Source organism: Wolbachia endosymbiont of Tribolium confusum, from assembly GCF_020405475.1.
Lineage (GTDB): Bacteria > Pseudomonadota > Alphaproteobacteria > Rickettsiales > Anaplasmataceae > Wolbachia.
The window spans coordinates 57,672-115,342 of record NZ_JAIZNT010000002.1; the positions used below are offsets into that span (position 1 = coordinate 57,672).

A 57,671-nucleotide genomic window follows, 5' to 3' on the forward strand; every position below is an offset into this window, starting at 1 on the left:
TAAAAAGTGAAAATAAATAATAATGATCAGCCAAAAAAGGTAATGGTTGACTCACTTGGTCGTTCATATGCCACAGGTCGAAGGAAAGAATCTGTAGCAAGAGTATGGATGAAGCTAGGAAGTGGAAAATTTAGTGTTAATAAAAAAGATGATTTAATTTCTTATTTTAAAAGAGAATCAGTGTGTCAAATGATTAAAGCGCCATTCATAGTGACTTCTATGTTAGATAGGTATGATGTGTTTGCAACTGTAAAAGGTGGAGGGCTATCTGGCCAAGCAGGTGCCTTAGCTCATGGAATAAGCAGAGCTTTAAGTAGTATAAGTCAAGATCTACACTCTATATTACGTAAAGGTGGATTCCTAACTAGAGATTCACGTGTTGTTGAGCGTAAGAAATATGGTCAACATAAAGCTCGGAAAAAATGTCAGTTTTCTAAGAGATAATTGTTTCATAATGGTATTTTTTTGTAAATATTATACAAGTTCTTACAAGGGTTTATGACATTTTCTCTTTTTATGACGAATTTAGTTGACTATTGGCATTAGCATAATATGCTGTTTATGTAATTTTTCAATATTAAGGTAATTTATGAGTAAAGAAGATATAGTAAACCAACTGAGTAAAGAGTGCTCTAGTCAAGGTATAGATATAACAAAAGCTAATTTGGGTAAGCTTCATGATATTTTTATGGAAATAATCAAGAACGATCTAAATCGTAAAGGTGAAATACGTTTGCATGGAATAGGGACATTCTCTACTGCTATAAGTAAGGAAAGACAATGCCGTAATCCTCAAAATGGTGAGATTATGACCGTTCCTGAAAAGAAAAGAGTAAGGTTTAAAGCAAGTCAAGCTCTTTCAAGTACTTTAAATAACTAAAGAGAAAGCATCAGCTATTTAGATATAGTCATTTTCATCTTTTTAGTTACACTGTGTAAGCCATGAAATATAGCCTCGCTGATTAAAGAATGGCCTATATTAAGAGCTGAGATGTGAGGTATCTCTTTTATTCTTTTAGCATGTTTATAATTTATGCCATGTCCTGCGTGGCATTCTATTCCTAGCTTATTAATGTATTCTGCAGAGTTAGTAATAAGTTTTAATTTTTCTTCTGATGGATTATCACAGTAATCCCCTGTGTGAATTTCTATTATGTCAGGCTTTCTTTCTAGCTTCTCAAGATATTTTAGTTGATTAATATTTGGATCGATAAACAGTGAGACTTTTATGTCAAAGCTGTGCATTTCCTCTATTATATCAGAAAGTTTACTGTGCATATTCACGATATCCAGGCCACCTTCGGTTGTTAATTCTTCTCTTTTTTCTGGTACTATACAAATCGAATAGGGTTTTACTTCTTTTGCTATTTTGAGCATTTCTTCCGTAGCTGCGATTTCAAGATTTAACTCAGTGCTAATGTTTTGTTTTAGATTGAATACATCCTCATCTCTGATATGCCTTCTGTCTTCTCGTAAGTGTACGGTGATAAAATCTGCTCCAGCATCAATAGCTATTCTTGCTGCTTTTAATGGATCTGGATAAGAAGCTCCACGTGCGTTGCGAAGGGTTGCAACGTGATCAATATTAACGCCCAATTTCACAATTTACCTCAAAAATTATTTATAAATTATACATATTATTAGATCTTATGCATGTCATCGTTTAATGCCATAGCTGAGAGACGGAGCTAGCAGTTATACCAATTCTCATTGTTGGCAAGTCAAATAAGAAACATTCAAAATTGTTTGATTGTGGAAGTGGAAAGAGAAGTAATAAATTTGCACACACTTGCCCTTTTTTACAGTTAATCTAGTTTATAGAACTACTCGTGGTAATCCAAACAAGATTTTTTATCATAATCAAGTTATAGTAAATTGGAACAACTTTTCGCATCTAAAAAACTTTAGATTTAATATTGAAATTAGTAAGTGGAATGATTATGTAATGCATGTATTAGTAAAAGGAGGTACAACATGAGTAATATAGTTCATTTAAATAAAAACAATAATCGTGATAATTTTAGTGTAAGAGGGTTACAAAGAGCCGTTGATGACATATTTGATAGTTTCTTTACAGGATGGAACCCAGAGCTTTCCAAAAGAGGCAGTAGTCTATTACCAGTTTGTGATTTTTATGAAACAAAGGAAAGCTATTGCCTATCATTAGAGTTACCAGGTATTCCTAAAGAAAGCATAGATATTAGTATATCTGGCGATAACTTAATAGTGAAGGGTGAAAAAACATGTGATAATGAATCAAAAGATAAGCAGTTTTACCATAAAGAAAGGTACTATGGTTCTTTCTATAGATCTATTCAACTTCCAACAAATGTAGAGCAAGATAAGGTATCTGCCAACTTTTTAGATGGGGTATTGCATGTAACCATACCTAAGTCAGAGAAACACATCAAGAAAATTGATGTAAAGTAACCAGTAAGTAGGTGTTATGAAAGTAGCTGACGTTGGCTTTTTTATGACGATGTCATCCGAGTAGCTGATATATAGCTGTACGGATATTCATTTTTGAAGACAGCAAATGGTGTCATGCCAGTGCTTGACACTGGCATCCAGCAAAATTTATCGCAAACAAGACAACATTTTCAATCAAAAAACTGGATCCCAGTGTCTGGGCACTGGGATGACACCCATTTAGTTGTCTTTTCTCGTCTACCTTATTTTACCACTCTGCTGAACAAATACGTAGAATGTTAACTTAGTAACACAATTTGTTTTGAAAATTATCTATAAATTAGACATACTATTAGATCTTATGCATAGTCATTTTTTAATGCCATAGCTGAGAGAAGAAGCTATTCTGCCTGTTCCCCTTATCATGAAACTGAAGTCTATATAGTACCACAGTATAATGGTACAATAAAATATACAAAAATACCAATAAAAAAAGGCAAAAAAAGCCCATAGTAACTTTAATAATTTAAAACGATTTAATGTGAAACCATAGGTACCAATTGGTTTTTAACTCAAGAATAATAGTCAAGTATCAGGAATTCTAGACATAAACCCTCCTAATGTGAAAAAGAGCTAGCAAAAGTGTAACTTTTTGCTGAAATTTGATTATTTGGTGAAAAAACCTGCAGGTGAAAATAGATTTTGGATCCTAAAAAACCTTCATTCTCCACTATAATGAAGCTACTAGAGCCTGTCAAGCAATTTTTTATTTAAATTGCTTGCAATCTTTTTATACACTCATCTTTACCAAGAATTACCATGATATCGATGATTCCAGGCGCATTCATTATTCCAGTTATTGGGGCGCGTAATGAGTGGTATATATCGCTCATTTTTATATCATGCAATTTCGCAAACTCCTTAATCTGAGAAGATAAAAAATTCTTATTCCAATCTGCATCTCCTATACTCGAGAAAAATGCTGCAAGTAACTTAATTATATTGAGGTTAGATTTGACAATTTGCTGAGCTTCTTCACTCAAATCAACTTGAATATAAAATTTTGCTAAATCCAATAATTCGGTCAGATAGTTTGCTCTTTTTTTTAGCTCTGTTAGTCCTTGTAATAAATAATTCTTTTTCTTATCAGTTAGAGCATTTTCTTCAAAAATAAGAGTAAGGATATCTTCATTGCTCATGTTACTAATATAATGATTATTTAAATGCTCTAATTTTTTAAAATCAAGCCGTGCAGGTGAACGACCGATGTTTTCTAAATTAAACCACTCTATTGCTTGCTCATCGCTAATAATTTCATCGTTACCATGACTCCAACCCAGTCTAAGCAGGTAGTTACGCATTGCTTCTGGTAATATTCCCATCTTTTCATAATCGCAAACACTTGTAGCCCCATGCCTTTTAGATAGCTTATTCCCGTCTTCTCCATGAATCAGCGGTACATGTGCAAAGCGTGGAACATCAAAATCAAGAGCCTGATATATCAGCAATTGTTTAAAGGTATTAGTGAGGTGATCAGAGCCACGTATAATATCAGTTATTCCGGCATCATGGTCATCAACCACTACAGCAAAAATATATGTTGGAGTATTGTCAGAGCGCAAGATTACTATGTCATCAAGCTGATCGCTACTTATTGTAACTTGGCCGTATATTTTATCGTCAACAACAATATTTTCTGAGTCTGGCACTTTAAAGCGAACAACAGGCTCTGCATTTGATGTCGAATGAGTACACTTATGCTTATATATTTTTCCTTCTTCTCTTGCTCTTATTTTCTTCTCCGCAACTTCATTCTCGGGGCAGTAACAATGATACGCCCTACCCTTTTCAACTAAAAGATTTGTAACCTCAATATGTCGCTCTATTCTTTTTGACTGATATACTATTTCTCCATCATAGCTTATTCCAAGCCATTTTAACCCATCTATTATTGCATCAATTGCTTCCTGTGTTGAACGTTTTCTGTCGGTATCCTCAATCCTTAGTAAAAACTGGCCACCATGACGCTGCGCATAGAGCCAATTAAATAAAGCTGTGCGAGCTCCTCCAATATGTAAAAATCCTGTTGGTGATGGAGCGAATCTAGTGACTATACCTGGCATATTTGTCTATTGTGATAACGTAACCGATGATAACTAAAATTTGTACTTGCAACAACGTGGAACTATAGTAAATTTGAAAGATCAATTTACATTTATTTTTAACAAACTGCATTGTATAATTTAATATTAGTGAATACAGTGAGGTGTATATATGGATAATTTATTTGAAATTGCAAGAGGAGTTGTAACAAAAGAAGATGAAAATAAATTTATTGAAGCTTGCAAGAAAAGAGTTGCTTGTGTAGCTAAGCATAGAATTGATGAAAATGGAAACCCATTTCATATAGCAGCAAGTAAAGGGTTTCTATTATCTGCGTTACAGGAGATCATAAAGTATTTAGAAGAAGATACTGAGAGCAAAGTCAAGAAAGCAAAAGAAGCTGAAGATTGGGAAGAAGTAAAAAGATTAAAAAAGGAACTTAAGAATAATAAGAAATATATTAAGGAAGCACTCCTCGATAAAAGCTATATTAAGGATGACGGGAAGAAGGCAGTATCACCCCTTTATTTCTTGGACCCTGCAGAGCGGAAGGAAGTTAAGCAAATTGCAGATATAAAATGTGGCTTTATATGTAATAAGAAGTTTCATATATGCTTATATATAGTAGGAGCTATAGTATGTGCTATCACTATGTGTGTATCTTTGTATCTTCTATTTTCGGCTTCTCAATCTCTTGCATTGGCTTCAATAGCAACAATAGCCTCTGGGGGGTCTTCATATCTGTTCTTTAAGGCATGTAACGAGGTATATGGCCTCTATAACGAAAGTACTATAGTGACAGATCCTGATGTTATGCAATTTTTAGATGGTGGTTTAGCCCCAACATGAAGTACTTGCAAGGAATAATATAGAAATTTACTTTCTTAACTTAAGAAAGTATACTTATAAGATGATAAGAAAGAAGTATAATAAGATTTTAGTAGCAAACAGAGGGGAGATTGCCTGCAGGATAGTCAAAACTGCGCACAAGATGGGCATATCTTGTGTGTCTGTGTACTCAGATGCAGATGCAAATTCTGTGCATGTAAAGCAAGCAGATGAGTCAAGGCACATTGGCCCTTCGCCTGCTTATCTTAGTTACTTAAATATCGAAAAAATATGCGAAGTAGCAGTTGAAACAGGTGCCGAGGCGGTTCATCCTGGCTATGGTTTTTTAGCAGAAAATCCAGATTTTCCACGTGCTCTCCAAAAATATAATATAGATTTTATCGGTCCAAGTGCAGAAACAATAGAAGCTACAGCCAATAAAATAACAGCAAAAGAAGAGGCAAGAAAGGCTGGAGTAAATGTAGTGCCAGGATATATGGGTAAGATCGAAAACGCTGACCATGCATCCATGGTTGCTGAAGAAATTGGTTTTCCCGTTATGCTCAAAGCTGCATCAGGTGGTGGTGGCAAAGGAATGCGAATTGTACATTCCAAAAAAGAAATTGTACTAGCATTTACATCAGCAACAAATGAAGCAGAGAAAAGTTTTAAAAATGGTAGTATTTTCATAGAAAAATATATAGAACTACCAAGACACATCGAAATACAAATTATTGCAGATAAATACGGCAATATAGTGTGTCTTGGGGAGAGAGAGTGCTCGGTACAGAGGAATAACCAGAAAATAATAGAAGAAACACCAAGCCCATTTATTAGTGAAGAAGTAAGACAAAAAATGTATGCTCAATGTGTTTCTTTGGCAAAGCAAGTTGATTATTTTTCAGCAGGTACTATTGAGTTTGTTGTTGATAAAGACCAAAATTTCTATTTTCTTGAGGTAAATACAAGATTACAGGTTGAACATCCAGTAACAGAATTTGTTACTGGAATAGATATAGTAGAAGAAATGATCAAAATTTCCTGTGGAGAAAAACTAAGGTTTAGTCAGAATGATATTAAACTTACTGGCTCTGCAATAGAAAGTAGAATTTGCGCTGAAGACCCATCAAAGAGATTTTTCCCTTCCAGTGGAAGAATAAAATACTACGATAAACCAGATGATGTAAGAATAGATGATGGAGTAGCTAGCGGCTCAGAAATCAGCATGTTCTACGATTCAATGATTGCAAAAGTAATAACCTATGGAAAAGATAGAATAGAAGCTATTGGCAGAATGCAAAAAGCTTTGTCTGAGTGCTATATAGGGGAAGTAACAAACAATATAGAATTTCTAGAATCCATCTTCCATCATCCAAATTTTATTGCAGCAAAGCTTCACACAAGATTCATTCCAAATCATTATCCTGGTGGGTTTCAAGGCGATCTTATTACAGAAGAATATATTAAAATGTTTATTTTTGCTGCACTGTATGTTCACTTAAAAAACGAAGAGAGATACTATCACGAAGCAGTACCTCAGGCGTCATCGCAGTGCTTGACTAGTAAAAAAGAAGAGAAGATCCCAGTGTCAAGCACTGCGATGACACCTTACGGTATTGGAGTGACGTCTAAAAGCATTGGAACTACAAATAATTATACAAGAGATTTATTCATAGTGAAAATAGACGATAATGAGCACTCCGTAAATGCAAAATATCAAGATAATATATTAACAACAGTATATAATCACAATAAATACTCCGTGGTAGGTAAGTGGAAACTAAGTTACAGGTTGTTATATATAACAATTAATGATGATACCAATATAGCACTTAAAATAGAAAGGCAAGGCAGCAAATACTTTATAAGACACGCAGGTATGAAAGCTAAATGTTGTGTATTGAAACCTCATGTAGCTGAACTAAGCAAATTAATGCTAAACAACAAAACAGAAGGGATTTCAGTAGACGCTGTAAAATCTCCAATATCCGGTTTATTGGTTAAATTATACGTCAATGCTGGAGATCAGGTAGAGGTAGGACAACCTCTGTTTGTTGTAGAGGCAATGAAAATGGAAAATATAATATGTGCTGAATCAGAAATGGTAATAAAAAATATCCCTGTTACAGAGGGGAAAAATGTACAGGCTGGTGATTTGGTATTAGATCTGGTTTCTTAAATAACATAAGCAGTATAAACTTGACCCAAATAAGATAAACGAAAACATTTGATGGGCTATAGCAATGGCCATTGGTATATGCAGCAACAAAGTGACTACTCCTAGAATTACCTGAATGATGACGGAGAATAGCATAACATATAATGGTTTTATACTGGCATTTTTTATTGTGAGTATTGCTGTCAGAACTAATATCAGCAATGCCAATGCCCGGTGTATGAATTGCACTGTTACTCTATTTTCAAAGATATTTAGCCAAGCAGGCTGTAAGTAAAATAAATCTTCCGGAACAATTTGTCCATCCATTAGTGGAAAGGTATTATAAATTAAACCAGCATTTAGCCCTGCAACAAATGCACCGAAGATTATTTGTACTGTCACTAGGATTAAAATTACCCATATGTAACATGTACTAACCTTAAGTTTAGTTTGCCTTGGTTTGATTTGGTAATCAAAAAATTGATACGACAATAATGCAAAAATAACCAATGCAAGCAGTAAGTGAAGTGCGAGCTTATAGTGACTAACATGAGGATTGACTACCAAACCGCTTTTTACCATATACCAACCAGCAAAAGCTTGTAAAATTCCAAATAATAGTGCTGTAGATAACCTTATTACTGCATTTTTAGGTATTCTTTTTTTTAGTGTAAAGTATATAAATGGTAAGGTAAAAACTAAACCTGTCAGCCTTGCAATTAACCTGTGCACATATTCTATTAAGTATATGGTGCGAAACTCTTCCATACTCATACCATAATTAAATGCTTTATATTCAGGTGTAGCTTCATATTTTGATTTTTCTTTTAGCCAGTCTTGTTCACTCAGCGGTGGCAATGTTCCGGTAATTGGTTTCCATTCCGTGATTGACAATCCTGCTTTTGAAAGTCTGGTAAATCCACCAATTCCCACCATGCAAATCACCATGAGAGAGCAGAGAAAAAGCCAAATAGCTACAGGTTTTGCTTCCATAATCCATGCTGAGTTTTATTCCATTGCTGAGGGTGAATAACAAATTCCCACAAAGCGAGAAAAGCTGCAACGCTATGTAGTAGACTATAGACGGGAAAAAATATTGATACTATATAAAAATAAAAAGGCATTTTTTGTTGTCTGATAGCTATTATCAAAAAAATCAAGTTAATACTGTATACTATTATAAAATAATATAAGAATAATTCATTCAAAATTTGAGTCAGCACCAATGAAAGTAACAAAAAAGGAGTCGTGAAAAATATAAAAGCTGAGGAACCAACAAAAAGGTTTAATAGCAAAACTCCCTTAAGCCCAGTGTGCTTAAAAAGTAATTTTATATTTTTTAAATGAACGATATAAGCTTGCATATAACCTTTAATCCAGCGTGCTCTTTGTTTGATCCAAGCAAACACAGTAGTTGGTGATTCTTCCAATGTTTCTGAATCAATAATCCTGGTTTTATATCCCATTTGCGCAAGTCTCAAACCTAGGTCAGCGTCTTCAGTGACATTGTAAGCATCCCAGAAAAGTACTTTCTTTAAAATTTCCACTGAAAAATGATTACTGCTACCACCCAAAGGTATTGGCATGTTCATTTTTTGAAATCCAGGCAACAAATATTGAAACCAGTTCGCATACTCTAGAGAAAAAGATTTTGTGAGAAAATTATAATCACAGTTGTAGTAATTTAATTTTGCCTGTACACAGGCTAACTTTTCGTCGCCCTTATTAAATTCAATTAGTGCTTTTTTTAACTGCAACGGATCTGGCTTGTCATCTGCATCATATATTACCACATACTTTCCTCTAGCAAAGCTCATAGCATAATTGCATGACTTAGCTTTTGTTCTAGGCAGAGAATGAGGCACTTTTATTACTTCAAAATACTGTGGTAAAGTGCATTTTTCTATAGCTGCCAACATTTCTTGATCATCGCTCTCTATCACAAGCTTTACATCTAATTTTGATTTTGGATAATCCAAACTTTCAATGCTCTTAATCAATTGCTTTATAACCGCATTCTCTTTAAAAGCAGGCAATAAAATAGTATATATAGGTTCATTCATCTTATCATAATCTGCTTTTTGGTTAGAAATTTTACGCAAGCCAAAAATTTTAGTTACAAATTTGAATAAAGAACTAGAACATCCGATTATAAATATCAACACCAAAGCAAAATATGCATATTTTTTTGTCAGTGTTAAAGTCGAAATCATAACAAAGAAAGAGGAAAAAAAGATTGAACTGAGCCTAATGCTTTTAGCTGAAAAATTAGGATTCTTATAATATAAGTAGTTACTTGCGAATTCTGAAATACCAAAGTGTGAGTTAAGAAGATTTAAAACCTGTTTGCTATCTACTTTTATCAATACATATTCAATACCGTAATGAGATTCGACCCAAAGGTTGATATCTTGGCTTATGTCTTCAACCATAAAAAAAGTAGTATCATTTAATTTTTGCCAAGGAATTATATTAAACCTATAGTAGAAAAGTTTCTCTTGTTCTTTGCATAAACTAGAATCAAATTTAATTTTTTCTACATTATCAGTTTGAAGTACAGACATTAAACTTAATGCAACTTTTTGCTCAAGTCACGTGAAAACGAAGATATAACCTCACTACTACGCTTATCATCTTTACGTTCATGCATTATTTTTTTTACAGCATCAGCAGCTATACTCGCTGTGTTAGCTTGTAAATCCCCAAGAGCTTTTTCAACTTGGTCAGTAACTTTCTTCAAATTAGAATGGGAATTTTCATCTAACGTTTGATCGAGTTGCTGTCTATTATGCTTAATAATACTATTAGCCTTATCAAGTGCTTCATTCATCATTTTGTTAACTTCTGCATCTAATTTTTTGTATTTTTCAGAAGATTTTTTGTAATACTCCAACATATCTTTTCTGAATTTTTCAGTTTCTTCACTTGAAAACTTGCTTTTGTTACGTTTATTGTTAAGCGCGTTTTTTATTACCTTCCTTAGCAATTTATATGAGAGGATAAAACCTACTAAAAAAGCAAGGCTTATAACTAGTAATGTAGACATAAAAACCCTAAAATTCTTTGGATACCAAATCAGCAACAAATTCCTCTTCAATCTCAGAATTAGTTAACTTAGTATAGTAAATCAAAGCAATACTAGTAGCCATTTGTTTTAATTCACTAATATACTTAGATTTAAATTGTACTACCTTTTCTTCAACAAGTTTAATCATCTTCTTGTCTTCCTCTTCCAATATATCCTTAACATTCGCTCTCATTTCTTCTACTTGAGCAAATGCATCATCTATGATTTTTTTTGCCCGTACTCTAGCTTGATTTAAAGCTGCATTATACTTGGCAATTTGCTCTTCTGTAAGTCTTAAAAGGTGAATAGAACTATTAAATGAATCTAACACTTCTTTACTTCTAGTGCTTATTATTTCATCTAACTTCGGTAAAAACAAACAACTGACTACAAAAAAAAGTGAAGAGAAAAAAATTAAAAACCAAAAAATTTGAGAAGAGAAAGTTGAAACATCAAGCTGTGGCATCTGTTAAGCAGCAAATATTAATAACATTGCAAGTACAAACGCAAGCAACCCCATGATTTCAACCATGGCAGCACCAATATAAACGTAACTTTTCATTTTACCTTCTGACTCAGGATTTCTCGCAATCCCATTTAACATAGCAGAGAAGATATTAGCTATACCTAAACCAGCACCGAGCATTCCAAATACAGCCAAACCAATTGCTATAAATTTTAAAGCCACTAAATCCATATATTACCTTTAACTATTTCTTTATAATATAATTGTAAAATATTCTGCAAGGAAGTCAATTACTTTACTGCATCTGACAAATATACACATGTTAATATAGTAAATATATAAGCTTGCAAAACTGCAACAAATACTTCAAATCCTATTAGTGCAATTATAAACAAAAAAGGTGCAGGTGTAAAAAATATGTTCATATTTATGACGAATCCTGCTATCACTTTGATGATTGTATGACCCGCAATCATATTTGCTGCAAGCCTTATTGATAAACTAATCGGTCTTACTAAATAAGCAAATAATTTAATAATGATGATTATAGGTGCAAGCCACGAAGGAGTTCCTTTTGGTAGCAATATGCGTAAAAATTCTACTCCTCTTTCTTTAAACCCAACAATCGTTATATAAGTAAAAACCACCATTGATAAAGCGAAGGTAACTATCACATGACTTGTAACTGTGAAACTATAAGGAAGAACACCAACTAAATTACACGATAAAATGAAAATAAATACTGTAAATATCAAAGGAATGTGCTCCAAACCTTTGCTTCCAGTGTTACTTTCTATTATTGAAACAACAAAATCATATACATATTCAACTGCAGCTTGCAAATATCCTGGTATTACTGCACCTTTTCTTATTCCAAGGAGCAAAAACAGTACCATTAATATCACCGAGATCATCATAAAAAGAGATGAGTTGGTAAAGTTTATGTCATACCCAAATAATTTTGGTAGTTCTATTATTGTATATACTTTAAATTGTTCTAGCGGATTTAACGCCATTTTGACCCTGTATACTTAAACTGCAGCAGTAAATAAAGTATAAATTTTATAGAATAAAGTCAAGAATTAATATAAGGAGCTCTGTATTATTATAGCATTAACATATTAACAAAATATACAATTAAAATGCAAATTATAGTCAGCTACCAATCTTATTCTAAATTCTTGACTTAACATCTTATTTTAACTATAATTTAATTTTAATATGAGGCAATTATGAACGAAATAGATTTTACTAATCCACCTTTAAATTTAGAACAGGAATGTGGTAACGGGTACATCAAGTTTACAGATTATTATTCTAACTCAGACACTGGTCTTTTCCACATGGCAGGTGAAATGCTAAATGAAAGCCATGATGTTATAGGAAATTTCACTGGTGATGCTTACATTTATAATTTCCATATAGATGATCACAATATGAACATTCAACTCTGCATGGAAATGGACTGCAAAGGTGATATAAAGAAAATTCTTTCTTTGTAGAAAAAGTAGGCTTCTCCTTCGTTTTTTACAATTAGAGAAGCTACTCACTACAACAAGCTTTAAAATCATTATATTTTACATTACAATAACTTTTTTATTTTCTGTTAAATAAATGAAGTTCACATTATCTTGGTTATTAGAGTACTTAGAAACCAATGCTAGTTTAGAGGAAATTACTGATAAATTAACTCACATAGGGTTGGAAGTAGAGAATGTGATCGACAATTCCAGATTGGCCGGGTTTGTTGTTGCAGAAGTATTAGAAGTCGCACCTCATCCAAATGCTGATAAATTAAAATTATGTAAAGTAAATGATGGAAGTAAAGTTCTGCAGATAGTCTGTGGAGCAAAGAATGTTAGAGAAGGAATGAAAACCGTACTTGCATCTCTTGGCAACACATTACCAAAAAGTGACTTCACAATTAAGCTTGCAAAAATACGAGGAGTGTTAAGTGAAGGAATGCTCTGCTCTGCTTTCGAACTTGCGCTGACTCAAGATGAAAGTGAAGGAATCATTGAGCTTTCTGATGATTATAAAGTAGAAGATAAATTTTTCAATTGTGATCCTGTAATTGATATAAATGTTACTCCAAACCGTGGGGATTGCTTAGGCGTCTACGGAATAGCACGTGATCTAGCAGCAACTGGAATTGGGATACTCAAGACTTTAAGCGTTCCACAACTTACCGCTTCTATGAACTCACTAATAAACGTCAAAGTCATCGATGGGGAGAGTTTTATTAGTGGAGTATATATCACTAATGTAAAAAATAAAGAGAGTCCAAAATGGCTAAAAGATAAATTGGAATCGATAGGAATGCGCTCCATTTCTGCAATAGTTGATATTACTAATTATATTATGATATCTTTCGGGCGCCCGATGCACGCGTATGATGCAAAAAAAATAGAAGGAGAGCTCATAGTACGCAAAGCAAATGACGAAGAAAAATTTATTGGTTTAAATGATAAAGAGTACTTATTAAACAAAGACATAAGCGTTATTTCTGATGATAAAAACGTTCAGGCAATTGCTGGAATTATGGGCAGTAAGTACAGTGAATGCACTCTTGAGACTACTGATATCTTTTTAGAGTCTGCTTGGTTTGACCCCATCTCTATCACTAAATCTTCAAGGCAGCTCAGCATCTCCACAGACTCAAGTTACAGGTTTGCACGTTCAATTGACCCTGAATTTACCCTTGATGGACTCAATCTTGCAGCCAAAATGATTTTGGATTTATGTGGTGGAGAAGTGTCAAGTGTAGTGTCTGCTGGTAATCTGAATAAGGCTGATACCAAGATAAATTTTGATTATCAGAATGCAAACAAACTTGGAAGTGTATCTGCATCACCTGATGAAGTACTCAATATTTTAACAAAATTAGGGTTTAGTATTGATAAAAGAATTGAAAATAATTGGAGCGTACATGTACCAAGCTGGAGACCAGACATAACCATACCTGCTGACCTAGTTGAAGAGGTAGTAAGAATATACGGCTATGATAAAATAAAGGAAGAGCCATTAGCAGGCGATGTTGTGGTAGAATTTGATACACAGAATGATTTGCGCATTTTAATGACAAGCAGAGGATTTCATGAAGTGATGACTTGGTCTTTTATGAGTGAATCAATAGCTGAAAAGTTTGGTTACTTGAATAAGTTATTTATCATCGATAATCCATTTAATAATAACTTTAATACAATGAGGCCAAGTGTCATACCAAATTTGTTGCAAGTCACTGTAGATAATATTGCTCACGGGATATCTGATCTCGCAATTTTTGAAATTGGACCAATTTACAATGGTGAAGCTCAATCTAAGTACGTTTTAAGTGGAATTAGATCAGGAAATAATTTACCGCGAAACCATTATAACACTGATAGAAAAATAGATGTTTTTGACGCAAAGGCTGACCTCATAACGGCTTTGGAATTTTTTAACATTAATTGTGATAATTTAACAATAGAAAGAGCAGAAAAAGAATATTATCACCCAGGAAAGTCAGGCACCTTATCTTTTAGAAGTAAAATAGTTGGTTATTTTGGGGAATTGCACCCAAGTGTACTGGATTCTTTTGATATCAAACAAAAAATTGTAGCCTTTGAAGTGATGCTAGAAAACATTGAAAATTTACCTGTAAGTAAGAAAAAATTTATCGATTATAAATATCAAAGTGTAAAACGCGATTTTGCATTTATTGTGAGTAAAGACATAGTAGTAGGTAGCATAATCAATATGGTGAAAAAAAGCTCAGAGCTCATCACAGAAGTTTTGATATTCGATGTATACCATGGAAATAACATAGAGCCGAATAAGATGTCTATAGCATTGTCAGTTACTTTCTGCTCTCCAACTCACACTTTAACTGAAGAGGAAATCCAAAAAGAATCAAATATGATAGTCAACTTAGTGTGTGAAAATACTGAAGGAACTTTGAGAGCTCATCATTAAGCCGTAATCCTGATTTTGCTGTGTCACGTTTACTTCATCCAATTTATTCCCTATCTTGAATTCAATATCCTTGAAAAACCTATCCCACATTCCATGCAAATGCTCTTCTACTTTAGGCCATACATCATTTTTAAATGTTTCTCCATCATCAGAAAATAAATTACCTAAAAAGGCTCCAACACCTTCATAATTTGACTGAAAACATTGAAGAAATGTTTCTACTTCCTTATGAGTATCATGTGCCGCATCCAATGCTTTTCCTTCTATGCTCTCATTCTTTTTCGTGGCTGACCAGCCTACCTGAATATAACCCCAACCTATCCAAAAACGGTCCCAAGCATTCTTAGCAATACCCTGATTATCTTTTGGCACATTATTTATTATATGTTTCACCAAATTGTCTATCAAAGGAGATAATAAATCTTGACAAAAATGCTTGATATTATCTTTCATTTTAATTACAGGACTTTTTATGCGTTTTTCTGCTAAATAATACTCAAGTTCTGCTTTCTCTAATAATTTCTTGATCTCTGCTTCATCAAAATTTTCTTTCTTGAGCTCCTCCAACAACTTATCTTCTATTATTGCAAATTTTATTTTTTCACGAGATTCTAGTTCTTCTCTATAATCATTTTTTGTTTCTTCATTTATCAATAATCCTTTTTCTTCTAATTCTAACTGTTTTAATGCTTTTAGGATTTCTTGGTTATTTTGCAAGTGCTTCTCTATTAATTTTGTACTTGGATGCTTCTCCCCCCTTCTATTTTGCTCATCTTCTAAATATTTGTTTAAATCTTCATTTCCTTCTATTACTTTTCTTAACGATATAGGTTGCTTTAAGCATTCTACAATTTCCGCTCGGTGCGAATTAATCCTCTGCACTAAATTCGGCTCCTTTTCCTCTAACAGCTTACATGAGTCCTCTATACTCTTTGCTTGGCCTTTGAATAAATTTTGTATTTTACATTTCGTTATTTCTAAATATATCTTTGCTATAAAGTCATTTACTTTATCTGAAACTTCTTTTAAACTTTTCTTGCTAAAAGGACCTTTTATCTCCTCTTCTAAACTTCGAAACTGGTCTATTAAGCTTAGTATTCCTAACAGGCCTAACTCACCCTTAGCTTTTTTCATTACTGATTCTACTAGCCTTCGCTTAACTTCTTGATCACCATACTCGAACTTAAAAAGACCTTCTAATTTCCTTTTTAAATCATCATCTGTTAAGTTATTTTTTCCTTCATCATATATTGCTTTCAATTTTTCATGTATCCCAGTATATCTTTCCTGTCCTTGTTTTTTTAAATCTTCAATTCTTTTTTTAGCATCATTTAGAGCTTCCTCTGTTTTTCCAGGATCTGTATCTTTATAAACATCAATTATTGTTTTTTTAGCTATTTTCCCTTCTTGTATAAGCCGTTCCCATTCTGCTTTAAATACAGGAAGTGCATCATCACTTATATCATCTATATCACCTACTTTCATAAGGGACTCTAGCCGATCATCTTCATCAGTCAAATTAAGTGACTCCTTTATTTTTAGTTCTTTCAAATCTTTGATTATCACTTCTTTCTCATTTGGTAATTCCTTACCTTGATTCTCCAATTCTTGTTTCACTAAAGTATTTTTTAGCTCATCTTCCAGTGAAAAATCTTCTCCCCGTCTATTTTGCTGAAACTTAATTGCTTGTATAAAAGCAACTCGATAAGCATTTTCTATTAAGTGAGTTGTCAACTTAGAATCTATGCTACTCACCACTTTCAGCCTGAATTTACTCAATAATTCCTTCAGTTTATCATGTGTAATATCTTTCTTTTCTAGATTCACCAGCTCTTCCATAGTTCTTGCGCATCCTTGAATGGAAGTTGCAAGTATATCCTTGATTTCATTACGCAATGGCTTAAGACCATTTTTTAAATTGATGTTAGTTGACAATTTCAGTACAATGTTATGCTCCGAATCCCTCGTTACACTAAACCACTGATTATTTTCATTATCGCATAAATCTCTAAGTAATTGTTTTAATTGCGGTGGAAACTTTATTTCCATATCATATGCAATGCTTGACTCAGAAACCTCCATTTCATGAAAAGATACCTCTATATTTTGGTGCTTATTAGAATATCGCCCCATACTTATTTTAAGAACAGCAACTAAAGAGTGAGATAACTCTCTATTTAAAAGATAAAAAGTAGCCAAAGCAATTGTTGCAGGAACAATTAAGGCTACAAGCACAGTCACATTAACAAAAATTGCTATTGCAGCAAGAGCACCGTATGCAAATCTTCTCGATACACTTGTTTCACTCTTTTTTGCCTTATTTTCCACTACACCTTTTTGTGTCTTGCTGTCTGCTTTAAATCTACTGTATATGACTAACCCCATTGCAACAAAAGCAATATAAGGAAGCATTAAAACTGACAGAGCTAAATTTAATACTTTTTTCTCCGGGCAAGCTCTGTTTATCTCTTTAAATATTCTACTTGATATATTATACCAGGAAGTAAAAAAGTCAGAGTTGTAATCTTTATAATGAAATATACTGAGTGGAACATTAAAAGCAGCTACCTGTTTAGTTAACCAATCTTGCTGACTTACAGCATCAAAAAATTCTTCTCCCTCTTCTGAATTAGCAAGACCTAAATCATTCCCTTCTTCTACATTAGAAACATCTTCCATAGCATCAAAAAACTCTTCTTCCTCTTCCAAAGCAACATTGGAAATAGATTCTACTTTACCTAAACCATCACTGTTGTTATTTAAATCAATAACTTCTCTATGACCATCTGCAACAACTTGATTCATATCACCACCCTACTTAAAGCAGTTTAAGTATAGCATAAACATTACTAACTTTGCAACTTTATTAACTTAATACCAACTGTCAAACCTTGGTATTCCTTAGAATAGAAGTCGGATTCGATCTCTTTATTAATGTCCAAAGATAAGGCAAGAGTCTGATCTTTTATATATTCAACCCATGTATTTATTGCTTCCTTAATTTTTTCATCTTCTGTTTTGATTACTACTCCTATTCTATCGGATATATCGAAATCAGCTTGTTTTCTAGTTTCTTGAATAAGCCTAACAACATCTCTTGCGAGCCCTTCTAGAATTAGTTCGTCATTGAGCTCAGTACTCAGAACAACAATCCCTTTATTGTTATCAAATACAGAAGAATATTCACTATTTGCTTTTAACAATAGTTCATATTCACCTTTTTCTATAGTATAGTTCTCTGTTTCATCTCCTAAAAATATTGAACCTTTTACGGAACCTTCTGTCATTCCAGCGCGTGACGCTGGAATCTGCATCTGGATCCCAGTGTCAAGCACTGGGATGACGTCGGAGTGAGTTTTTTCAACTTGCTTCCACTTTCCTTCCTTAACGTATTGAACTAGTTTCTTGATTTTATCTGGAACTCTTCTTCCAAGCACAGAAAAATTTAGTTTTAGCTCTAGTGATGCAACTTCTTTCAACTCATTTACTATTTCTAGTTCTTTTACATTCACCTCATCTCTTATTATCTCTTGATATTCATTTTCAAGAAAATCGCAGGAAGACTTATGATAAATGATAATACTACTGAGTGGCTGCCTGATGCGTATATTAAACGTATTTCTGATGGATAATGCAGAGTTACATATCTCTCTTACCAAATCCATCTTAGCAATGAGTTCACTGTCATATCTATCTGATTGTGGAAAATCAGCTAAATGAACAGATGTTTCTTTATACTTCAGCCCCTGCCATATATTCTCTGTTATCAGTGGCAATAAAGGAGCTGCAGCTCGAAGCATGTAATAAAAAACTGTGTATAGCACATTATAAGCGTCGGTTTTGTCTTGATCTAAGTCACTTTTCCAAAAACGCTCGCGACTGCGACGAATATACCAGTTATTTAGCACTTCAAAGAAATCTGTCAGGATTTTGCAAGCCTCCTGGAAGTTATAGTTGTTCATAGAAGCTTGGATACCTTCCACAGCTTCAAAACATTTGGAAATCATGTAACGATCAATAGTACTTCTATAGTCCTTGCAAACTTCAGCTTTAATCCCATCTGCATTTGCATACATAGTGAAAAAGTGATAACTATTCCAAATAGGTTTTATTACGTTTTTTAGAACATCACGCACTAAATTTCCTTCTTTGTCGAGTAGTAAATTACCACCGCAGACAATAGATCCAGAAAGCATAAGAAAACGCAGCGCATCGGAACCATATTTATCAAATACTTCCATTGGATCTGCATAATTATTCAAACGTTTGGATAATTTCTGACCTTTCACATCAAGAACCACACCGTGGCATATGCAATTCTTAAATGGCTCACTATCAAATAAAGCAGTGGAAAGCACAAAAAGCGTATAAAACCATCCTCTTGTTTGTGCTATATACTCGGTGATAAAATCTGCAGGAAAGTTATTTTCAAACCACTCTTTGTTTTCAAACGGATAGTGAACTTGCGCGAACGGCATCGAGCCAGACTCAAACCAACAATCAAACACATCAGGCACACGACGCATTACTGATTTTCCTGTTGGATCATCAGGATTTGGTCTTGTTAAAGTATCGATAAATGGTCTGTGCAAATCATCTATTTTAACATTAAAATCTCGCTCTAGTTCTGCTATCGAACCATATACATCCACTCTTGGATATTTTGCATCATCTGATTTCCACACAGGAATTGGCGTACCCCAAAATCGATTGCGTGAAATAGACCAGTCATGCGCTCCTTCAAGCCATTTTCCAAATTGACCATCTCTTATATGATTTGGCATCCAATTAACTCTCTTATTCAGCTCTGCCATTCTCCCCTTAAACTTTGTCACAGCAACATACCAAGAAGGCATAGTGCGATAGATTAAAGGAGTATCAGTTCTCCAGCAGTGAGGATAATTATGAATATGTTGCTCAGTCTGAAACCAACTCCCCTGCTCTTTTAATTTTTTTATTACTGTATCATTGGCATCAAAAACATGAATTCCTGTTAAATCTGAAACTTCAGCAGTAAACTTTCCAGCGTTATCAATTGGACAAACAGCTCGAATATCATGGCCTTGGCAAAGGTAAAAATCTTCTTCACCAAACCCAGGAGCAGTGTGTACAACACCAGTACCATCTTCTGCTGTAACATAATCAGCAATGAAAACACGGAATGCATTTTTTGTATCTTTAAAATAATCAAACAGTGGTCTATAAGGAAGACCTGCAAGATCACTCGCTTTAAGTTTTATATTACAATTTTCATATGGAATATTGTTCTTTGTACAGTGATCAATAAATTTTTCTAGATAGCTTTCAGCAAAGATATATATCTCATTATTTACTAGATCTCCTTCATTGCCCTCTGCTGCTGCCATCCCAGCACCCTCTCCTCCTGTCATTCCAGCACCCTTCTCTGTCATCCCAGTGCCTAGACACTGGGATCCAGCCAGCGTCACGCGCTGGAATGACACCAAGGAGTGAACTGAAACTGCACAATACTCAATATCCTCCCCTATTGCCAGTGCGAGGTTGCTCGGCAACGTCCAAGGGGTTGTAGTCCAAGCAAGTAATTTACACTTTTGTTTCAATTGTTTTGGATTTTCTAAAAGCTCGAATGCAACAGTTACAGCCTTGCTAGTCTTTTCTCTATATGCGTTATCAAGCCTTGTTTCAAAATTGGATAGTGGAGTTTCGCACGCCCAGCTATATGGAACAACGCGTACTGATTCATATACCAAACCTTTATCATAAAGCTGCTTAAATGCCCACATGACCGACTCCATGAATGATTTATCCATAGTTTTATAGTCATTATGAAAATCTACCCATCTTGCCTGTCTGTTTACATACTTCTCCCATTCTGATGAAAATTTCATTACAGAAGTACGGCAATGGTTATTGAATTTTTCAATGCCAAATTTTTCTATCTCAGTTCTGCCAGATATTCCAAGTTCCTTTTCTGCGCCCATCTCAGCTGGCAACCCGTGGCAATCCCAACCAAACCTGCGCTCAACTCTTTTCTGTAGCATAGTTTGATATCTTGCAAATGCATCTTTGATAAAGCCAGTCAGTAAATGCCCATAATGCGGAAGTCCATTTGCAAATGGAGGCCCATCATAAAACACAAAACAATTATCCTTAGAACGACCTTCTATCGAACGCTCAAAAATTTTATTTTCCTGCCAAAATTTTATGATTTCCTTTTCTAGCAATGAAAAATCAGGACTGCTGCTTGTATCAGGATAATACTTCATATTCATTTTAACTGGATAAAATTAAAGAATATAGAGCTTTCTGGAAAATTACAAATTCAAAAACTCTGTTTCTACAAACATAGATAGGTATTGACATCATTATACAACATATTAATTCATTAGACTTATTTACTTAAGTTAAAGATGAATAAAGACAATAACAGTTGGCCTTATCAGAAATTTCATGATGCTAACAAAAATAATAGTAAAAGCAGCTTTGTTTGGGGATCACTTTCTTATGAATATAATAATTCTGGAGAGGTTGAAAAATTACACTATCAGTGGGAAAAGAAAAAAAATCCCGCGAATCTATTATATCAAGTCTCATATGATTGCGTAACAGAGAGCTGCAGTCCTTTAAGGATTAAATCTAGATAGCTTATAAACTTATAAAACACACAAAGTGCTTCTACATGAAACCATGGGAGCACTTTTCTCTAATTAGGCAGCACATCCCAATAAACTATTTTGCCGAGCTTCCAATACTCTTACATTTACTATTTTATCTTTGTATTTACCATCAGGGTCATCAATGCACACTGATTGCATATATGGGCTTTTACCAATAATTTGAGCTTGAAGTTTGCCTTTTTTATCACTGAACAGAACAGAAATAGTTTTGCCTATCATACTTTGGTTAAACTCAAGTTGTTGCTTGCTAATTAATTCCTGTAACTGAAGAAGGCGCTCTGTTTTAACCTCTTCTGGTACTTGATCTTTTCTTTCCGCCCCTGGCGTTCCTGGCCTTGGGCTATATTTAAAACTATAAGCCTGAGCATATTTTACTTTTTCTACTAATTTCATAGTTTCTTCAAAATCTTTTTCAGTTTCTCCAGGAAAACCAACGATAAAATCAGAAGAAAATTCGATTTCAGGTTTCAATTTGCGAAATCTGTCTATTATTTCAAAATACTCCTCTGCAGTGTGTTTCCTGTTCATCGCGTGCAATATTTTATTAGAACCTGATTGCACAGGTAGGTGAACAAACGGCATGAGTTTTGGCTCCTCCGCATGTGCCAAGTAGAGAGAGTTGTGCATATCTCTTGGATGAGAAGTTGTGTAGCGAATTCTCTCTAGCTCTTCAATTTTAGCAATGTGACTAATTAATTTTCCTAAATCCCACACTTCTCCTTCGCACTTACCATGATAAGCATTGACATTCTGACCAAGCAAAGTTATTTCCTTTGCTCCATTTACAACTAATTTCAATGCTTCGCGGAATATTTCATTCACTGGTCGCGAATATTCAGCTCCGCGAGTGTAGGGCACCACACAAAATGTACAAAATTTATCACAACCTTCCTGTATGGCAAGAAATGCAGAAGATCCTTGACTATTGTCATAGCACTCATCTGGCAATTTATCGAACTTCGCAACTTCTGGAAAATCAGTGTTTATCACATGGCCTTTACTTCTGCTTGCTTTGACTATCAGCTCCGGTAAAGCAGCGATACTCTGTGGACCAACAACAATATCAACAAATGGAGCCCTTCTGAACACTTCTTCTCCCTCTGCTTGCGCTACACATCCAGCCACTACTACGGTCCTTTCTTTTCTTGACGAATGAATTCTTCCAAGCTCTGAATAAAGTTTTTCTGCTGCCTTCTCTCTAATATGACAAGTATTTAATATCACCAAATCAGCTTGTTCTGCATCACTCACAACACTGAACCCCAGAGGCTTAACTATATTCTCCATTAAAACAGAGTCATAAACGTTCATCTGACAGCCGTAAGTTTTAATGTATAGGCCTTTCATATTTTTAATTTAAAAATCCTTCATATAAATACTTAACAAAATTATACGAAAAACTGAATTCTAGTACAACAGCCAATAAAGATTGCTTGACAAACCTTCTCGCTTCTCTTACCATAACAGTAGAGGTATTTTAAGAGCTCAAAAATCTATCTCCGTCTGCAGGCTTTTCAGTCAATTTTTCAATAAAAAATGTACTCTTCAGCACGTGTTTAAATTCTGTTGTATGTGCGCTGCATTTTCTTTCTAATCTTTCAGGAGGATTTTATGTCTAGAATTCCAGATACTTGACCTTTATTCTTAAGCTAAAAACCGATTGGTACCTATGGTTTTTATAAAGAAAGTGCAAAAAATACTTTAAAGAATATGAAATAAAGGTAGAAAAGGTTCGAGTAATTAAAAAACATTTCCAGGCATAAATTTGTCATGTATACCAAAAAGTAATTACACTAATATAATGTTCACACTTATATGCTAATATAGATATAATACTAATTAAAGAGCATGTTATGCAAGAAGAAGTATCAGATTTTACAGATGCTCTTTGTCAAAATAAATGTGATTCCTTTTGAGTGACACTCTCCTATATCTTTCTTTAGGTTATACAGAAGTCTAACACAATTATAGAACAAGCTTAAAAGTTCTGGTAAAGTAGTTTTATTTACAAAGAATATGCTACTTGATATTGAAAAACGCAGCATAACAAATGCACTGTGGAAGTTACAAGAAGCAGATCAAAGGGAAATCTTAACTCTTATACAGAGATTTGAATTACCAGAAATATTAGCAAGAATATTAGTTGCTCGTGGTGTTAACATAGAAAATGCACATGACTTCTTACACCCACTAATCAGATCGCTATTACCAGATCCCTTTCACCTCCTTGATATGGATAAAGCTGTTTCTCGCATAATAAAAGCAATAAACAATAATGAGAATATTGCAATATTTGGTGATTACGATGTTGATGGTGCAACGTCATCAGCATTGATTAATAGGTACCTAAGAGCGATTGGAACACACTCTATAATCTATATTCCAGATCGTGTTGATGAGGGCTATGGATTGAACACAGATGCTTTATTACAACTTAAAAAGAACGGAATTGATTTATGTATTTCTGTTGATTGCGGTACGCTTGCATATCAACCAATAGAAGATGCAAAGGTTTTTGGACTTGATATTATAGTTGTCGATCATCACCTTGGTACAGAAAAGTTACCAAGCGCTGTAGCAGTTGTTAATCCCAACCGCCTTGACGAGAGCTCTCCTTATACTAACCTTGCAGCAGTTGGAATGTCATTTTTGCTAATTGTTGCCCTTAACAGAAGCCTACGTGAGCAAGGATTTTTTACCCACAAAAAAGAACCAGATTTGTTTGATCTACTTGATTTGGTTGCTCTTGGAACTGTTTGTGATGTTATGCAGATTATAGGCCTAAATAGAGCATTTGTTTTGCAAGGATTAAAGGTTATATCAGCAAGGAAAAACGTTGGCTTGCGTGTTTTATTTGATGCTTTGGGAATCCTTGAAAAACCAAGTGTTTCACGGTTAGGGTTTAACATTGGGCCATGTATAAATGCTGGAGGAAGAATTGGAGAAGCATCACTCGGTGCAAGGTTGCTTTCCACTGATAATGAAGAAGAGGCGCATTCAATCGCGCTAAAATTAATAGATTTGAATAATGCAAGAAAAATGCTAGAAAATGAGGCTATTTTGGAAGCTACAACACAGGCAGAAAAATTTACCTTATTAGGTGTAAATTTTATAATGGTAAGTGGCAATTGGCATCAAGGAATAATTGGTATTATTGCATCAAGACTAAAGGAGCAGTTTCACCTACCAACGATAGTGATATCTTTAAACAACGGAATAGGAAAAGCAAGTTGCAGATCAATTTCTGGAATAGATATTGGTGCTGCGGTTCTTTCTGCAAAATTTACCAACCTAATCATTGAAGGTGGTGGTCACAGTATGGCAGCGGGATTTTCGATTAAGGAAGACAAAATAAGTGATCTACATGATTTTTTTACTGAAAGATTTGCAAACTCTACAAATGACAAAATCATAAAAGCCGATGGCATAGTAACAGCTAAAGCAATAAACTTATCCCTGTGGAATCAATTGCAACGCTTAGAGCCATTTGGTGTTGGCAATCCTGAACCGAGATTTATCATCCAAGGAGCAAAGATAAGAAAGCCGGAAGTTATAGGAGTTGATCATATAAAATGTTTTATTGCTGATGATAATGTTATGGTAAAAGCTATTGCGTTTCGCTCTGCAAACACTGAGCTTGGCTCTGCTATCATGCAGGGAAATGTTAAATCAATTTTAGGTAAAATCTCTATGAATTATTGGAATGGAAATGAATTTGTGCAATTTTTAATAGAAGATGTATTGACTATCAGTTGATTTTACACTCAAAGAACCAATAATTGCAATTATTGGTTCTTTTTAGCAGTATTGTTAAAGTATATCTACCAACGATGTGAGACCGTGTATTATATCTGCGGAGGAATCACACTTTGTATACTGTACATCTTGACTATCTACCCATTCTTTAAACTCCCCTGGGTTTTTATTGTCAATATACCATATTTTGTTAAATATATCGTGCCATTTTACATTACCTCCTGACATAAAATATTCACAAGTATCATCGATTATTTCAGGATGCTTTTCTTCTAAAAATTTAAACATAGCCATTCCTATTGTATAAGGATCTTCATCAACTATCAATTTTCTAGCATAATATACATCTCCTAGATTTAAATCATGAGATCTAATTTTACAAGAGCCAAAATCTTCGAGCATCTTACACATTTTTTCTTCTTTTAGTGCTTCGCATGCAATAAGTTCTGCACTACCTTCAGTCACTGATTTAGATAAATCCGCCTTGTTAAATTGTGTCACTATCCGTTGTATACAGTGGACAAACTCATGCGCAAGAGTGTAATAATCTATTTCTTCAAAGGATTTTGAATAATTAGGAAAGTTATCTTTTGCATAAACCAATACATCAGATGGAGATTGAAGATAATTAGGAAAATCATTCTTAAATGAAGGAGCATCTATTGAGAGGGATAATGAAAATGGATCAGGGTTTGGAATAGTAACACCAGCTTCTTGATCTGTTGTATCACGAACATACAAACTCTTCTTCATATCAACATATTGTTCCCGATCTTCAAATAAAAACATGCGAAGATTAACATTTTTATCACTTGGAATAAATACATATTCTTGACAGACTTTAAAAGTGTCATTAATAACTGTTTCTATTTTTGCTAATTGTTCATCAGTAACGTCTGAATGAAACACTTCTACTTTTATATCACTCCCTTCAACACTAACTGTATGTTTATATGGGAGAATTTTACTTATTTTAGTTTCAATCTCATCTCTTGCTTGATAGTCTGGTTTGACTTTAAAAAGGTCTATATTTGAAAAAAGATTTGTCTCATCAATAAAAAAACTCATATTAGCATCTCATAAATTATTTAGGTGCAATATAGAGAGTAAAAGTTAATATGTAATGAATAAGCGGGTTTATCTATCAATCTCACCAAAGACTATATCGAGTGAACCGATAATTGCTGCAATGTCAGCAAGCATGTGTCCTTTTGCCATGAAATCTAAGGCCTGTAAATGCGCAAAGCCAGGTGCTCTTATTCGACATCTATAAGGTCTATTGGTACCATCTGAAACTATATATACTCCAAATTCGCCTTTTGGCGCTTCAACAGCCACATAAGTCTCACCTTCTGGTACATGATATCCTTCTGAATAAAGCTTAAAATGATGAATCATAGCCTCCATAGATTCTTTCATTTCTGCTCTTGGCGGTGGAGAAATTTTTCTATCTTCAGTTTTTATTGGCCCTTCAGGCATCTTCTCTATGCATTGCTTCACCAAACTGATAGATTGTCTGATCTCCGCCATTCTCACTAAATAACGATCATAACAGTCACCATTTTGGCCAACTGGTATATCAAAGTCTAGCTGATCATATATCTCATATGGCTGGCTTTTTCGCAAGTCCCAAGCGAGCCCAGCAGCACGCAGCATTGGCCCACTAAAGCCCCAATCAAGCGCCTGTTTTATTGATATTTCACTGATTCCTACAGTGCGTTGCTTCCATATTCTATTTTCTGTTAAAAGTTCATCAACATCGTCTATATACTTTGGAAATTGCTCTATAAACTCTGCAATATCTTCAATCAAACCTTCTGGGATATCTGCTGCAAGTCCACCTGGCCTTATATAAGCTGCGTGAAATCTTGCACCTGAGGCCCTTTCATAGAACTCGAGTATTTTTTCTCTCTCTTCAAAGAGCCATAAAAGAGGAGTCATCGCCCCAACATCAAGTGCTTGGGAAGAGATATTTAGTAAGTGATTTAGTATCCTTGTCAGTTCACAAAATAAAACACGCAAATATTTTGCTCTGATTGGAATTTCACATTGCAACAATTTTTCAACGCATAACGAATACGCATGCTCTTGTGACATTGGTGACACATAATCAAGGCGGTCAAAGTAAGGCAGAGCTTGAAGATAAGTTTTATGTTCTATCAATTTTTCAGTGCCGCGATGCAAAAGCCCAATATGAGGATCTGCCCTCTCGATCACCTCACCATCCATCTCTAAAACAAGACGTAATACCCCGTGTGCAGCTGGATGCTGCGGTCCAAAGTTTAACATCATTGTCTTTAGATCAGGCATGCTTGGTAGTTTAAGGTATTGGAACTTTATAGGGTAAAATGTGCTTAAAGTCAATAGGCTTCTTGTACAAGCTATAACTCATCGTTACAATAGAAAAACTCTCAAAAACTTCACCACTTCTTCATGATCTGATAGACAATGTTTATGTGTCACATACAATTATTGCACTTATGTTGATCAAGGCAGCAAAATTATGTATAGATAATTTTGATTGAGAAATAGTTTTTCTACTATATAAATTCTACTTTAGAGTAATCAAAATTAATGAAAGACAATAAATATAGTTTAGGTTTAAGGATCATTCATTGGTTAATGTCTGCTCTTATTATTGGTATGCTTTGTTCTGGACTGTACATGAAAAGTTTGCCGATTAGCAGTGAAATTAAATTCAGCATATACGCTATTCATAAGGCTTGTGGCATCACCGTTCTTGGATTAATTATAGTACGTATATTTTTTCGCGTCTTTACTTATGTTCCGCCATTACCAGCCAATTTTTCTCGATTTGTAATCAATGCGAGCAAAACGATACACTTTGGTTTATATGCTTTGATGGTGCTAATGCCACTATCTGGTTATGTCATGTCTTCTGCTTCTAGCAAAGAGATCAAATATTTTTTTCACATCCCTTTGTTAATCAATGAAAACAAAGAGCTAGCTAGTGTAGCTAATCAGCTACATTCGATGCTTGCATATCTTATGATAGTCTTTATAACCTTGCATATACTTGGTGCTTTAAAACACACATTTATAGATAAACAAAACATTTTTAAACGTATGATATAGGCTATATGTTGAGCAGGCCTTGGAAGAAAGGAACGAATTTTCTCGGTAGTGAATTTTCAATAATGGGTGGTGCTATGAGCTGGGTTTCAGAGAGAAATTTAGTTTCGGCAATTTCAAATGCCGGTGGTTTTGGTGTAATTGCATGTGGTGCGATGTTCCCAGACTTACTGAAAAAAGAAATCATAGAAACACAGAAATTAACTAACAAGCCATTTGGTATAAACCTAATTACTATGCACCCAAAGTTGAGTGAGTTGATAGATGTGTGTATTGAAACGAAAGTAAGCCATATAGTGCTTGCTGGCAGATTACCAACAAAGCCTAATATAGAAAAAATCAAGAGTGCAGGCATTAAAGTTATGTGCTTTGCACCAGCATTAAGCCTTGCGAAAAGGCTAGTAAAAATGGGAGTAGATGCGTTAATAATAGAGGGAATGGAAGCAGGCGGGCACATAGGGCCAGTTAGCACTTCTGTTCTTGCACAAGAGATATTGCCTCATTTTAAAAATGAACAAATACCAGTGTTTGTCGCAGGTGGAATAGGAAGAGGCGAAATGATAGTGAACTACCTAGAAATGGGAGCAAGTGGCTGTCAAATAGGTACATTATTTGTCTGCACGAATGAGTCAATCGCTCACAAAAATTTTAAAGAAGTATTCATCAAATCAGCTGCGCGTAATGCTGTATCTTCTGTGCAGATTAGTGCTGATTTCCCTGTAATTCCAGTAAGAGCTATAGCCAACAAAGCAAGTGATGATTTTATGAAGCATCAAAGAGACATTATCGATAAATATCAAAATGGAGAAATCTCAAAAGAAGAGGGGCAACTTGAAATAGAAAAGTTCTGGGCTGGAGCTTTAAGAAGAGCAGTAATTGATGGAGATGTTGAAACAGGATCTTTAATGGCCGGTCAAAGTGTTGGCATGGTTGATAGAGAAAAGCCTGTAAAAGAAGTGATAGATATGCTAGTTCAACAGGCAAGCAATTATGTTGAAATGTAAAACCAGTAATCAGCAAAGCAAATAGTTAGCAAATTGCTATAATTATCCGTAATAAGGCATAACCGCTTAGTTTTAATGTAAAATTAACGCTAAAGAGGTATCTATACATTTTGTTATGTATGGAGAGATGTTATGCTAAGTACTTCAAAAAAAACTCAGAGTAATGAAGTAGATATTAACCAAAAATTGTACGACACTATATACAAGAAGGTAACAAAAAAAACACATAGCAATCAAAGTCCAAAAAAAGATGGAGATGGAACTATCAAAAAATGCATAGAGTTGTTCAACAATGGAGCTGATCCCAATGTATTAATTCAATTAGAAAAATTACTGAGAGAGCAAGAAGAATATCAAAAATATTATAATTATTACACTGAGAAATTTCTTCCAGCATTGAAAAAAAAAGTGATAGAGTCAGGGGAATTAATGAAACCTTCAGTACTTAACAATGAAGAAAAATCATCACAAAGATCACCAACAATAAAAGGGAAAACATTAAAAATAATTTCAGAGATTACTAAAAAGAGCAACAATAAAGATCATTCTAGTAGCACTATTCAAAATCAGAAAAGTCTTAGAAGTAATCAAGCAAATAGACAAAATAATACTATGGAACTATTTAACAAACAAAGTCTTTCTGGTGAAGTTGAAATTCCCAAAAATTCAGGTATTAATCCTCTGGAAAAGGATTCTTTAGCTAAGGGTGTAAGTGGAAAAGGAACCCCTGGAAAATACAATACCTTGAGAAATTCAGGTTATTATGGTGCTTCAGCACATCCTACATCAAAACAATCGCAAGCAAGAAAGGAGATCGCACAATCACAATTGAATAGTCAATCTGATCTTTCGATTGATAGTAAAGATTTAAAAAATGAAAAGCCTAATATAACTGTGAATGCTGTAGAAGTGCCAAGCGGTGCAAATACTTCTCCTAAGAAACTCCATTAATTAACTCTTCTTGTTGAACTAATGTGTAGCCAAACTCCTGCGCTTTTTTGATCAAATTTTTCACAATTTTCTCTTTGTAGCGTGTTTCATAATAACTCATTCCTTTTTCCACATACTCTTGTCCATATTTCAACATTTGGTAAAAAATACATGCTAATTTTCTTGCTGTGGCAGTAATTGCTTTTATTGCTCCTAGCCGTCTTTTTAATCTCCTACAATATGCACCTAATGCACTTTTGCTATTTCCCACAGCATAAGCAGCCATTCGCAGGGCATTTGTAGCGCGATTAATGACTTTACGAGTTTTTGTCCCAAATACTTTTTCTCCTGTGATCTTGTTAGCAGGGCTAAGTCCTAACCATGAAGTAAAGTGCTTTTCTGATTGCCACTTATTATGGTTAATGCCAACTTCTGAAATAATAGTTTGTACAGTTAGTATATCAAATCCAGGAATTTTAGTAAAATCTATTCCGGTTATCCTATACAATTTCTCACGCAAGGTGAAGTTTGGTCTGCCTCTTCTAGACTTGTTTTTTTCCTTACCTAACTCTTTACTCTCATCGGACTTTGTTTCAAATGTTTTATAGTAATTTTCTATGCTTTTATCACATTCAGTTATTTGCTCTTGAAAAAAAGTATATGCTGTATATTCTTGTTTCAGTACAAATAAATGTTCTTCTCTATAATCGCCTGTTAATGCTTTTGCTATAGTAGCTTTATCGTTCTTCATATTCACACTTCTGAATTCAGCTAGCTTCTCGGGATTCTTTTCACCTTCTACTATTGCTTTAATAATTTGCATTCCTGTGACGCCAGTGATATCGCTTATTACTTTATGTAAATGAATATTCATTTGTACCAACACCTTTTGCATACGATTAATATGTGTAGCAGCATTTTCAATTAAGTTTTTACGTTGCCGCACATAACTACGCAATACACACATTTGATTATCTGGCCTAAATGATCCTTCGATTAACCCATAACTGTGTAGTTGTTGAAGCCATTGGCAGTCCTGGACATCTGACTTTCTTCCAGGTACATTTTTTACATGTCTTGCATTTGCAAGTTTTACTTCAAGTCCATATGATTCAAGTACTTGAAACAAAGGAATCCAGTACACTCCGGTTGACTCCATGGCTACTGTAGTAACTTCACACTTTTTTAGCCATTTTGCTATGTTATGAAGATCCTCTGTAAAACAGCTAAATTTTTGTATATGCTGTTCATCACTTCCTTCTGGCACACACACATAATGTATAGCTGAACCAACATCTATTCCTGCTGCGTTAGGGTTCATTATTTCTAATTTACTTTTTGTTTTTTTCATGGTAACTCCTTCATATAATTTATAGCAGGGAAACGCTTCAGCTTGGGACGGTTGATATAATACAATCTCCTAACCGAGGTAGTCTAAGGACTCCATCAATGATTTGACCGTTCCTCCAAAACCATGCTAAACGACGGGCACTTATGGCACCAGTGAAGATTCCGGTTATAACTGCATGAGGCGCTTCCTTCACAACTATACTTAAAACTACTAGAAACTTAAATTGATGAGTTTCTTCCTGGTTTGACAGATTCATTTTGTTCGATGCTAAACTCAGTAGTAGTAGTGATTTAGATAGTGGAATAAATTCATCTAGCTTGGCATCAAGTAGCAGAAGGAGCAGCTTAACTTCAGTAACAAGCATTTCATCTGAGGAAAGTGTACACTTAAAATTAAACCCTGCTGAGGAAGATAATAGTTTGCAACTAGAAGATGAAGGAAAAACAAAATTAGCACATCCGAACAAAACAAGGCCCAAAGGCCCAAGCGGAAGAATATCCCCTTCTAAACATTATAAGAAGACTGAAGAAGGGCCTCATTGTGTGATCTCAGTGACAGGCAGTAAGGTAAAAGATACAATGCAATCCAATAATTATGAAAATAATAGTAAAAACAAAAATCTTCACGTCGCACTTGTAACAAGTTCTGCTCTCTTAGCAATAGGGTGCATTGTTGCAGGAGCAATGACATCAGGATTAGTAGGAGCAGGACTGTTTGTGGTGGCTGCGGTGTTTGCTACAGCAGCTGCTGCTGAATTGTGTTCAAACTTTCTGTCAAGTAAATTGACATCCATTAGTGTGAGTCCTCTTGTTGATAATAAAGAGCTAACACGGTGATAAAAGTTAAATATGAGTTACTTATGGTGAGCAAGTGAATTCGGTTCTTGCCTATTGATGTAAAAATTGTTACATTTGAGGAGTATCTTAAAGGTATTTAGCTGATGCATATTCAATTGGGTAGAGTTTTTGCTATTGTAGCCCTGTTAAGTTTTATCTTCATGTCATGTTCTAGCAAAGCAAGTGATGAATTGAAAAATATACCAGGAACGTTGAAAGAACTTATTTCTTCATTTTCAGTTAAAGATACTGTAGAAAATATGAGTCCCTCAACAATTATAGGTTTATGTATAGCTACAGTGATACTTGCAGTAGTGTTCAGAGGCCTAATTTTTTTCATGATAATATTTGGCGTACTGATCATGATGTTTGGAAGCACAGAAAAGGCAACAGATTACCTGAAAGAAAAATTCAACTTTGCAAAGGACATACAGTTACAATCCAATAACAAAAAAGAAGATAAGGATTAAGTAAGATAGATGATTCTTTATTATCTTTTTATTGAATACGCATGATATTGTATGCAACCAAAAGTACCAGCCACTAGATCTAATTCTGAAAAAAAGAACAATTTAGCGTTACTAGAAAGTATTAATTTAGATTTTATCCCTTATGCTTGCCACTACGATGAAGAAACTATACTAACAAAACAGGGGGAATTATTAAAAATAATCAAATTAGAAGACTATTCTTCAGTTGATAACTATGGTGATCTTAGAACTGAAATTAGAAAAAGTATATCAAAAAATATCAAGAGTTTATATTTTACCGTTTGGATTCACACTGTCCGTAAGCGCAATAAACTGAGCTTACAGTGGAATAAAACTTCAGACTTTTCCGATCAGCTACACTCAACGTGGTTTAATAAACTAGTTGATAGTAAACTACAGTATATAAATGAGCTATACATTGTGGTGTTACTTAGTGATTTTGGCAAACATATTAATAATGCATTTTTTTTTGGCGGGATAAAGAATAGGCACAAGTTATTTTTACAAAAAAATCATCAAGAATTACAAAAAATAACTGACCTGATTCAAAAAGATTTAGAACCTTTTGGAGCTAAAAAACTGGGCCTTAGATCTAGTGAAGGCAAAATATATTCTCAAATGATGGAATTTCTCCATTACATTATTACATTAACGCACAAAGATTATCCAATATGTGAAAGGGATCTATCGCAGCATGTTAAAAATTTAAAAGTAGCTTTTGGTTTCAATAAATTTCAAACATCGTTTGAAGGTCAACAGAAGTTTGGTTCTATTTTTTGCATAAAGGAATATCGAGAAATCCCCTTAGAAAATATAGATAGGTGTTTGCAACTTGACTCTGAGCTTATCATCACAGAAATAATAATATTTACTAGTAATAATAAAGCAGTAAAAGAATTCAAAAAACAAATTAATATACTGCAAATCAGTGAGGACAATACCTTACTTCAAAACTCAGGAATAAATGAAATAATAGAGCTTGAAAAAATTTCTGCTATGGATTTTTGTCAACAGAAAATTATTGTTACAATCTTTGCAGATGATAAGAATAGGTTAGCTAAAAATATCAGCGATTTATCCTCTGTAATGTCGTTAATCGGGTTGATGATGTTTAGAACTGATCTGCACATGGAAAATCATTTTTGGGCACAGCTTCCTGGAAACTTTGCTTTTGTTACACAACCAAAAAATATATTAGAAAAATATGCTTGCAGCTTTGCTATGTTGCATGATTTTACATCAGGTACGTTAAAAGGAGGAAGATGGAAAGAAGCAGTAACAGTTTTTTTTTCAAAAAAAGGCAGTCCTTACTTTTTTAACTTTCATGGAAAGAAAAATAATGGTCATACCACAATACTTGGAGCTCCAAATTCAGGTAGAACCTCACTGATCAATTTCTTACTTTCGGAATCAAGAAAATTTAACCCTAGGATTGTTATATTGGATAATACTGGAAAATCAATAATATTTACTAAAGCAGTAAGCGGCCAATATTACATAATTGATCCAAAATATAAAGATAAAAGTCTAAAATTTAACCCACTGAACATTGAAGATAGTGCTTCTAATCGCAATATGCTTGTTGAATTGATCAAAAGGATGGTTGCAGATGCAAGTTTGGTAGACGTAGAAGAAAAGACAAAAAAAATTGTAGATTCTATATTTGCTATACCAAGAGAATCGCGCTCTATTTCTCAAATTTCTGAAGTGCTTTTACTTCTTGGGGGTAAAATAAGTAAATGGTGTGGTGATGGTGAATTTGCTTACTTATTCCAAGATGGTGATGAGTCAGACATTGACTGGGAAACAAAAACTATATCCCTCAATACTGCGAATCTCACTAAGCAAAAAGAATGTATGTCCGTGATACTTTACTATTTCTTATACTCTTTCGAAGCAAAATGTGATGGCTCACCTGCAATACTTGTTTTGGATGAAGCATGGGAGATAAGTAATATTTTTCCTACAGAGGGAGAGTTTGACAACTGGATGCAAAGAATGACAAAGTTAAATGTTGTAGTAATTCTAAGTACTGAAAACTTAAACCTAGCATTTGCTAGCAAGTTTACTCAATATTTAGATAAGCATGTCGATACCAGGATTCTGATGCCGAACATCAATGCAAACAGATTATACATGAAGGCATTTTCTCTGTCGAAAGAGGAACTGAATGTCATTTTGCAAACACCAACACAGGAAGGTTTATTTTTGATCAAGCAATACAAAGGTTTAGTAACTTTAAATCTAGATTTGAAAAATATGAAAGAAATACATGTACTTTCAGCTAATAAAGAGACTATAAAGTATATGTATGAGGCGATGAAGGAAAAAGGCGAAAAAGTGAGTAAGTGGTTACCGGTGTTCTATGAAAAATGTAAAGCTTAATTTTTTATTGATATTCTCCTTGATATTTTGTCTTTCTTACCAAGGATATGCTGATTGTCCAACATTTGTAAAAAGTAATACTGAAATTGAAGCTGCAGGAAGTAAAGCAGGAAAAGGTATTGCAAATTTTTTTAAAGGCAAGTGGAGCGATTTAGACTTTGACGAAAAATTATTGCAATTTATTAAAGTTACAGCAGTAAATAATCAGGGACCAGAAGGTTACTTCGATCCAAAGATTAAGGTCTGCGATTACGAAGGAAACGACAACTGTTATATATTATCCAGTGGAACATTCTGCCGCCAGATATATGGAACGCAGAGTACAGGTGCTGGAGTTTCTGCAGCAGCTTTTATCGATTGGGAAGGGGATAAAATTCTGAATGATGGAAAGATTCATGGACAGATGACACAGGGTCTTGAGTGGGAATGGGCAGATGGTGTTACTGATGAAGAAAAAGTAAAATTTGCTAATTCTCCTAAGATATGTGCTTGTAGTCAAAAAGGGGCTTGTATGTCAGGAATTTCTTCATGGGGTTCTAGAGTATTTTCGGGAGAAAATATTTTTCGTCCTGGAGAGATGGAAAAAGTTTGTGATACATGCTATCAAACAAAAGTAAAGTGTGCCCCTGTGCAACTTGCACCTGGCCCACCTCCATTTTGTGAACAACTTGCGATGTCACCACCACAAGTTAGAATTGTCCCTATAACAAATGAAGAAAATGATTATTTCCATCCAAGAGTTGGAGTCATTATTGGTGAGCTGAAGGAAAGAAGGGAGATATATGTTCCATCTGCTGTTTCAAATCACGAGAATATTCCAAATTGGACATATCCTATTCCAGATAAAGATACTATCCATTATTTCAAAACCTATAGAAAGAAAGATCAGCTCTGCGCTGAATATTATGGTACTGAAAAAGAAGAATCAAAAAGAAAATTACAATTTCCTGCCCGTTGTTTTCCATCACCAACTGCTCCAAAGCCTGAGGAAATCAAGGTAGTAAATGAAAATACGCTAGAGGTAAAAATGAAGATGGATAAGAGAGTTTGTACTGAGAGGGCACGTGGAACTCACAATAATGGAGTCTGTACTTTTAATGTTAATGCGAATTCTTCTACATACATTGGCCATCTACCTTTAACAGTAGTAAAGCCGGCAATAGTAGAAAAAACAACTGGTACCGGTAACATAAAAAGCGATATCGATAACATAATAGAAGGTATATTAAAAAATAATTCGCAATTTGAAGTTCTAGAAAAATATGGGTGTGTTCCCGATATCGAAGCAGAATGTAAAGAGTTTCAGGGAAATAAGTGCAAACTGGATAATTTAGGATATCCTAAAATAGAAGTAAAATATAAAGAAAATCCTAAAAGTAAAATGCTCTGCCTTTCTGGGTGGCAACCAGAACCGGAAGAGTTTGTTCTTGAAAAAGAAAGTAAGCTAATATCGCTAAAATCAATGGGGGCAAGATACAATAAATACAATACTGTTTATTCAAAGGAGTCTAATCAGCTTTATTATTTTCCCTGTAACGAAACAATTGAGGTTTTAGCAAAGCCACAAGATGCACTGAATGAAATAATATTTAATAAAAAAGGATATATTTCCATTCCTGCTGAAAATAAGTCTAGAGATAACTGCATGGCAAAAGAGGATAAAGAGGTAGATACAAAACAAAATTGTGACAAATGCAAAATAGTATATGAGTTAACAGATGGAAAGCATGAAGACATAGGGTGTACACAAGGTAATAATGGTTGTCTCTGCCTTGATAAAGAAGGATGTATACAAGGTGAAAATGATTGCCTCTGCTTTAGTCATAATGAAGAAAAATGTATACTACAAGATAATAACGATGTTTTTTGCCCCTATAAAGGATGTACACAAGGTGATGATGGTTGTCTCTGCTTTAATAAAAAAGAATTCACACAAGGTGAAAATGGTGGACTTTACTTTAATAAAAAAGGATGTAGCCACTCAACAGAGTATGTAGATAAGGATGGTAAGCCGTTCTACTTAAGATATAAGGTAGTGGATTGTAAAGATGAAAATGATAAAATATTAAAAAATGAGAAAGGTGAAATACAAAAGTGTACACAATTAGAAGATCAACCAATTAAAGCAAACAAAGCAGAAGTTTTTTATGCTGATAAATTGTGTAGGTTCGATTTAGAGGGTTTAAAAAAGAGATTGCGTGAAATAATAATAGCACAATTGAAACATAAGAAGCAGATTATTGAAGACAGAGATCAAAAACTTTATGAGCTTGGAGATGGCTATACAGATGACTTATCGGTGTATGATTATGTTGAAATAGAAGCATGGGGAGGTGGTGAAGCTGGTCATATAGATGGTAAAGCTCATTCTACTGTAAGTAGACCAGGAATGCCGGGAGATTACATTAAGGCTCAATTAAAAATCGACCCTAATCGCCCTATAATGATAGTTGAAGTTAAAAATGGAGGAGGCAATAGAGAACTATATGCATCAGATAAAAATGGTGGATCACCCACAATAAAAATATGCGATTTGCAAAAGCAAAATTGCCAGAAACTAATTACAGTTGCAGGTGGAGGAACAACAGATCGCACAAAAATTCACAAGCAAGATTTAAAATTAAAAGAAGCAATCACAAAAGGAAGGAAGTTTATTGAAGATAATAAAATAGCATATATAAAGAATGGTGAGATTGAGTATAAAGGTGTAACAAAATGTAGTAAAAACTACGTGAATAAAACATATGGTGCTGGCGGTTGTATCAACGAAAGCAGCAAAAGTTATAGCAAGGGCGCTCCTGGTTATGTGAAGATTAAACCTATGCTTGATGAAATTAATGAAGAAAAAGTAAACAAAATAGATGATGCTATTGACAAAATGATACAAAATCCAGATGATATCACAGGTATTGATGATTCTTTAATAAATAAACTTGATGAAGAGATTATTGAAACAATTAAGAAAGAAATTAGAAAAGAATTGTTAGGATCATAGTAAAAGGACCCTGATTGTTGCAAATGGGGAGTGTTAAATAAACTGTGTCAAACCAAGAAATAAAAATATAATTGATATAAAAAAATGGAGGTTTGACATGAGTCAAGTAAACAGAACTACCGGTTTGGTAGACTATAAAGAACTGGAAGCAAATATTCTATCATCGATAAGAGAAGGAAGGCCGCTGACGGGAAGAGATGGAGCATTAACACCGTTTATAAAAAGGTTGCTAGAGGCAAGTCTGGAAGGTGAAATAGAAAGCCACATGTCAGCTAAAAGTGAAGAAAATAACCGAAGAAATGGGAGAAACGCAAAAACTTTACGCACGAGTGGAGGCTCATTTGAGTTGTTAACACCTAGAGACAGGGAAGGAAGCTTTGAACCCCAAATAGTTAGAAAAAGACAAACAAGCCTACATCCAGAACTTGAAGCAAAGGTCTTAAGCACATTTGCCAGTGGCATGGGATACAGAGATATAGCGTCACATATTGAGGAAATTTACGATCACAAAATATCGGCGGCAGAGATATCAAGTATTACTGACAAACTGCTACCAGTAATCAACGAATGGCGTAGTCGTCCGCTGCAGTCTGTATATCCGATAGTTTTCATGGACGGAATATTTTTTAAAGTCAAGGAGGACGGGCATTGTGTAAGTAAATGTATGTATAATATATTAGGTATAGATCAAAATGGCAGAAAAGAAGTATTAGGTTTTTATTTAGCTGAAAGTGAAGGAGCTAACTTCTGGTTGGGAGTACTAAATGATCTCAAAGAGAGAGGAGTGGAAGATATTCTAATTGCATGTGTAGATGGGCTAAAAAGCTTTCCTGCAGCAATAAACGGTGTGTTCCCTAATGCAGAAGTGCAGATGTGTATAGTGCATCAGATACGTAACTCACTGAAGTATGTAGCTAGTAAAGATGCAAAGAGTTTTTTGAGTGATTTAAAGAAGGTATATCAAGCTTCAAGTAAGGAAATTGCCGAGAATTATCTGTTGGAATTAGATGAAAAATGGGGCACAAAGTACCCTATGGTTATAAAATCTTGGCAGAATAATTGGGAAAACCTATCTGGTTATTTTAAGTATTCCGATCCAGTTAGGAGGATAATCTATACTACTAATCCCATAGAGGGGCTACATAGGCAAATTAGGAAATTCACCAAAACCAAGGGCTCATTTACCAACACAAACGCCTTGTACAAACAGGTATATTGTGCTATAAAAAAAGTAGAGCAAAAATGGGTAATGGCTTTGCCTAATTGGGCATTAACTATATCTCAGCTCGATATTTTCTTTCCCAACAGATTGAAAATTCAGTTGAGCTAAAAATGTGGTTTGACACAGTTTATTTAACACTCCCTGCAAATGGGGTAAAGTTGAATTTACATCACTGAGAGTATCTGTTCAGATGCATGTAAAACCAGTGCTTCTTTTCTTGTATCTCAGTTCCCATAATGTCATCCCAGTGCGTAACGCACAGCTGTACAGAACATTGAAGATCAGTGCGTGACACCCATTTCTTTCTAGTGCTTCCTTCCTTGTCATCACAGCTTCCATAATGTCATTCCAGTGCTTGACACTGGAATCCATGTAAATTTAACTGGACGCCAATGTCACAAACTAGCCTTCTCATCTATCTTATTTTGCTACTCTGCTGAACAGATACGTCAATTTTATCTACTGATGAGCTAGGTTTGTTGTTCTTCACATGTTGTGACAAAAGCTCCTTAACTCCTTTTTTCACAAGAAGTACTGAATTTGTATCCTTTTCAAGCATAAAAACTGTAGAGTTTTCAATTATCTCAGCTATTTGTAAAGGAGTATCTCCTGAAAGGTTTTTAATATTAGGATCAGCATCTTTTTCTAGCAGTAATCTTGCCATTTTTTCATTACCTTTCATAGCTGCTATATGTAGAGTTGTATTGCCAATCTTATCGCCAATATTGACATTTATTCCTTCTATACTAAGTAATAACTCAACTATTTTCTTATGGCCATTATCAATAGCTATACACAAAGGATTCATACTGGTATCACAGCCATTGACCTTAGCACCATTATCAAGAAGCAACTTGACTACTGCTTCATGCCCACTCTGAGCAGCTAGATACAAGGGTGTGACATTATTTTTTTTATCTACTATGTTAACATCAGCATTTTTTGTGCTAATTAATAGTTCAACTATTTCAGTATGTCCGTTCTGAGAGGCTAAGTACAGAGCTGTTATACCAAATTCATTGTCTTTAGCATCAATCTCAATTTCTTGGTATTAAGTAACACCTTTACAACTTCTACAAGTCCATTTTGAGCAGCAATATGTAAAGGTGTCTTACCATCAGTACAGTCTTTTATATTGGGATCAGCTCCCGCTTTAATTAACTCCTCTACTATAGCTTTGCTTTTAGCTACAACAGCAAAGTGTAAAACTGTACTGCCTTTAGTAGTTCTTGCATGAATATTAGCTTCTTTACTGATTAGTAACTTTACTACGTCTAAATGTCCTGAATAAACAGCAAAATGCAAGGCTGTAAATCCTTTTTTATCCTTGATATTGATATCAGTTTTTACATTAAGTAATAACCTAACTTCATTTATGTTACCATTATAAGCGGCTTGATGTAATAGAATATTTTCAACCGGGAGCGATTGATTGCTGAACATATTTACCTCTATATAATAGTATGCCTAGTGGTACTACATCAAAACAAGGAACATTCAAGAAAAATTTTTGCATCTGGCAATCTATTTTCTCTATTCTAATATATACAAACTCTTTAAACCCACCTTGTAATCAGGATAAACTAGAGAGACACCAAGGTCTTTTTTAATTTTAGTATTGCTTACTTTTTTTGACCCTAAATAAAAACCCCGTGCGTAATTTGGTACGGAAGAAATCTCAACTGGCTCTGGAGGGCTAATATTGAGAAGCTCGGCTGCATACGTGACCACTTCAGATTGCGTAGCAGGTAAATCATCTGCACAATTGTATATCTCATAAGGCTTTATATTTTGCATGGAAGAAAATAAAATATTCGATATATCTTCAACATGAACACGAGAAAAAATTTTTTTCACATTTCTTGCTTTGCCAAGCTGCAGGTCAATTAGCGCATTTCTACCAGGACCATATATCCCAGCCAAACGAAAAATATGTACAGGCAATTTGCTACTTAGCCACTTCTTTTCAGACTCAAGGCGCTTTTCTCCTCTAATTTCTATAGGCTTTGTTTCAGATTCCTCATTCACCCAATTACCACAGTGGTCACTATAAACATTAGTTGCAGACAGATAACCAAGCCATTTAATATTCTCCAGACAATGACCGTATCTCTCCATAACATCATCGCCGTCTGGAGGAATAGAAACTAAAACATGCGTTACGCTTTTAAGCAGATCTTGATCAACCTTTTCATAATCAAAAAGTTGTATATCTTTATTTCTTGATGTACCGCTAACTTTCCAACCTAAATTTAGTAATTTTTGCGATAAAAACTTAGCTACATATCCATAACCAAAGCAAAACAAGTGCATGAAAATTAACTTTCAAAATTCTTTTTGATAAATTCAACTCCTAACTTTATTCCCTCTTCATTAATAATATGCCCTAATCCATGAATTGGGTACCCTTCAGCATTCACTCCATTTTCTTTCAGAGCTTTAACTGCCAAGCCAAGAGACGAAAAAGGTACCACATCATCTGCATCACCATGAATAATACATATGTTAGGTTTTGATTTGATCTCCGGTGCAGTTTTTGAAGGTGAAAGAAACCTACCAGAATATGCAACAACCGATGCACAAGACTGAAGCCGGGTAAGAGCTACATGCATTGCAAGCATTGCCCCTTGAGAAAATCCAACCAAAGAAAGCTGCGTATCTTTTAAATTAAGCTCCTTTAATTTTGTATCAATAAAATGATTTACAATTGATGCAGCATTTTTCACCCCATTATATAGTGCTTCCTCACTACGATCTTCTAAACTAAACCACTGATAACCATCACCTATTTCTCTCTTAAACGGAGCATTGGGAACTACTAAATATGAATCAGGCAAAAACTTGCTCATAACTTTAGCAAGGTGAGCGAAATTATCGCCACTTGAGCCCCAACCATGAAAAAAAATAATTAGATTTTCCTTATTTCCATTTGGACAAATTTCTTGGCTTTTAAGTTCAATCATCTCTTCATCCCTTTATTTTATGGTAATACCAAATTTGAGCCTCACTATTGTTACAGCCTCCAGATGTTTACCTATGAATAAATACTACTTGCAACAACTAAAATAAAACTATTTAGTTTTATTCCCTTCCTCTTCTATCTTTTCTATCAATTTTTTAACTAAGCCTCTTAGCTTTTTACTGGATTCATCAAGCTCTTGAATCTGTGAGCTATCTTTTTTCATGAGCTCTCTATAATTAGCCTTTATGTAGTCAATCATTTCCTTCATTTGAGCAATCATCTTGTTGATATCCATACCACCCATATCAGGTATCATGCTAGGCATATTTCCTTCTAGCATACCACCAGCCATAAGTTGCTGAGACATTTGCATGAATGGCTTTAAGGTCTGTTGAAGCAAATTAGGGTCGCTTGCCAATTTTTCTATTTGCTCTTTGCAAGTATCCATGTACTGCTTCATAAATTCATCATCTTGCACTTTATCTGTCATAATTACACCTATTTGAAACTAATATTATATATTGTTTTTAATTAAAAACAATACAAAAACAGCCATATTAATACTTGATTAAATGACAAATTAACTATTTTAAAGGGCCACACTCTCTCTTTAACGATTCCTTATCTTTTATGCCATTTTTTATATTTTTATAAACAAATTGGTGATAGCTATTTATCCATTTAACTTCATCTTCAGTAAGCATTTGTATATCTATTAGCTTTTTATCATAAGGAACAGAGGTCAATTGTTTAAAGCTTAAGAAGCCGTTTTCTCGCTTTTCAACATACATAAGATTTTCAATCCTTATTCCATACTTTCCTGGAATATAATAGCCAGGCTCGTTGGAAAGTATCATGCCTGGCATGAGTTCCACTTTATTTCCTCTTGATATTGCTTGCGGTCCTTCGTGTACCGAAAGGTAACTTCCTACTCCATGTCCTGTACCGTGCATGTAATCCATTCCAAATTTCCATAAATGTATACGCGCTAATATGTCCAATTCTCCACCAGTAGTGCCAGAAGGAAAGACCGCACTTGCTATCGCAATGTGAGCTTTTAATACTATTGTGTAGTGAGCTCGTTGCTCATTGGTTGGACTACCAACTGCTATAGTTCTTGTAATATCGGTTGTGCCATCAAGGTACTGACCACCAGAGTCAATTAAATACAGCCCATCTTCTTGAATGACTTTATTTGTCTTATTGCTTGCACGATAATGAATAATTGCTCCATTTTCATTAAATGCGGAAATCGTTGGAAAACTCGATTGCTTAAATAAATCCTGCTTTCTTCTACATTCTAAAATCTTCGCTTCAGCTTCAAGCTCAGTAATTTCACTGTCAATATTGTTTTCAAGCCAATATAGAAAATTTGTAACTGCTACTCCATCTTTGATGTGCGCACTTATAGCTCCAGTTATTTCAGTTTGATTTTTTACTGCTTTGTGAATCAAACAAGGATCCTCCTTCTCAATTATCTGCTTATTTTCTATTAGACCTCTTTCATTACTTATTGTCATCCCAGTACTTGACACTGGGATCCATGCTTTTTTATTTCTGGTCAAGCACTGGAATGACACCGAAGCTGATTTTTCATTTAAATAATGGTTATACAAGGGATCTATTGCATTCATAATGCTCATTGGAGTCGTGCTTGGATCTATCACCACCAAATTTAACTTATGTAGTGAATTTTCTAGCTCACTAATATCAAAAACATTTATATGGTTATCAAAATTTGCTTCTATAGTTGAATGTTCTTTATCTTGAATAAATAAATCAACATTGGCATTTTTATACAATATAGCACGACCCAATATACAAGGAGTATATTCAGCACTTTCATTTCTTAAATTTAATAACCACGAAATTGAATTTTGATCAGTCAGAAGCACTGCTTCAGCCTCTATGTTTTTAGCTACTCTTTCACATTTATCCTTACTACTCTCACCAGACACATGTGAGACTATTGTTTGTGCTTTATGACTACTATCTTTTTTAATTAAGTATGGTACTAGTTTACAAATGCCTTCATATTTTCTTATGTCCTTCATAGTAAAATATTGCGGATAGTAACCCAGTGAGGTAGTCAATGTTAAGTTTGCTTTTACCCATTTGTGTGGATCCTCTTCTTGTATATTATATACTCGAAAACTGCCCTGATCGAGCTGACTGCGAGCTTGTGTGATATAGCGTCCATCTGTAAAAAATGGGCACTTATTACTCCTTGTAACGATAAGTAGCCCATTTGTTCCCGTGAAGCCACATAACTCTGCTAACTCTTTTGAATATTCATTTAAATACTCGTCTTTAGTATGCAACATAAATGCATCAACATTTATTTCGTGCATAAAAGAGCGAAATTCTTCGATTTTTGACATGGAATATCTTACGCAGAATTAGCAGCTATTTTCGTTTTCTTATTCCTAAGGTACACTAATATGCTAACTATTGCTGCTGGAGTAATGCCCTGTATTTGCTTTGCAATGCCAATTGTTGCTGGTTTTATTGATTGCAACTTCTCTATCACTTCAGTTGACAAGCCTTTAATCTGTGAGTAGTTGAAATTAGTTGGAATTTGAGTATTAACTTCCTCTTGTAGAAACTTCATATCTGCTTCTTGTCTTACTAAATAAGGCTTGTATTTTGCTTTAATTGCAACTGCTTCATATATTTCATTCTTGGCTATGCTATCAGTTATAGTGTTATTCCAGCACATGACGCTGGAATCTACATTTTTTTCAGTGTCAACTGCATCCATTCTATCATCATTCAAGTACTGGATTCCAGTGTCAGCTACTTGGATGACAGGAAGAGGTGCTTTGGTGTTATGCAAGTAGCTGACACTGGAATCCATGTTTAACTCTGGCCATATTTCTCGTAATTTATTCCAGTCAATATTTGGATAACCGAGCAAATCTAATGCTGTTTTTCTTATTCCATCATAAGATATTTTAATGCCATAGGACCTGAGCTGCTCAGGAGTGATTGTTAGGCTCTCTAATTTCTCCTCAAGTTGCTTAATGGATTTAAGTTTACCCTGCAAAACAGAGTATCTCTCATGCGACACAAGAGAGATGTCATAACCTTTTTGTGTCAATCTTCTATCTGCATTATCTGACCTGATTGCTAGCCTATATTCCGCACGCGAGGTGAATAATCTGTAAGGCTCCGCTATCCCCTTAGTGACCAGATCATCTATCATTACGCCGATATATGAATCTGTACGATGAAGAACAAAAGATGCAGAAAGTGCTGCGTTAATTCCAGCAATAATTCCTTGTCCTGCTGCTTCTTCATATCCAGTGGTACCATTGATTTGACCGGCAAAATATAAACCTTTCACTTTCTTAGTTTCGAGAGTATGAAATAACTCTCGTGGATCGATATAATCATACTCAACCGTATATCCAGGTCTTAATATTTCTGCATTTTCGAGTCCTTTGATACTCCTTATCATTTCACACTGCACTTGGATGGGCAATGAATTTGAAATTCCATTTGGATATATAGTGTTATCATCAATCCCTTCTGGTTCTAGAAATATTTGGTGATTATTTTTTTCTGCAAATTTTTTAACTTTAGTTTCAATTGATGGGCAGTATCTTGGTGCAATAACGTTATCTAAATATGAAGAAGCTGATCTGTGAAGATTCTCTCGAATTACTCTGTGTGTATGTTCATTAGTATGAGTAATAAAACATGAAACCTGAGGCTGGTTAATTTTCTCTGTAAGATAAGAAAATGGTGTAGGTGGATTGTCACCCACTTGTTCTTGTAATACCGACCAGTTTATAGTGCCACGATCAAGCCTCGGTGGAGTTCCGGTACGTAATCTGCCCAGTTTAAAATCATACTTCTTTAGCGTGTTCGCAAGCTCTATTGCAGGTTTATCTCCCATTCTTCCAGAAGGAGTTGTTTGCTCTCCTATATGAATCACACCACGTAAAAAAGTCCCTGTAGTCAAAACAACTCTGCTTGTCAGTATACGTTCACCTGAGTCTGTTATTACAGCTTTTATATAAGATTCTCCATTGCTATCACTTTCGATAAGAAAATCGTCAACTGACTCTTCTTTTACTGTCAAGTTGTTATAATTTAGAATAATTTCCTGTATTGCTTTTTTGTATAATTTTCGGTCTGCCTGTGCACGTGGGCCCCATACCGCTGCGCCTCTGCTGCCATTTAAAACGACCGAGTGTATGCTTGCTCGGTCGATAGCTCTCCCCATTATTCCATCAAGGGCGTCTACTTCTCTAACTACAACACCCTTTGCAACTCCTCCAATTGCTGGATTACAAGACATCTCTCCTATAGTTGAAATTTTGTGAGTTATAAGTAGTGTGTTTGCACCAAGGCGAGCTGCAGCTGTAGCTGCTTCACACCCGGCATGACCGCCACCTACTACCACTACGTCGTACTTATGCATCTTCTTGAGTAATTCCTACTCTATAATATTCCAACTATCAGTGATTGATGTCAAATTTTACAGATTACAACATTGCACACTAACTTAGCTCAAACTGCCGTCTCTCTCGCAGAAAAAACTTTTTCAACTTTGGGAAAGATGATACTTTTATTAACTTCTTCTTCCGGAAAGGTAATACATTCATCTACTTCTTCTTCCTGAGATATTTTGACATATGTAGAATCTGTAATCGAAATTGCACTTACTGCAGATGTAATTGCTGTTTTATCTGCACAATGTATTATAGCTACAGTTGCAAAAAGCCCTAAAATCGGTGCTATCAGCCCTATCATTCCATTTATTAATGTAAATCCTATTCTTGGATTAGGAAAAATAGCAGCTATGCTTCCAGCAAGTGTAACTCCAATTGCAGCGCTTGTAGATATCATCAAACTCAAAAAATTTGCTGCTTTTTCATGCTTTTCCCCAACAGGATCTCTTTTGCAAAACTTATATAGCAAACATCCTACGTGAAAAACCGCAATCAATGCTGGAGCTATACAACCAGTAATTCCACCTATGGCTAAAGGTGATGAAGTGTCAAAACTTAACCACCAAGCTAATACTCCTAGTGCTGACACTATACTATAAGCTAACAAACAAATATACATACAATCCCTCTCACTAATTAATAGGCATCATTTTTACTCTAAATCGCAAACTTCCCCTCCGCATCTAAATACTAGAGCAACAAGGAATGCTAACGGCTGTGCAAAAATATCTAATGTTTATATTTATGTAAAGTGGAAATTTTTAGTGGGGCGAGCGACCAGGATTGAACTGGCGACATTCAGTACCACAAACTGACACTCTACCAACTGAGCTACGCCCGCCAAGATATAAAATATTTAACATACGAGCACAAATAGTCAATTGATTTATCTCCTTTTGCAGAGGGTTTTAAATATTTTCATTCATGCTTTTATCATTATACTCAATCGTATTGACACCGTGATATGTTTAAAAGTATTTTCACATTTAGTTTTTTTACGACTATTTCAAGAATCTCAGGGCTAATAAGAGATGTATTGATTGCTGCGGTTATTGGTGCAACCTCTCTTGCAGATATATTCTTTTCCTCGTTTCGCTTTGCTAATCTATTTAGAGCGTTTTTTGCAGAGGGAGCATTTACTACCTCATTCATACCATTATACTCTGCAGAGTCATATGATAATAAAAAGGCATTTAATTTCGCAAGTAGTGTAATATCCATTACGTTTATTATTCTAGTAATTTTTTGCCTTATCACACAAACCTTCTTCCCTTACATGATCAAAATCTTCACTCCTGGATTTGACCAAAATAAATTTACTCTTACTGTAACTTTGTCGAAAATTATGATGCCCTACATAATCTTCGTGTCAATCGCATCACTTATTGGTGGAATGTTGCAAGTAAAACAGCATTTTGCTTCAACAGCTATTTCACCAATCATTTTGAACCTCTGTTTAATCATCAGTTTGTTTTTACCTTACATTGAAACACCGGCTCATAACCTTTCTATAGCCGTCCTGATTGGAGGGATTTTGCAGCTACTTTTAATAATATTTAGTGCATACAAATTAAAGGCTTTCTTTTCTTTTAGTTTAGAATTAAGTAACGAAGTGAAGTTGTTTTTCAAGCGTGTGATACCTGCAATTATCAACAATTGTGTAATACAAATAAGTGTATGGATTGACACAATCATGGCGAGTTTTATACCAAATGCAGTTTCTTATATATATTATGCCGATAGACTAAATCAACTACCGCAAGGAGTAATTGGCACTGCAATTGGTACAGTACTTCTTCCTCTGATTTCAAAACGAATAAATGATACTGAGAATATAGTCAAAATACAGAACAAGGCCCTTAATATAGGGTTAATATTAATTATGCCAATAACTGCTGCTTTTATCATTATTCCTGACATAATTTTACTTACGCTTTTTTCTTACGGCCGATTTGATTATTATGCAGTGCAGCAAACTGTTCCTACATTAGTAGCATTTTCTCTTTCTTTACCCGCATCTATTATAAATAAAGTATTGCTACCCACATTCTTTGCTAGGGGAAAGCTAAAAATACCAACTATGTTCTCATTAACGTGCCTTGGAATTAATGTAATACTAAATCTCATATTAATGAACAAATACCAACATATAGGAATTGCTATTGCTACTTCCATTTCCACTTGGATAAATTCTATTTTATTGATTAATTATTTAACAATAAATAAGATGTATAAGATTAGCCAAGCATTATTAATAAATATTGTAAAAATTCTCACTGCAACATTGGTTATGTCAATAGTTCTTTATCTCTCTAATTACTTATCAGCAGGGTTGTTTTTCGATAGAGGGCTAGCTCGTATTGTTTATTTAGTAACTTTAATAGCTTTGAGTGTTATTATTTATTCTATCACTCTTTACCTAATTTTTAGAGGAAATTTGAATAATTTGAAATATGTATAAATTACACCCTTTGTATTGCTATATGTCATTTCAGCTACTATTCCAATATCCACTCCTTTCATCCCATAACCTATTCCTGTCATTCCAGCACCTATTCCTGTCATCCCAGTGCTTGACACTGGGATCCAGAAATTTTGTTGATTATATAATCTGGAAAACCTTATTTAAGTCACACTGGATCACAGTGTCACACACACAACTGTATAAGTGTTGTGGTTTGAGAGCAATTTCCACTGGGAACCCAGTGCTCATCAGACCAGCTTCTCATGTAAAAATGCTGTGTTTTAACATAAGAATAGCTACTTTTTTGCTAATTAACTTAATGTCTAATCAAATTTCCTGGATCCCAGACTGGGATGACAAGACGAGAAGGGATGCTGGAATGAGAGGTATATTATGAAACTTTCTTTATATGCCATATTATCAATCTCGTTGCTATTAATTCTCATGCACGTTGCTGCAACTTTTAAGGATTGGAGTGGCTACAGAGAATATATCGTAAAAGAGTTAGAGAAGACGTATGATGCTAAAGTACATGTTGGAGGAAAAATTGAAGTTTCGCTCATTACTCCAAAACTTACTATTCACAATGTATATGTACAATATAACAAAAACAAGGAGCAAAAATTATCAGATTTAATTAGTGCAAAAAAAATTGAAATAAGGCCATCGCTATTATCGTTGTTTTCATTTTCATTGCAACCAAAGTCAATCTCATTTTTGGGCATGAAAAGCAACAAAGAAAATTTACTTAATATTATAAATACGAAAGCCAATGATAATATAGTTGATATATTAATAAAGGACAGCCAAATAAGTTTTAACGCCGATACCATTAACATCAAGGAAGTTGCTATAAAAAAAAATAAGCAGTTTTTTGGTGAAGTACAGATTGGTGACAACAATTACGATTTTTCTGGAAAGGTTAATGTAACAAAAAATAATGTACACATTAGTGTTGATTCAAATTTTGCAAATTTGCTATTTAAAGGTAATAGAAATCAACAGGGTAATTTAACACTGACAATCAATAACAGTTCCGGTTCTGTGAGCAATTTAGCAAAAATCATTAATCTTAGCTTCCTTTCTTATGTGATTCCCAGCGAAAATATTGAGATATCATCCAATATCAATCTCAATGAAAGCGAGTTTACGGCAACTGATTTAAAAATTGAGTCCAAAAGCATGCAAGGCACTGGTATAATACAAAATGATAGAAAAAGTGATCATACTAATATCAATATTAGTTTTAGTAAAGTCGACCTAAAAAACGGCTCACACAAAACAACAGATATGAAGGGTCTTTTAGAATCTTTTAGAGAGGTTGTGCCAAAGAACCTGAGCTTGGATTTTAATATGGAAGCTTCAAATATTCAATATCAAAACAGGATATTGGACAAATTTCATGCTACGCTAAAATTTGCTAATGGCGAAATAAACGTTGATACTCTTCTTCAATTTCCTGGAACCAATAATATATCTCGCTTATCAGGAAGAGTTTCAAACAATGGCAACTTGTCTGAATTTAATGGTGATATATTGATAAAGGGTGAGTCGTTCATCTCACATATTTTACCTTCTATCAAGATGCAAGAAAGAGAGAAAAGTCAATTTACAGCAAGTTCTAAACTATATTTAGCACCTAGAATATTATCTCTTTCAGATATCAGATTGCTAAATAACAAAGAATCTTGGCAAGGATCAATTAAGGTAAATCACACAAAAAAACACAATATGATCGATAGTAAATTTAGCATACATAACATTAATATAGATAAATATGATTATTCATTATTCAGCAAAGTGCAATGGCTGAAAAATCTTAAATATGATGTAAATATAAGAACTAGTGTTAAAGATTCTATATTCAATGGTACAAAAATTGAAGATTTGGATTTTTCATTAAAAATACAAGAGAACAAGCTAGTTGCAGATAAAATAAAGTTATTCGGAGAAGATTTCGACATTACCGGTAGTGTAAAAATATTAGTGGATCAAAAATACACTAAGCCTTTATTAGACGTAAACTTTACAGGTAATAAATTTAATGGAAATATCTTTGAATTACCAAAACTATTAGAGGTAAAAAGAAACTCAAGAAATGAAATAAATCAAATTCAATGGTCAACAAAGCAGCTTAATTTTTTAGATGAGAAAGAAGATTTTGATGCAAACGTGCAAATCAAAACTACAGAATTTAAAATTGGGCAAAACGTCTTAAAAGATTTTAACTTGGATACAGTGATAAGAAACAACACTATCACTATCAAACAGATAAGTTACATACTAGAACATGGACAAATGTTTTTTCAGGGTTATCTAAAAGCAGGCTCAATTCACACAAAATTTTCTATTGCAAATTTGGACACCAAGGAAGTTATAGGAGTTAATAACATAAATGGCAAGATAAGCTTAAGTGGTGAAATCAAAACTCAAGGGACAAGCTTTGATGATTGGGCTAGTAACTTATCAGGAAATGTAAACTTTCAAGCACAGAAAATAGAGTTTACAAATGTGGATTTTAATTCATTCATCACTAAGTTGTTAAGCAGTAAGAATAAACCTGAAATTTCCAAGCTTGCTTACGTTGATATATATAATGGCAGTACGCTTTTTGAAAATATTAATGGAAAAGTAAGTATTAACAGTGGTGTATGTTCAACTAGTTCACAGTTTAGTACCGATCAAGCATCAGGTTCTATCTCTTCTAATTTAATCTTATCTAATTTCTCCTTAACTTCTATATTCAGACTCTTTTTCATACTACCAAATCATAATAGTCCTCTTTATATCGAGGCACACTTAGATGGCCCTATTTGGTGCCCTAAGATGAGTTTTGATGTAGACCAAATTTACAACACCTTAGTTAGCAAGAAAAATAGTTAACTCATTTAGATGTAGGATTTAAGGGACCATCTGTCTTTAAGTTAGACCTTAGTAAAAGATGTTCTACTCTCACCAATGATAAAACTGATTGATTGTTTGTATCCTCTCAATGCTTGCGTCGCTGCAGCTTGTGCTTGGACTCTTTGTCTCTCCAAGCAATAAACGTGTTATCTCCTTATAGTCTTTGAGAACAGATAAATGTAAAACAGTAACACAAGAATTACTTGGTATATTAATATCTGCTCCTTTTTCAAGCAATAATTTTACCATACTTGTGTGGCCTGAACGAACAGCATGGTATAAAGGAGTATAACCGAAACGATTTCTTACATCAATAACTGCTCCTTTTTTAAGCAATAATTTCACTTGCTCTAAGCAATTTTTTTTAGCAGCATAATGTAAAGGAGTTTCACCATTACGATCTGCTGCATTAATATTTGCTTTGCGTCTCGATGACAATTCTATATGAGGAAGAGTAAATCGAGAATTACTTACTGAATTTTCTTGTTCTGGATACATAACATACCTCTAATTTCTTACAGCTTAGTATAAATATCTACACTATATAAATATCAATTCAACGCATCACCACCGGGTAACGGTAAAAGTTTCTCCTTTTATAATGAGCATAGGCCTGTGTACATTACTCTAATTATGAGCTTGAGCAGCTGCTTGAAGTTGTTCAGCACTTGGATTATCCAAATTCTGACTTGGAAATGCCTCTATAATGTTCTTTAACTCTTTACCTGTTAAGTGATAAGTTATTTCGTCAAAAACTTGATGTAACACCCACAAATTAGAATTCTCTATAGCTGCTTTACTTTTATCTAATAAATCCCTTCTGTTCGATGCCTTATCAAATTGGCTTACTATCGTATCAACGTGTTCAGGAAATTCTGATATATATTCCAATGCGTCAGAACACCTTATTTCATCATATTCTCTACCAGACAAATAACCTGCTAATTTATTCTCATCAGTCTCTCGCAAAAACTGATATAAAGATATAGTGCTGTTACTAAGCCTGACGTTCATAATCTCATTCTGATAATCATCCCAAAATTTGGACAATTCAATATTTTTGACAATACACTCTGGTTTCGTTGTGATACCACTATGTACCACAGCATATGCAATTATAGTTCTTACTACCATCGGTTTATCGCAATACCCTATTTGGTAATCATCACTAGCTACAATAGATAAAGGGGACCTTCCTTTCTTGTCTACTGCATTAACATTTGCTCCTCTATCAAGCAGCAACCTTACTAATTCCTCCCGATTATACTTAAGTGCAAAATGTAAAGGAGTCATATCCAGATTATCTACTGCATTAACATTTGCTCCTCTATCAAGCAGCAATTCTGCTACCTCCATCTTGCCATTTTTAACTGCAGCATGTAAAGGAGTCCATTTTCGCCTTTCTACTGCATTAATATTTGCCTCTCTATCAAGCAGCAATTCTGCTACTTCCTTATGACCATACCTAACTGCAATATGTAAAGGAGTCTCCTTTTGCCCAGTTGTTACTGCATTAATATTTGCTCCAGCTTCTATCAACTCCGTAATCTGCCGTATATTCTCTCCTTTAGAAGAATTAATTAATAGTTCATCCAATTCTCTTTGTTCCCTTTCATTCATAATTTACTCCACAATTTCATTGTAATTAATTTAATATGTAAAAAGAATAATATCAACCCAACTTATCACCACCGGGTAACGGTTGCAAGCCAAAAGCTTCTCTTTTTTCATTGAGCGTCATGAAGCTTGCGTTTTCCACGTATTTCCACATCTTTTGCCTTTTTTCCATTAGAATTTCTATCGCGTCTTTATCATATGACAAACATAAATCTTTGCCAAACTTGAGCACTAGCCAAGAATTTAGGTGACAGATAATATTTTCTAGCGTCGGTAAGACTGTCTGTTCCCAAAGGGAAAGACGTGCTTCAACTAAATTACTGTAAGTGTTATCACCTGGTATGCCAAGCAACTGCGGCGGAACGCCAAAAGCTAGCGCAATATCACGAGCTGAGCTATGCTTTGACTCAATAAAATCCATATCCCTCGGTGATAAGCTCATTTCCTTCCACTCTAGGCCCCCTTCAAGCAATATAGGTCTTCCAGCATTGACAGGACCTGAGTAATGATCATTTATCTGTCCTTTTAAGCGTTGGTACTGCTCTTGACTTAAGTTTCCACCACTTCCATCCTTTTCTGATTTTACAACTATTGCACCACTTGGTCTTGCTCCATTTTGCAGCATTGCCTGATTCCAAGCTCCCGCTTGGTTATGCTGATCTATACTATATGCAGCTGCCTCAATTGGTGATAGTCCATACCAATCATTCAAAGGGTTAAAGGTTTTAAGATGCAGTACTGTTGAACGCCCAGTCAATTTATCAACTTTAAAGTCATAACTGTTGTTATTTACGGTATAACGATAGGCATAAGGAACGTTACTTCTCCCTGGAATAATTTCAACTCTATCGGGGCGCAGAAGATAAAGCTCTGTTGGTTTGTTCTGCGCCTCAATCATCAATACATAAGAATTGCCATTAACTAATCGATAAGTCACAATCCCTTCAATAAATTCCGATTTTGATGTCATTGGATTAGGAGAATAAAGTAATTTTAGTAAAGGATGTGTTTTTAGTTGTGATTTTCCCTGGTCAGTAAGCTGACAGAGAGTAAAAGGTACCGAAGATGCAGCACTTGCGATCATATTAATTGCTCGAAAGGCAATGACATTTTTTATGTAGCCTTCCTCAGCAAAACTTGCATAATCGCGCCTACTCCAACTTGGTTCCATCATTAGTTGCAAAGCAGAGTATTCACTGCTTTTCTTTCTTTGAAAAATGTTAAAATTCATATGTGCCTCCTGAAAATTTTGTTAAAAATTTGAAATTGTAGTTGAATTATATCAATTAGTGTTACAAGAATGATGTCATCCCAGTGTCAAGCACTGGGATGACAAATAGGGGCTACTTGGATGACACCGTCATAAAGAAATTAGCGTCATCCAAAGAAGGCATAAGCTGTTAACAAAGCTGAGGTTCTCTTTGGAATTCCTCAATTTTTGGATCGTTAATTTTGCTATTGCAGCTATTTAATGCATAAGCATAAAGACAAATGCTTGTCACTATTCCAACAAGCATGCACATCCCTGTAACTGCTGCAGCTACAGTAAAAGCTGTGCCTAAAGTTCCACTTGTAAATATAGCGGCTATTAACGTTGGAACAAATAGATAGAATGAAGGTTTGGTTATGTAGCTATGAATCCTTTCAATTCTATCGAAATTTTTCCATGGTCCAGCAAGATCTTTCAATGGACCAGTAAGACTTCTTGCCATTTTAACTTGGGTCTCTAAGTTTTGCTTAAAGTAATCACTCAAACTAATACCTGGAGAGTCATAAGAAGCAGCTTGCATAGGAGAAAACAAACAAGACAAATTTGCCATCTTTTTCTGGTTTTTAAATTCTCCGTCCATATAACTAAAATTCCTATTATGTAATTTGGATCCATCGATATACTCAAGCCTAAATTGCATTTTAGGATTCAATACATGATTTAAAGTGCTTTCCTTTCTATCTATTAAGGTTTCAAATTTTTTTTTGTTCTTATCATAGCAGTCAATAAAATCACCTAATTCTTTCGATAACTTTTCTAGATCTATTTTTATACCGTAACTTTTCAATATAGTCAGAAAGCTAAAGAAGTTTTGTAAATAATCCTTGGTGCTACTAAAGCTCAAATAAAATGATCTACCATGATCAATTTTTTCCCAGAGTTTTTCTTTTGCATTTTCATATTCCTTTTCTATTACACCAAAATTTTCTGGTTGTATAATATCAGTTTCTCCAAGCAATATTTGAGCAGCCAGTATTTTCTCAAAACCTTTTGCATCTTGGTAATTTTCACCTTTTTTCTTAAGATCCATTAATGTTGTAAATTTATCCAAAAACTTTGATCTCAAGTGAAGCTGATCTTGATTTTTCTCTTGCTCAATGTGCTCTTTAAATTGATCATTACCATTAGCAAATCTTTCCTTTGGCAAATCGTTATTTGTTACCAATTCAACAATTGGAGCTCTGTCATATAAAAACAGCTTATATAAATCACCAGCAACATATTCCCTGATAAAATCAGCAATATTGAGGTCATCATAACATATATTGCTTTCTATCTTCTGCCATAATTGATCAATATTATTGTCTATTACAGAATCTGACAGATAAGGGTTTTGCAATTTTGTAGCTTTTCTTGATCCTTTGTAAAAGGATTCTTTGAATTGTGCTAGCTTAGACTGTTTTTCCTTTTCTGTAAGCGTGTGGTTTAGAACAGACTTAATCATGAAAGTTGCCTTATCACCTTCATTGTTACTATACTCATGCTCTGCTTGAAATCCTGAGCTGCAGCCTGCTTCTTTCTCTCCTACTTTCTTGAACTCGCTTATAGGCTGAATTGTTCTATCATGGAAATGTTTTTCCAGAGTTTCTATATTTTCCTTTTTATTTTTCTTAGATTGTTCTTTTACTACTTCTAAATCTTCCTTTTCCTTTTTAATCGAGTTTTCTACGAATTGATCCCATTGTTCTTGATTAAACTGACCTAATTCATTTTGATTTTCTTGTGTTGTACCTAACATAAAATTCCCCTATAAAATTAACCAAAATATTTTAATTTAACATGAATATTAAGTATTTATTAAAAATATAAGCGTATCTAGCAATATATGTCAAATTCTTTATTATTAGGTGATAACTTTCCTTTTTTGTTACAAAAGCCCTATATAGCTTTATACGGAAAGCTTTAAAAGCTTACCAAAAGCCTAAACTTGCTTGAAAATCAAGTAAGTATTATAAAATTAAATAAAAGAAATTGAATATGACAGAATGGCTAATCTCTAACCAATTTACTGATTATAACCATGCTATAAAATTCATGGAAGCAAAAATTCAACAAATTTACAATAATTTATCTGACGAGCTAGTATGGCTGCTCCAGCACCCTCCACTTTATACTGCAGGAATCGGTGCAACAGACGATGACATTGTTGAAAAATTACTTCCGATATACAAAACAGGCAGGGGTGGTAAATATACATATCACGGACCAGGGCAGCGCATTATATACTTAATGCTAAACCTCAAAAAAAGAAACAAATGTGACATCAAGCTGTATATCAGGGACCTAAGTA

48 protein-coding genes and 1 tRNA gene (1 of these 49 only partly in view) are annotated in these 57,671 nt (G+C 34.4%); 20 read left to right on the top strand and 29 right to left on the bottom strand.

Annotated features, from left to right (window positions below):
* Nucleotides 1–42: 42 nt before the first annotated feature.
* Both rpsI and LEM02_RS02020 read left to right on the top strand, forming a co-directional pair.
* A complete protein-coding gene (gene rpsI / locus LEM02_RS02015; RefSeq protein ID WP_255586145.1) occupies nucleotides 43–444 on the top strand; it encodes a 30S ribosomal protein S9 in 402 nt (133 codons plus the stop codon).
* 145 nt (nucleotides 445–589) lie between these two features.
* Nucleotides 590–880: an HU family DNA-binding protein gene (locus LEM02_RS02020; protein WP_226079514.1), complete on the top strand. Its 291-nt coding sequence runs from the start codon at nucleotides 590–592 to the stop codon at nucleotides 878–880.
* A gap of 14 nt (nucleotides 881–894) precedes the next feature.
* Here the strand turns inward: LEM02_RS02020 and LEM02_RS02025 are convergent, their stop codons facing one another.
* Nucleotides 895–1,602 (bottom strand): pyridoxine 5'-phosphate synthase, encoded by a 708-nt coding sequence (locus tag LEM02_RS02025; RefSeq protein ID WP_226079515.1) that lies wholly within the window; start codon nucleotides 1,600–1,602, stop codon nucleotides 895–897.
* Nucleotides 1,603–1,974: 372 nt separating this feature from the next.
* Here LEM02_RS02025 and LEM02_RS02030 point away from each other — a divergent pair, with 372 nt between their 5' ends.
* Complete coding sequence (locus tag LEM02_RS02030) at nucleotides 1,975–2,430, top strand: Hsp20/alpha crystallin family protein (protein WP_226079516.1); 456 nt, start codon at nucleotides 1,975–1,977, stop codon at nucleotides 2,428–2,430.
* 749 nt (nucleotides 2,431–3,179) lie between these two features.
* Here LEM02_RS02030 and gltX read toward each other — a convergent pair.
* Nucleotides 3,180–4,532, bottom strand: coding sequence for a glutamate--tRNA ligase (gene gltX, locus LEM02_RS02035; RefSeq protein WP_226079517.1), 1,353 nt, complete (start codon nucleotides 4,530–4,532; stop codon nucleotides 3,180–3,182).
* Between the two features lie 151 nt (nucleotides 4,533–4,683).
* Here gltX and LEM02_RS02040 point away from each other — a divergent pair, with 151 nt between their 5' ends.
* Both LEM02_RS02040 and LEM02_RS02045 read left to right on the top strand, forming a co-directional pair.
* The gene (locus tag LEM02_RS02040; RefSeq protein WP_226079518.1) at nucleotides 4,684–5,361 is read left to right on the top strand and encodes an ankyrin repeat domain-containing protein; all 678 of its coding nucleotides are present in this window, start codon (nucleotides 4,684–4,686) and stop codon (nucleotides 5,359–5,361) included.
* Between the two features lie 61 nt (nucleotides 5,362–5,422).
* On the top strand, nucleotides 5,423–7,519 hold the full coding sequence (locus LEM02_RS02045) for an ATP-binding protein (protein WP_226079519.1): 2,097 nt from the start codon (nucleotides 5,423–5,425) through the stop codon (nucleotides 7,517–7,519).
* Here the strand turns inward: LEM02_RS02045 and LEM02_RS02050 are convergent.
* The 6 genes from LEM02_RS02050 to LEM02_RS02075 are packed head-to-tail and all read right to left on the bottom strand — an operon-like array spanning nucleotide 7,502 to nucleotide 12,047.
* Nucleotides 7,502–8,491: a COX15/CtaA family protein gene (locus tag LEM02_RS02050; RefSeq protein WP_226079520.1), complete on the bottom strand. Its 990-nt coding sequence runs from the start codon at nucleotides 8,489–8,491 to the stop codon at nucleotides 7,502–7,504. The two genes, LEM02_RS02045 and LEM02_RS02050, sit on opposite strands and share 18 nt — an antisense overlap.
* On the bottom strand, nucleotides 8,473–10,062 hold the full coding sequence (locus LEM02_RS02055; RefSeq protein WP_226079521.1) for a glycosyltransferase family 2 protein: 1,590 nt from the start codon (nucleotides 10,060–10,062) through the stop codon (nucleotides 8,473–8,475). Before LEM02_RS02055 ends, LEM02_RS02050 begins: the two co-directional genes overlap by 19 nt.
* A gap of 5 nt (nucleotides 10,063–10,067) precedes the next feature.
* Complete coding sequence (locus LEM02_RS02060) at nucleotides 10,068–10,544, bottom strand: F0F1 ATP synthase subunit B family protein (protein ID WP_010402542.1); 477 nt, start codon at nucleotides 10,542–10,544, stop codon at nucleotides 10,068–10,070.
* A gap of 7 nt (nucleotides 10,545–10,551) precedes the next feature.
* A complete protein-coding gene (locus LEM02_RS02065) occupies nucleotides 10,552–11,031 on the bottom strand; it encodes a F0F1 ATP synthase subunit B family protein (protein ID WP_007302046.1) in 480 nt (159 codons plus the stop codon).
* A 3-nt stretch (nucleotides 11,032–11,034) separates the two neighbouring features.
* Nucleotides 11,035–11,262: a F0F1 ATP synthase subunit C gene (locus LEM02_RS02070; RefSeq protein WP_006014985.1), complete on the bottom strand. Its 228-nt coding sequence runs from the start codon at nucleotides 11,260–11,262 to the stop codon at nucleotides 11,035–11,037.
* Between the two features lie 59 nt (nucleotides 11,263–11,321).
* Nucleotides 11,322–12,047, bottom strand: coding sequence for a F0F1 ATP synthase subunit A (locus LEM02_RS02075; RefSeq protein WP_007302047.1), 726 nt, complete (start codon nucleotides 12,045–12,047; stop codon nucleotides 11,322–11,324).
* Nucleotides 12,048–12,263: 216 nt separating this feature from the next.
* On the opposite strand from LEM02_RS02075, the gene LEM02_RS02080 reads away from it, so the two are divergent.
* On the top strand, nucleotides 12,264–12,533 hold the full coding sequence (locus LEM02_RS02080; RefSeq protein WP_226079522.1) for a hypothetical protein: 270 nt from the start codon (nucleotides 12,264–12,266) through the stop codon (nucleotides 12,531–12,533).
* 112 nt (nucleotides 12,534–12,645) lie between these two features.
* Nucleotides 12,646–14,985 carry a phenylalanine--tRNA ligase subunit beta gene (gene pheT / locus LEM02_RS02085; protein ID WP_226079523.1) on the top strand — a complete coding sequence of 780 codons (2,340 nt, stop codon included), beginning with the start codon at nucleotides 12,646–12,648 and terminating at the stop codon, nucleotides 14,983–14,985.
* Here the strand turns inward: pheT and LEM02_RS02090 are convergent.
* Nucleotides 14,941–17,790, bottom strand: a complete 2,850-nt coding sequence (locus LEM02_RS02090) for a hypothetical protein (RefSeq protein ID WP_226079524.1) — start codon at nucleotides 17,788–17,790, stop codon at nucleotides 14,941–14,943. The two genes, pheT and LEM02_RS02090, sit on opposite strands and share 45 nt — an antisense overlap.
* 44 nt (nucleotides 17,791–17,834) lie before the next feature.
* Nucleotides 17,835–21,236, bottom strand: a complete 3,402-nt coding sequence (locus tag LEM02_RS02095; protein ID WP_226079525.1) for a class I tRNA ligase family protein — start codon at nucleotides 21,234–21,236, stop codon at nucleotides 17,835–17,837.
* Between the two features lie 138 nt (nucleotides 21,237–21,374).
* Between LEM02_RS02095 and LEM02_RS02100 the strand changes: the two genes are divergently transcribed.
* Nucleotides 21,375–21,608 carry a PH domain-containing protein gene (locus tag LEM02_RS02100; RefSeq protein ID WP_226079526.1) on the top strand — a complete coding sequence of 78 codons (234 nt, stop codon included), beginning with the start codon at nucleotides 21,375–21,377 and terminating at the stop codon, nucleotides 21,606–21,608.
* 63 nt (nucleotides 21,609–21,671) lie between these two features.
* Here the strand turns inward: LEM02_RS02100 and miaB are convergent, their stop codons facing one another.
* On the bottom strand, nucleotides 21,672–22,988 hold the full coding sequence (gene miaB / locus LEM02_RS02105; protein ID WP_226079527.1) for a tRNA (N6-isopentenyl adenosine(37)-C2)-methylthiotransferase MiaB: 1,317 nt from the start codon (nucleotides 22,986–22,988) through the stop codon (nucleotides 21,672–21,674).
* Between the two features lie 669 nt (nucleotides 22,989–23,657).
* On the opposite strand from miaB, the gene recJ reads away from it, so the two are divergent.
* Nucleotides 23,658–25,397 (top strand): single-stranded-DNA-specific exonuclease RecJ, encoded by a 1,740-nt coding sequence (gene recJ / locus LEM02_RS02110; RefSeq protein ID WP_226079528.1) that lies wholly within the window; start codon nucleotides 23,658–23,660, stop codon nucleotides 25,395–25,397.
* A 54-nt stretch (nucleotides 25,398–25,451) separates the two neighbouring features.
* Here recJ and LEM02_RS02115 read toward each other — a convergent pair whose 3' ends face one another.
* Both LEM02_RS02115 and LEM02_RS02120 read right to left on the bottom strand, forming a co-directional pair.
* Nucleotides 25,452–26,465, bottom strand: coding sequence for a hypothetical protein (locus LEM02_RS02115; RefSeq protein ID WP_226079529.1), 1,014 nt, complete (start codon nucleotides 26,463–26,465; stop codon nucleotides 25,452–25,454).
* Nucleotides 26,466–26,534: 69 nt separating this feature from the next.
* Nucleotides 26,535–27,707 carry an NADH-quinone oxidoreductase subunit D gene (locus tag LEM02_RS02120; RefSeq protein ID WP_226079530.1) on the bottom strand — a complete coding sequence of 391 codons (1,173 nt, stop codon included), beginning with the start codon at nucleotides 27,705–27,707 and terminating at the stop codon, nucleotides 26,535–26,537.
* A 264-nt stretch (nucleotides 27,708–27,971) separates the two neighbouring features.
* On the opposite strand from LEM02_RS02120, the gene LEM02_RS02125 reads away from it, so the two are divergent.
* From LEM02_RS02125 to LEM02_RS02135, 3 genes are all read left to right on the top strand, one after another.
* Entirely contained in the window at nucleotides 27,972–28,493 is a 522-nt protein-coding gene (locus LEM02_RS02125) for a cytochrome b (RefSeq protein ID WP_226079531.1), read from the top strand.
* A gap of 5 nt (nucleotides 28,494–28,498) precedes the next feature.
* The gene (locus LEM02_RS02130; RefSeq protein WP_226079532.1) at nucleotides 28,499–29,494 is read left to right on the top strand and encodes an NAD(P)H-dependent flavin oxidoreductase; all 996 of its coding nucleotides are present in this window, start codon (nucleotides 28,499–28,501) and stop codon (nucleotides 29,492–29,494) included.
* Between the two features lie 132 nt (nucleotides 29,495–29,626).
* On the top strand, nucleotides 29,627–30,445 hold the full coding sequence (locus LEM02_RS02135) for a hypothetical protein (RefSeq protein WP_226079533.1): 819 nt from the start codon (nucleotides 29,627–29,629) through the stop codon (nucleotides 30,443–30,445).
* On the opposite strand, the gene LEM02_RS02140 is transcribed toward LEM02_RS02135, so the two are convergent.
* Nucleotides 30,429–31,775 carry an IS110 family RNA-guided transposase gene (locus LEM02_RS02140; RefSeq protein ID WP_226079207.1) on the bottom strand — a complete coding sequence of 449 codons (1,347 nt, stop codon included), beginning with the start codon at nucleotides 31,773–31,775 and terminating at the stop codon, nucleotides 30,429–30,431. The genes LEM02_RS02135 and LEM02_RS02140 overlap by 17 nt on opposite strands.
* A gap of 37 nt (nucleotides 31,776–31,812) precedes the next feature.
* Nucleotides 31,813–32,031: a hypothetical protein gene (locus LEM02_RS02145; RefSeq protein ID WP_143688855.1), complete on the bottom strand. Its 219-nt coding sequence runs from the start codon at nucleotides 32,029–32,031 to the stop codon at nucleotides 31,813–31,815.
* A gap of 1 nt (nucleotide 32,032) precedes the next feature.
* Between LEM02_RS02145 and LEM02_RS02150 the strand changes: the two genes are divergently transcribed.
* The 5 genes from LEM02_RS02150 to LEM02_RS02170 all read left to right on the top strand — a co-directional run bounded on the left by LEM02_RS02150 (nucleotide 32,033) and on the right by LEM02_RS02170 (nucleotide 39,812).
* A complete protein-coding gene (locus tag LEM02_RS02150) occupies nucleotides 32,033–32,611 on the top strand; it encodes a hypothetical protein (protein WP_226079534.1) in 579 nt (192 codons plus the stop codon).
* A 104-nt stretch (nucleotides 32,612–32,715) separates the two neighbouring features.
* A complete protein-coding gene (locus LEM02_RS02155; protein WP_226079535.1) occupies nucleotides 32,716–33,081 on the top strand; it encodes a hypothetical protein in 366 nt (121 codons plus the stop codon).
* Between the two features lie 51 nt (nucleotides 33,082–33,132).
* Complete coding sequence (locus tag LEM02_RS02160; protein ID WP_226079536.1) at nucleotides 33,133–35,487, top strand: VirB4 family type IV secretion/conjugal transfer ATPase; 2,355 nt, start codon at nucleotides 33,133–33,135, stop codon at nucleotides 35,485–35,487.
* Nucleotides 35,468–38,482 (top strand): hypothetical protein, encoded by a 3,015-nt coding sequence (locus LEM02_RS02165; protein ID WP_226079537.1) that lies wholly within the window; start codon nucleotides 35,468–35,470, stop codon nucleotides 38,480–38,482. Before LEM02_RS02160 ends, LEM02_RS02165 begins: the two co-directional genes overlap by 20 nt.
* Before the next feature lie 97 nt (nucleotides 38,483–38,579).
* Nucleotides 38,580–39,812, top strand: coding sequence for an IS256 family transposase (locus LEM02_RS02170; RefSeq protein WP_226079221.1), 1,233 nt, complete (start codon nucleotides 38,580–38,582; stop codon nucleotides 39,810–39,812).
* A 78-nt stretch (nucleotides 39,813–39,890) separates the two neighbouring features.
* Here LEM02_RS02170 and LEM02_RS02175 read toward each other — a convergent pair whose 3' ends face one another.
* From LEM02_RS02175 to LEM02_RS02220, 10 genes are all read right to left on the bottom strand, one after another.
* On the bottom strand, nucleotides 39,891–40,076 hold the full coding sequence (locus tag LEM02_RS02175; protein ID WP_226079538.1) for a hypothetical protein: 186 nt from the start codon (nucleotides 40,074–40,076) through the stop codon (nucleotides 39,891–39,893).
* Between the two features lie 43 nt (nucleotides 40,077–40,119).
* Nucleotides 40,120–40,746, bottom strand: coding sequence for an ankyrin repeat domain-containing protein (locus LEM02_RS06700; protein ID WP_369409593.1), 627 nt, complete (start codon nucleotides 40,744–40,746; stop codon nucleotides 40,120–40,122).
* Nucleotides 40,710–41,147: an ankyrin repeat domain-containing protein gene (locus LEM02_RS06705; RefSeq protein WP_255586142.1), complete on the bottom strand. Its 438-nt coding sequence runs from the start codon at nucleotides 41,145–41,147 to the stop codon at nucleotides 40,710–40,712. The genes LEM02_RS06700 and LEM02_RS06705 overlap by 37 nt, the downstream gene beginning before the upstream one ends.
* A gap of 90 nt (nucleotides 41,148–41,237) precedes the next feature.
* A complete protein-coding gene (locus tag LEM02_RS02190; protein WP_226079540.1) occupies nucleotides 41,238–42,017 on the bottom strand; it encodes an SDR family oxidoreductase in 780 nt (259 codons plus the stop codon).
* Nucleotides 42,018–42,022: 5 nt separating this feature from the next.
* Nucleotides 42,023–42,667 carry an alpha/beta hydrolase gene (locus LEM02_RS02195; protein ID WP_226079541.1) on the bottom strand — a complete coding sequence of 215 codons (645 nt, stop codon included), beginning with the start codon at nucleotides 42,665–42,667 and terminating at the stop codon, nucleotides 42,023–42,025.
* Nucleotides 42,668–42,775: 108 nt separating this feature from the next.
* Complete coding sequence (locus LEM02_RS02200) at nucleotides 42,776–43,156, bottom strand: hypothetical protein (RefSeq protein WP_226079542.1); 381 nt, start codon at nucleotides 43,154–43,156, stop codon at nucleotides 42,776–42,778.
* Nucleotides 43,157–43,250: 94 nt separating this feature from the next.
* Nucleotides 43,251–45,047, bottom strand: a complete 1,797-nt coding sequence (locus LEM02_RS02205) for an aminopeptidase P family protein (RefSeq protein WP_226079543.1) — start codon at nucleotides 45,045–45,047, stop codon at nucleotides 43,251–43,253.
* Nucleotides 45,048–45,055: 8 nt separating this feature from the next.
* Entirely contained in the window at nucleotides 45,056–47,095 is a 2,040-nt protein-coding gene (gene mnmG, locus LEM02_RS02210) for a tRNA uridine-5-carboxymethylaminomethyl(34) synthesis enzyme MnmG (RefSeq protein ID WP_226079544.1), read from the bottom strand.
* Between the two features lie 89 nt (nucleotides 47,096–47,184).
* Entirely contained in the window at nucleotides 47,185–47,745 is a 561-nt protein-coding gene (locus tag LEM02_RS02215; RefSeq protein WP_226079545.1) for a hypothetical protein, read from the bottom strand.
* A gap of 146 nt (nucleotides 47,746–47,891) precedes the next feature.
* Nucleotides 47,892–47,967, bottom strand: a tRNA-His gene (locus LEM02_RS02220).
* 123 nt (nucleotides 47,968–48,090) lie between these two features.
* Here LEM02_RS02220 and murJ point away from each other — a divergent pair.
* Complete coding sequence (gene murJ / locus LEM02_RS02225; protein WP_226079546.1) at nucleotides 48,091–49,587, top strand: murein biosynthesis integral membrane protein MurJ; 1,497 nt, start codon at nucleotides 48,091–48,093, stop codon at nucleotides 49,585–49,587.
* A gap of 396 nt (nucleotides 49,588–49,983) precedes the next feature.
* Nucleotides 49,984–52,473 carry an AsmA-like C-terminal region-containing protein gene (locus tag LEM02_RS02230; protein ID WP_226079547.1) on the top strand — a complete coding sequence of 830 codons (2,490 nt, stop codon included), beginning with the start codon at nucleotides 49,984–49,986 and terminating at the stop codon, nucleotides 52,471–52,473.
* A 69-nt stretch (nucleotides 52,474–52,542) separates the two neighbouring features.
* On the opposite strand, the gene LEM02_RS02235 is transcribed toward LEM02_RS02230, so the two are convergent.
* The 4 genes from LEM02_RS02235 to LEM02_RS02250 all read right to left on the bottom strand — a co-directional run bounded on the left by LEM02_RS02235 (nucleotide 52,543) and on the right by LEM02_RS02250 (nucleotide 57,119).
* Nucleotides 52,543–52,992 carry an ankyrin repeat domain-containing protein gene (locus LEM02_RS02235; RefSeq protein ID WP_226079548.1) on the bottom strand — a complete coding sequence of 150 codons (450 nt, stop codon included), beginning with the start codon at nucleotides 52,990–52,992 and terminating at the stop codon, nucleotides 52,543–52,545.
* Nucleotides 52,993–53,121: 129 nt separating this feature from the next.
* Nucleotides 53,122–54,114 (bottom strand): ankyrin repeat domain-containing protein, encoded by a 993-nt coding sequence (locus LEM02_RS02240; RefSeq protein WP_226079549.1) that lies wholly within the window; start codon nucleotides 54,112–54,114, stop codon nucleotides 53,122–53,124.
* A gap of 52 nt (nucleotides 54,115–54,166) precedes the next feature.
* A complete protein-coding gene (locus LEM02_RS02245; RefSeq protein WP_226079550.1) occupies nucleotides 54,167–55,342 on the bottom strand; it encodes a phage portal protein in 1,176 nt (391 codons plus the stop codon).
* A 169-nt stretch (nucleotides 55,343–55,511) separates the two neighbouring features.
* Nucleotides 55,512–57,119, bottom strand: a complete 1,608-nt coding sequence (locus LEM02_RS02250) for a hypothetical protein (protein WP_226079551.1) — start codon at nucleotides 57,117–57,119, stop codon at nucleotides 55,512–55,514.
* A 239-nt stretch (nucleotides 57,120–57,358) separates the two neighbouring features.
* Here LEM02_RS02250 and lipB point away from each other — a divergent pair, with 239 nt between their 5' ends.
* A protein-coding gene (gene lipB, locus LEM02_RS02255; RefSeq protein ID WP_226079552.1) for a lipoyl(octanoyl) transferase LipB crosses the window boundary here: on the top strand, nucleotides 57,359–57,671 show its 5' portion. 305 nt of this gene lie beyond the right edge of the window; only the first 313 of its 618 coding nucleotides appear in the window; it begins with the start codon at nucleotides 57,359–57,361; the stop codon falls past the right edge of the window.

Coding starts and splice junctions, on each gene's coding strand:
- LEM02_RS02155 (WP_226079535.1), top strand. CDS start 32,716: ATGCATATTCAATTGGGTAGAGTTTTTGCTATTGTAGCCCTGTTAAGT.
- LEM02_RS02050 (WP_226079520.1), bottom strand. CDS start 8,491: ATGGAAGCAAAACCTGTAGCTATTTGGCTTTTTCTCTGCTCTCTCATG.
- LEM02_RS02175 (WP_226079538.1), bottom strand. CDS start 40,076: ATGGATTCCAGTGTCAAGCACTGGAATGACATTATGGAAGCTGTGATG.
- pheT (WP_226079523.1), top strand. CDS start 12,646: ATGAAGTTCACATTATCTTGGTTATTAGAGTACTTAGAAACCAATGCT.
- LEM02_RS02020 (WP_226079514.1), top strand. CDS start 590: ATGAGTAAAGAAGATATAGTAAACCAACTGAGTAAAGAGTGCTCTAGT.
- LEM02_RS02055 (WP_226079521.1), bottom strand. CDS start 10,062: ATGTCTGTACTTCAAACTGATAATGTAGAAAAAATTAAATTTGATTCT.
- LEM02_RS02165 (WP_226079537.1), top strand. CDS start 35,468: ATGAAAAATGTAAAGCTTAATTTTTTATTGATATTCTCCTTGATATTT.
- LEM02_RS02160 (WP_226079536.1), top strand. CDS start 33,133: ATGCAACCAAAAGTACCAGCCACTAGATCTAATTCTGAAAAAAAGAAC.
- LEM02_RS02130 (WP_226079532.1), top strand. CDS start 28,499: ATGTTGAGCAGGCCTTGGAAGAAAGGAACGAATTTTCTCGGTAGTGAA.
- LEM02_RS02170 (WP_226079221.1), top strand. CDS start 38,580: ATGAGTCAAGTAAACAGAACTACCGGTTTGGTAGACTATAAAGAACTG.
- LEM02_RS02190 (WP_226079540.1), bottom strand. CDS start 42,017: ATGCACTTGTTTTGCTTTGGTTATGGATATGTAGCTAAGTTTTTATCG.
- rpsI (WP_255586145.1), top strand. CDS start 43: ATGGTTGACTCACTTGGTCGTTCATATGCCACAGGTCGAAGGAAAGAA.
- LEM02_RS02235 (WP_226079548.1), bottom strand. CDS start 52,992: ATGTATCCAGAACAAGAAAATTCAGTAAGTAATTCTCGATTTACTCTT.
- mnmG (WP_226079544.1), bottom strand. CDS start 47,095: ATGCATAAGTACGACGTAGTGGTAGTAGGTGGCGGTCATGCCGGGTGT.
- LEM02_RS02205 (WP_226079543.1), bottom strand. CDS start 45,047: ATGTCAAAAATCGAAGAATTTCGCTCTTTTATGCACGAAATAAATGTT.
- LEM02_RS02135 (WP_226079533.1), top strand. CDS start 29,627: ATGCTAAGTACTTCAAAAAAAACTCAGAGTAATGAAGTAGATATTAAC.
- LEM02_RS02125 (WP_226079531.1), top strand. CDS start 27,972: ATGAAAGACAATAAATATAGTTTAGGTTTAAGGATCATTCATTGGTTA.
- murJ (WP_226079546.1), top strand. CDS start 48,091: ATGTTTAAAAGTATTTTCACATTTAGTTTTTTTACGACTATTTCAAGA.
- LEM02_RS02120 (WP_226079530.1), bottom strand. CDS start 27,707: ATGCCTGATCTAAAGACAATGATGTTAAACTTTGGACCGCAGCATCCA.
- miaB (WP_226079527.1), bottom strand. CDS start 22,988: ATGAAAGGCCTATACATTAAAACTTACGGCTGTCAGATGAACGTTTAT.
- LEM02_RS02075 (WP_007302047.1), bottom strand. CDS start 12,047: ATGGCGTTAAATCCGCTAGAACAATTTAAAGTATATACAATAATAGAA.
- LEM02_RS02200 (WP_226079542.1), bottom strand. CDS start 43,156: ATGACAGATAAAGTGCAAGATGATGAATTTATGAAGCAGTACATGGAT.
- LEM02_RS02115 (WP_226079529.1), bottom strand. CDS start 26,465: ATGAGTTTTTTTATTGATGAGACAAATCTTTTTTCAAATATAGACCTT.
- LEM02_RS02215 (WP_226079545.1), bottom strand. CDS start 47,745: ATGTATATTTGTTTGTTAGCTTATAGTATAGTGTCAGCACTAGGAGTA.
- LEM02_RS02070 (WP_006014985.1), bottom strand. CDS start 11,262: ATGGATTTAGTGGCTTTAAAATTTATAGCAATTGGTTTGGCTGTATTT.
- LEM02_RS02140 (WP_226079207.1), bottom strand. CDS start 31,775: ATGAAAAAAACAAAAAGTAAATTAGAAATAATGAACCCTAACGCAGCA.
- LEM02_RS02060 (WP_010402542.1), bottom strand. CDS start 10,544: ATGTCTACATTACTAGTTATAAGCCTTGCTTTTTTAGTAGGTTTTATC.
- LEM02_RS02080 (WP_226079522.1), top strand. CDS start 12,264: ATGAACGAAATAGATTTTACTAATCCACCTTTAAATTTAGAACAGGAA.
- LEM02_RS02230 (WP_226079547.1), top strand. CDS start 49,984: ATGAAACTTTCTTTATATGCCATATTATCAATCTCGTTGCTATTAATT.
- LEM02_RS02095 (WP_226079525.1), bottom strand. CDS start 21,236: ATGAATATGAAGTATTATCCTGATACAAGCAGCAGTCCTGATTTTTCA.
- gltX (WP_226079517.1), bottom strand. CDS start 4,532: ATGCCAGGTATAGTCACTAGATTCGCTCCATCACCAACAGGATTTTTA.
- LEM02_RS02090 (WP_226079524.1), bottom strand. CDS start 17,790: ATGAATCAAGTTGTTGCAGATGGTCATAGAGAAGTTATTGATTTAAAT.
- LEM02_RS02040 (WP_226079518.1), top strand. CDS start 4,684: ATGGATAATTTATTTGAAATTGCAAGAGGAGTTGTAACAAAAGAAGAT.
- LEM02_RS02100 (WP_226079526.1), top strand. CDS start 21,375: ATGAATAAAGACAATAACAGTTGGCCTTATCAGAAATTTCATGATGCT.
- LEM02_RS02030 (WP_226079516.1), top strand. CDS start 1,975: ATGAGTAATATAGTTCATTTAAATAAAAACAATAATCGTGATAATTTT.
- LEM02_RS02045 (WP_226079519.1), top strand. CDS start 5,423: ATGATAAGAAAGAAGTATAATAAGATTTTAGTAGCAAACAGAGGGGAG.
- LEM02_RS02145 (WP_143688855.1), bottom strand. CDS start 32,031: ATGAATCTGTCAAACCAGGAAGAAACTCATCAATTTAAGTTTCTAGTA.
- LEM02_RS02195 (WP_226079541.1), bottom strand. CDS start 42,667: ATGATTGAACTTAAAAGCCAAGAAATTTGTCCAAATGGAAATAAGGAA.
- recJ (WP_226079528.1), top strand. CDS start 23,658: ATGCTACTTGATATTGAAAAACGCAGCATAACAAATGCACTGTGGAAG.
- LEM02_RS02250 (WP_226079551.1), bottom strand. CDS start 57,119: ATGTTAGGTACAACACAAGAAAATCAAAATGAATTAGGTCAGTTTAAT.
- LEM02_RS06705 (WP_255586142.1), bottom strand. CDS start 41,147: ATGTTCAGCAATCAATCGCTCCCGGTTGAAAATATTCTATTACATCAA.
- LEM02_RS02240 (WP_226079549.1), bottom strand. CDS start 54,114: ATGAATGAAAGGGAACAAAGAGAATTGGATGAACTATTAATTAATTCT.
- LEM02_RS02065 (WP_007302046.1), bottom strand. CDS start 11,031: ATGCCACAGCTTGATGTTTCAACTTTCTCTTCTCAAATTTTTTGGTTT.
- LEM02_RS02245 (WP_226079550.1), bottom strand. CDS start 55,342: ATGAATTTTAACATTTTTCAAAGAAAGAAAAGCAGTGAATACTCTGCT.